Origin of the sequence: Mesorhizobium loti CJ3sym, from assembly GCF_000472785.1 — a bacterium.
Taxonomy (GTDB): Bacteria; Pseudomonadota; Alphaproteobacteria; order Rhizobiales; family Rhizobiaceae; genus Mesorhizobium; species Mesorhizobium loti_E.
The window spans coordinates 1-51,301 of record NZ_AXAL01000036.1 but is presented as its reverse complement, the minus strand read 5'-3'; the positions used below and the strand labels follow the sequence as shown (position 1 = coordinate 51,301).

Genomic DNA, 51,301 nt, shown 5'->3' with positions numbered 1-51,301 from the left:
CGGATGAAGCGGTTGTAGATCGTCTTGTGGGGACCATACTCGCTGGGCGCGTCGCGCCACCGAAGGCCGTTCCTGATCACGAAGATGATGCCACTGACGATCCGCCGATCATCGACCCTGGGCACTCCGTGAGACAGCGGGAAATGCCGCTCGATCCGGCGCATCTGCGCCTCCGACAGCCAGATCAAATCACTCATTGCAGCGCCTCCTCGCACCGCCAATGAATCAGCCGTTTGCTGTCTCCGCAAGAACTTTAATAGGTCCTGACCCTAGCTCCGGTCCAAGCCACCGCATGTAATCGGCCGGTGCCAGAATGACCGGCATGCGGTCGCGTGGGCGAATTGGCCCAGTTGCGAAAGCAGGACGTATCGTTGCGCGGTGGCGTCTGGGTCATTCGCATTACCCCTGAAGCCGGAACCGTCAAGACCAATGAAGCTCGCGAGGTGCCCCTTCATCAGCAGGTGATCGACCTTGGGTTCCCTGCTTTTGCACAATAGGCTGCAAGCGGCCATCTCTTCTTGAATGTCGACCCGTCAGAAAATGTTCGGGAGAGCTTTGCGCGGCCTGAAAAACCGGCTCGCCGAGTTCGGGCGCAGCTTTGTGTCAGATCCGCATGTCGCACCCAACCATGGCTGGCGTCACCGCTTCAAAACAATTGGCATGGAGGCTGGCATCCCTCCCCGCATCCTAGATGCAATCCAGGGTCAGGCCGCTAGGACGGTTGCCGACGCCTATGGGAAGTAACGTTAAGGACAATGAGCGGCGAGATCGCGAAATTGAGCATATATCGACTCGAAGCGCTCACCGATCCCTCAAGTGCGCCCCGGGCGCAGCGGTGCCCATGCGGCTCGGCGTCTTTGCCATCATAGGCATCTTGCCGGCATCTATTCCTGCTGGAATGGACAGGGCCAATCTTCAGGCCTCGTCAAGCCAGAAGGCAACTCGGTCCGGGCGTCTCCGCAAGCTATGTTGAGCTGCCACTGGGACAGACCCGTCGAATTGGAAAGATCGAGGCCCTCGATACGGGTCAGAAATAAAAAAGCTCGGTCAAAGTCTACCGGCGCGGTGAACGTCACTCCTCGGAAATCTGCTCGCGCGAGATTGGCAAACGAAAAGCGGCTGCCACTGATATTGGCGTCATGGAACTGCGCTCGCCCCAATTCCGCCTTTGTGAAATCAACATTGGTCAGATTGGCGTCCTGGAAATTCGAGCGCTGCACTTCCGCGCTCGCAAACGCAGCGCCCTGCGCGTCCATACGGCTGAAGTCGGTCCTGTAGGCCTCGATTTTGTCGAACCGGGCGCCTCTAGCGGTCGAGTCGGCCAGGGAAGCACGCACAAGCGTCGCCTTCTCAAAATTTGCCGCAAGGAGATTGCTGTTCCTGAGGTCGGTCGAAGTGAAATCAACACCGAACAGGTTCGCCCCGCCCAGGTCCTGTCCTTTTAGGACGAGAAGCTTTTTGTCACAGTCCTGCCAATTGACGCCAGGCGTCGCGGCTGCGTCACAATTTTGAGCGGCAGTGGCGTTCTGCCAAGCAATTACGGTGCAAACCGCTAGAACCAAGCCGGATGCGCTGCAAGCTCTGGTTCGTCTCAAAGTCATTGTTGCTGGACCTCTGCTACTCGCCGACAATCAACGCTCCAGACCCTGGCGCGCCCGTGATCCCATTCCGGGCGGGCTTTTTGCCGTAAAAGCGAGCCTTATATTAAGCGGCTGGTTTTCAAAGCTGGCATCGTCCTCGCTGCTGACCAAGGACAGCGATCCATGAACCGCTCCAAAAAGCTGCCGCGAGCGACAGCGGTAGGGCGCTCATCGCCACGAAGGCGCCGCAGCTGCTGACCCTTGCCAACCCCGTGGTGTCAGAAGGCGGGCACTGCCCGCCTTCGACGCTCGGCCTAGATTCAGCCGCCCATCATCTTTGCCATCGTGCAGAAATCTGAGTGCGACTTGTTGATTGTGGTATCGCCGCAGTCTTTCAACACCGCCTTCTGTTCATCGGGTTTCATGGCCATCCATGCGGTCTTAAAGTCAGCCTGCGACTTCATCGTCTTCATGCCGGCATCCGTGAAGAATGGCGACATTTTCGCCGGATCATCGAGCGCGGACGTCCCGGTGCTGCTGCCCGCAAGCGCCGAACCGGTCATTATTGCAAGCGCCATCGCGCCCATCGTGAGCATCTTGTAATTCATGGAATATTCCTCCTGTAAAAAGCTGCTCAGATAGCAGCTTGTTCCTTCAACTCCGTTCTCGATGAAAAGTTTCGCCCCGCGATATCGCCCGTTCGAAGTTTGTGATTAAACCGCTCGCCTAACAGAGGTTGCGCTTACATCATAAAAAAGGCCCACCCAATGGAGACGGGCGGGCTCAGGGTCTGGGCGCTGGGATTAGCCATAGCGGTGCCAATCAAGCCAACCGTTGGCGGAAGCAAATGCAACAAGGCCGCTTGCGTATGCCGGTGAGTGTCGGACCTGGGTTGCTATCGTGATTGTGGCGGGGACCTCGATCGCCTTGATCGCAATAAAAGCTAGGCGCTGAGGGTAGCCACTAACCAAGACGAGCCGTGCGCTCCCATCGAGAGGTTCATGCCAGCATGACCTTGAAAGCAATTCTCTGACCACGGACGAGGCCCGACTCAAATCAGCGGAACTTACTCGCTGGCCCATTCGGTACGCCACTTTCGATCAATCCCTTGGACTAAGACTTCTGCTTCGTGGCCATGCGATGCCGCAGAGCGTGCGGCCTTGAGAGCGGCTGTTTACGGCTCCATCGTTGGGATTGTATAGGTATTCCACGCCGTCATATCGGACTTTCCACCGATCAACTTCTTTGAAAACATAGTACTTCGCACTAGCCATCTATGCCGCTTCTCCCCAACGCCGCTACCCAGAAGGAAAATTAGCAATGTATGCGCGCTGCGCAAGCCGGTTGCGCCATTACTGCGCACACGGAAAAGGCAGCCAATGGCCTCCAAAGTCGAGTTTTCAAATTGAGCGCGCGGTTGTGTCTCAGCTTCCTGTCTTTTTAAGGCCTTCGTCACGCCAGTATGCCCACCATGCCCGACATGCGAGGGCGATCACGCTCATCAAAGCCCGCCGCCAGCAGGGTAGCGCCACTTTTAAAGCGGGCCCCCCGGTGCCGGCGCTTAGGGCTGATGCGCGATGGTGGCCCCTGTACGGCCTGTGAAGCGGCTATCGGTCGCGCTAGCCTAGGTCGACTTTCGGTAAGCAATCGCGATACAACTATTGCGCGCGCATTGTGAAGAAGACGCAACCAGTGCGATTATGTACCTGCGATTAGGTCGCGCTGCCGAAACTGTGCGTCGTCAATGACGTGCAAGGAGCATCATAGGGTAGAGGAATTTTCAATCGAAGAAGCCCGCATCCTCTTCCCTGAGATATTTCCTGGCTGCTTCAGCATCGATATCGAGGCCCAGCCCCGGCGCTTCCAGCAGGTCCACCATGCTGTCCTTCACGATCTGCTCGGGTAGGCCGACTACGAGATCCTTCCACCATGGGTCAGACGCGCTCGGGTATTCGAAGGCGATGTAATTGGCGGGCAAGGTGGCACAGACATTGATCAGCGCGCCGAGGCCGAGAAGGCCGTTGGCGGTGCCGTGCGGCGCCATCAGGATCGAGTGCATATAGGCGTGCTCGGTGATCCATTTGAGCTCGGCAATGCCACCGACATCGGCAGGATCGGGGCCGATGACGCGCACCGCCTGCGTCTCGATCAGTTCCTTGAAATTGTGCCGCATGTAGATCTGCTCGCCGGTATGAATTGGCGTCGAGGTGGAGGTGGTCAGCTCCCGATAGGCCTGCGGATTGACCCACGGCACATAGTCGCCGGTCAGCATGTCCTCGAGCCACATCAAATTGTACTTCTCGACCGCGCGAGCGAATTTGATCGCATCGGGCAGCATCCAGCCCGGGCCGCAGTCGAGCGCCAGGCTGACCTTGTCGCCCAGGACCTCCTTCATCGCGATCACGCAGTCGAGCATGTGATTGAAACCGCGCTCGCTGATCACGCCCTGGTCCATGGCACCGTGATATCCGGCCTTGTTCTGCGTCACGCCGTAGTGAAAGCTCTCGACGGTATCCTTCATGTTGGAATGGAATGAGATGCCTTGCTTGACCATGAAGAAGCCTTCGGGCCGCTCCATCATCCATTTGACATCAGCGGCGTAATCCTCCGGCCGGTCGCCCGTGCGTTTCCGGCGGATAGAGCCGTTGTAGACGCGCACCTTGTCGCGCACCTTGCCGCCGAGCAGTTTGTAGACCGGAACGCCCGCTGCTTTCCCGGCGATATCCCACAAGGCGTGCTCGATGGCGCTTACCGCCGCGCCGTTGGGCTTGAAAGAGCCGCGCTGGCGGATCTTCAGCATCACGCGTTCGACGTCAGTCGGGTCCTCACCGATCAGGGCGTCGCGAAAATGCAGCACCCAGGGTTTAAGATAGGGCTTGGTGTATTCGGCTTCCCCCAGGCCGTACAGGCCCTCGTCGGTGACGACGCGCACTATGGGGTGCTTGCCGATGACGGCACAGCGGAGATCGGTGATTTTCATGGGATTACCTATTTCACCGATGAGAAGGCGGTCGGCGCCAACAATTGGTTGGTGATACTGGCGACGATTGGCCCATCGCTTTCAGACGCGTCGCGCACTTTGAACCAGGCTGGATCGGTGACAAAGGCCTTCCACTTCACTTCGCGCTCAGCCAGCGATTCCCAGGCGATGAAGTAGGTGAGGCGATTGCTGCTTTCGCCCACCATCGTGGTGAAGAACCCGGCCTGGCGAATGCCGTGCTTGTCCCACAGAGCCAGGGTGTGGTCGTTAAAGCGCTTGAGCAGCGCCGGTAGCCGGCCAGGCAGGCACTCGTAGACTCTCAGCTCGTAGATCATGTCTTCTCCTTGTCGCCTCTCCCTGCAGAGAGGCAGGCGCGGCGCGCCGGTTGAGGGGGGCTCGTCCCCCATTGTGTGTGCTTGGCCTCGCCCACGCATGATCCTTTCCCACTGAGAGGAGCGAGAAACTCAACTCCAGATCCGATCCCAGGAATATTCGTCATCCCAATGATCGGTCGGCTGCCACACGCCGGTGACTCCGGATTGCAGGTGCTGGCTGATGACGTCGTCGACGACGTCGTCTATGCCCAGACCGGGCTTGTCCGGCACTGTGATGAACCCGTCCTTGACCAACGGCTTGGGCAGGCCGGTGACGATGTCGTCCCACCAGTCCACCTCGACGCTGTGATATTCGAGCGCCATGAAGTTTTCCGTGGCCACCGCGACATGCGCCGCGGCCATTGCCGCGATCGGGCTCTCCGCCATGTGAATGGCCATGGCAACGCCATTGTCCCGCGCCGCGTCGCCGATCTTCTTGGTCTCGAGGATGCCACCGGAGGTGAGCAAGTCCGGATGGATGACCGCGATGCCGGCCTTGAGCAGCGGCTCGAAGCCTTCCTTGAGGTAAATGTCCTCACCGGTGCAGATCGGCACGGACGTCGCCTGCTGCAGCTGACGATACTGCTCGGTGTACTGCCAGGGGATGACGTCCTCGAGCCAGGCAGGCGCGTATTTCTCTATCCGCCCGGCGAGACGGATGCCGTCCTGCAGCGAGATGTGACCGACATGGTCGATGGCGAGCGGGATCTCGTAACCGATCACCTCCCGGACCTCGTGGATATATTGATCGAGCAGGTCGAGGCCCTTTTCGGTGAAGTGGAGGCCGGTGAAGGGATGCGGCACGTTTTGCGCGTCATAGGCGGCGTTGCGCGCCCGGCGCTCGTCCAGTGTGCTTGCAGGGCCACGGCCGGCACGGGTGCGGAAACCATCGAGCACACCAGCGGGCGCGACCACCGCGCCCGGGATATGCGAGATCTGCGCCAGCCCGAGGTCCATCTTGAGGAACGTGAAACCGAGATCCATTCGCGCCTTGAGCCGCTTGCCGGTCTCGGTGCCGCTGGGCTTGTCGGCGTCGGTGTCGCAATAGACACGCACCTTGTCGCGGAACCGTCCTCCAAGCATCTGGTAGATCGGCACGCCATAGGCCTTGCCGGCGAGATCCCAGAGGGCGATCTCGATTGCCGAGACACCGCCACCCTGCCGCCCATGACCACCAAATTGCTTGATGCGACGAAACAGTCGGTCGATGTCGCAGGGATTCTCGCCCAGCAACCGGCTCTTGAGCATCAGAGCATAGGTCGCGCTGGCGCCGTCGCGCACTTCGCCGAGACCGACAATGCCCTGGTTGGTGTAGATCTTGATGAGCGCCGAGGTGAACGGCGCGCCGACGATCTCGGCGACGCGCAGGTCGGTGATGCGCAGCTGGGCTGGCTTGGAGTTCGTGTTCACGCGATCGAGCGCCTCGTCGGCTCCATCCGTCTTTGGCATGACTCATCCTCTTTCTTGTGGGCGGTGCTTATTGCCCGCACGCTGGGCCGGTCCTGAACACTGCTAACTCAGCTCAATCTCATGGGCTTGCAGGTAGTCGCGGTTCATCTCGACACCGAGACCAGGCTTCGACGTCAGCTTGAGGCTGCCGTTCAAGACGTCGAGCGGTCTGTCGATCAGGTGATCGTATTTGCCCAGGTTCCACTCCGACGTTTCCAACTTGTAGAAGTTGGGAACGGTCATCATCACCTGCGCTCCCGCAACCACGTTGATCGGTCCCGCGGCATCATGCGGCGAGACCGGGATGTAGTAGGCTTCACACAGCGCGGAAATCTTCTTCAGTTCGGTAATGCCGCCGGTCCAGGTAACGTCCGGCATGATGTAGTCGGCAAGCCTGTTCTCAAGCACTGGGACGAAATCCCACTTGGTATGGCCCCGCTCGCCCCACGAGATAGGGGCACTGATTTTCTCACGAACCTGCTTGAGGGCGTTGAGGCTCTCAGGCGGGCATGGCTCCTCGAACCAGTCGATCTGGCCGGCTTCCTCGAGGCTGCGGCAGAGGCGGATGGCGGTGGGAACATCGAAGCGGCCATGCGCATCAATGAGGATATCGACATCAGGGCCTGCCGTTTCGCGGATCAAGGCCGTGAGTTCGGCCGCCTCGCGCTCGTCCTTTCGCGTCATGCTGCCATCGAGGTAGCCGTCGCGCTGTTCGCGGGACAAGCCATCGGCGGTGCGGCCCTGATGAGGGAACGGGTCGAACTTGAGCCCAGTATGGCCGGACTCGACAATGTCTCGGATTTCGCGGACCACACCCTCCTTGTTGGTAAACTTGCGCTGGTTGGGATGAGTGTAGAGTGCGATCTCATCGCGTACCGGGCCGCCCAGCAGCTCGTAAATCGGCTTACCGAGAACTTTGCCCCTGATATCCCAGAGTGCGATGTCGATGGCGCTCACGCATTCGACTGCGGCGCCGCGGCTGCCCATGTAGGTGAAGCTGCGGAAAATCTTGTGCCAGAGATGTTCGATGCGGGCCGGATCCTCGCCGGTCACCGCGACACCGATCTGCCGCAGGATCGTGCACAGAGCGCGGTTGGCGAGCCTTGTGGTGGTGGTGATTTCTCCCCAGCCACTCACCCCTTCGTCGGTCGTCACCTCGACGAACAGGAACTCGCCCCAGTAGGAAGCATCGGACTTGATCAGCCAGGGCCGAACGCTTGTGATTTTCATGTCGACTACCTTTGTGAAATCAGTGGGTAACTTTGTCCTGGGCCGGATTTTCTACCCGGCTCGAGCGGCGTTGCGCGCGCGCATCTGTTCGAGAACGTGCCGGCCCGACCCCTCGACATGGCGGGAAATGAGTTCGCCCGCCTCGTCGGCATTTCCCGCCTTTATGTGTGCTATGAGCTCGCGGTGCTCACGCAGGATGGCCGCCCGCCGCGCGAGTGTGAAATTGAAACGCCGGCTCACCGCTCGCAGCACTTCGCGATGTTTCCACCAAAGCTCGGCGGCATGGCGGTTATAGTGACGCTGGTACATCACCGTGTGGAAGGCGGTATCCAGTTCACTGTGCCGGAAAGTGTCGGCGAAGTTGTTCTCCTCGATCAGACCCTGGATGCGTTCGAGTTCGGCGATGTCCTCGCTGGTCGCCATATTGACGAACCATCGCGTCAGGGCTGGCTCGATCAGGACACCGATCTCGTAGATGTCGCGAACAAAATCCTGATCTATGGGGCGCACGCGCGCGCCGCGATTGGCTACGAAGGTGACAAAGCCCTCCCCGCGCAACAGCTGCAACGCTTCGCGCACCGGGTTGGTCGAGGTGCCGTGACGCCGGGCGAGATCGGTGACCACAAGCCGTTCGTTGGCTGCGAGTCGGCCCTCGATGATGTCTTCCCGGATCAGTTGATAAAGCGAGGCGCCCTCGCTTGAGGCGCCGATAGGGTCAATCCCCTCCGGTGGTTCTGCTTTGAAATCGCTTGTTTCAGCCAAAGCGGCTCCCCTCAATCAATACACACTTTGCTCGATATCACGCACGGTTTCGACAAACAATGTACGATTTATCGCGTTGACAGCCAATCCACGATCTGAAAACGTATAAAGCGCTCGAAGGGATACATTTGAGGAGATGTTCCCGCAGCCGACGAGTAAAGCCGCTCGCCACGATGCTGAGCGGCATGGGAGAGAACCTGGAGGATACCTATGACGAGGATTACACTCGGCGGTGCCGTCCTGCGCGGCACTGTCTCAACCGCATTAATGGTATCGCTGATGTCCGCGTCGGCGCTGGGCGCGCCCCCGGTCGATTTGAGCAAGTGGTCGCCTGAATATGTCCGCTCCATCGCGGGCACACAGGATTTCGACACCGCGGCCGATTGCGCCAAGGTCACCCCGCTCGACTATAAGGGACGACTGACCTTCTGGTATCAGGGCATATTCGAGGGCGATCCCGACCTCTTGCGCCAATACTACAAGGATTTCTTCGAAACCTTCCGCAAGACCTATCCAAACATCCAACTTGAGGATCAGGCCCTCACTTATAATGACCTTCTCGACAAGTTCCGCACGGCGCTGCTGGGAAATGCCGCGCCGATGGCGATCCGCCTGCAAATCCTCGGTGGCACCGAGTTCGCCTCGAAGGGCTATTTGCAGCCACTCAAGCCCGAGGATGTGGGGTATTCGACCGAGGATTTCTGGCCAGGCGCCATGAAGGCCGTGACCTGGGATGGGGTGACCTATGGCATCCCGACCAACAACGAAACGATGGCGTTTATCTGGAACGCCGACATTTTCAAGCGTGCGGGCCTCGATCCGGAGAAGGCTCCGGCGACCTGGGATGATGTCGTCAAATATTCCAAGCAGATCCATGACAAGCTTGGTATTGCCGGCTACGGCCTCGTGGCCCGCAAGAATGCCGGCAACACGCCATATCGCTTCATGCCACAGTTGTGGGCCTATGGCGGCGGCGTCTTCGATGAGGCGGCTGCGAATCCGACCTACAGTGATGTCGAACTCGACAGCCCGCAAAGCAAGGCGGCGTTGCAAGCGTCCTACGACATGTACGTTCGCGACAAGTCGGTTCCCGTTTCGGCGCTCACCAACCAGCAAGCCGATAACCAGCCCCTGTTCGTTGCCGGCCAGCTCGGCATGATGATCTCGCACCCGTCCGATTACGACGTCATGCGCGACCTGCAGAAGAAGGCGACGGGTAGCGACAAGGACAAGGCGCAGACCGTCATCGACAACATGCGCTATGGTTTGATTCCAACTGGACCCGACGGCAAGCGCGCCGTCGTGTTCGGCGGCTCGAACATCCATATCCTGAAGCCTGAATATGTCGAGGGCGGCAAGGTGGACGAAGCGGCAGCGAAGGCCATCGCCTGCATGTGGGCGAGCCCTGAATGGTCGCTGAAGATGGCCTACGCCGGCTCCAACCCAGGCAATCTCAACGGCTTCAAGACCAAATGGATGAAGGATCGTCTGGACAAAATAAAGTTCCTCGACGTCACAACCTCAATGCTGCCATACGGCATCCCGTTCCCCGCGCTGCCGCAGTCCCCCGAGATCATGAACATCATTGTCCCGGACATGCTGCAGAACGCCCTGACCGGAGCGATGACGGTTGATCAGGCCGCCGACGACGCCGCTAAAAAGGTAAAGGACCTGATGGGCGGGCTCTAGGCCGAGCCGACCTGCGACCGACCTGGCCGGCTGCGCTGAAGTGCAGCCGGTTCGTTCCGAAGAACAAGGGCACGCCACAGTGACGATCGTACCCGGCAAGACCGAGGCTCGCCGAAGATTGCAACCCGATAGGTCCGGCGTGCTGCGGCAGATTTGGCAGCATCGCGCCGACTACGCCTACGTGCTCCCCGCGATCGCCGTGATGCTCATCGTCATCGCCTATCCGATCTACTACACGGTCGAGCTGTCGTTCTTCAAGACGCCACCCGGCCTGCAACTGCGCGACAAGACCTTCATCGGCTTCGACAATTACACGACCATCCTCACCAGCGACGTGTTCTGGAAAGTTACCTGGAACACGGTTGTCTGGACACTGGGATCCACGTTCTTTTCCTTTGTACTGGGGTTTGGCGCCGCGTTGGCGCTCCACCGCGACTTTATCGGCCGTGGTGTCTTGCGCGCTATCCTTATCATTCCCTGGGTTATCAGCGCGGTTGCCGCATCCTACATCTGGAAGTGGATCTACCATTCGGACTTCGGAATCATCGGCGCGGTGCTGGTCGGCCTCGGATTGGCCGACCGGCCGCCGAACTTCATCGACAACGTCTCTACAGTGCTGCCCTCCCTGATCGTCGTCAATATCTGGCGCGAGTTCCCGTTTGCCATGATCATGATGATGGCCGGCCTGCAGACGGTCCCTGAGCAGTTGCTGAGCGCCGCAAAAGTCGACGGGGCCAGTGCATGGCAGCGCTTCTGGCACGTCACCTTCCCGCACTTGGGCAACGTCTCGACCGTGACGATCCTATTGCTCGCTGTCGCCAACTTCAATTCCTTCATCATCCCTTGGATCATGACCGGCGGCGGGCCGTCGAACGCGTCACATATCTGGATCACGCACATCTATGAGCTCGCCTTTGGCCGGCAGCGCTGGGGGGTTGCATCGGCCTATTCGGTGCTCCTGTTCCTCATGCTGATGGTGCTGGGCTACTTCTACGTGCGTGCGCTAGCCGGCAACGATCGGAAAGAGGGGAGCGCATGAGCATGATTGTAGCGACTGCCCCTCGAGATCAGACCCGGCGCCGGATGCACGTCGACGGGTGGCGTTGGGCGGGGCGCATTTTCCTCGTGTTCATGCTGCTTTACACCGCATTGCCGATGATCTGGATGCTGATCACCTCGATCAAGTCCGGCTTCGCCGCGATGCAATTCCCGCCGCAATGGTGGCCCGACGAACCCACCCTCGCCAGCTACAAGAAGCTACTCGATCCGCAGAACAGCGTCGGGCGGGACTTCCTCCGCTTTTTCTGGAACAGCCTTCTCGTTGCGACTGCCACGACAATCCTTTCGGTGATCGTGGCTGTTCCTGCAGCCTATGCGTTTTCGCGTTTCACTTTCCCGGGCCGGAATTTACTGTTCTTCGCCGTGCTGCTGCGCAACATGTTCCCGGCGGTGATCTTTCTGGTGCCGCTGTTCATCCTGATGCGCGCGATCGGGCTGGTGAACACGCATGGCTCGCTGGTCCTCACCTATCTCACCTTTGGCCTGCCGCTGGCGATCTGGCTGCTCAAGGGCTTTTACGACAACATCCCGGTACAACTCGAGCAGGCGGCGCGCATCGATGGGGCAACGCGGTTCCAGGCCTTCATCCTGATCGTGATGCCGCTTTCGACACCAGGGATCATCGCCACCGCGATCTATTCCTTCATTGGCGCATGGAACGAGTACATCTACGCCTACACCTTTCTCTCCAAGAACGATCAGTTGACCTTGCCGGTCGGCATCCAGCGTTTCTTCTCGGAAAATACGACCGACTTCCCGGGCCTGATGGCGGCCAGCTTCATGATGAGCGTCCCCGTGGTGGTGCTGTTCCTCGTCCTGCAAAGATACTTCGTACGCGCCCTGACAGAAGGCGCGGTCAAGCACTAGGGAGTTGCCGATGGCCCACGTGGTCCTCAAAGATCTCGTCAAGACCTACGGCAGCTTCAAAGCCGTCAACGACGTTTCGCTGACGGTCAATGACGGCGAGTTCGTAGCACTCGTCGGTCCTTCAGGCTGCGGCAAGACGACGACCCTCAATCTCGTCGCCGGGCTGATCCCGATCACGTCGGGTGAGATCGTCATTGGCGACCGTGTGGTCAACGACCTCGACCCCAAGGACCGGGACATCGCGATGGTGTTCCAGAACTACGCGCTCTATCCGCAGAAATCGGTCTACAAGAACCTGGCGTTTCCACTGCAGATGCGCAAACTGCCCAGGGAGGCGATCGACAAGAAGGTCAGGGACGCTGCACGCGTCCTCGACATGACCGAACTCCTCGAGCGCAAGCCTCGTGAACTCTCTGGCGGACAACAGCAGCGTGTGGCCCTGGGCCGCGCCCTTGTCCGAGACCCAGCGGTTTTCCTGATGGACGAGCCGCTCTCAAATCTCGACGCAAAGCTGCGAGTGCAGATGCGGTCGGAGATCAAGCGATTCCACCAGGACCTGAAGGCGACAATAATATACGTAACACACGACCAGCTCGAAGCCGTGACCATGGCCGACAGGATGGCGGTGATGAACGGCGGCTATCTGCAGCAATACGATTCACCGGCGCAGGTGTTTGCCCATCCGGTGAACATGTTCGTCGCCAGCTTCGTCGGCAGCCCTGCAATGAGCCTTGTTCCGCTGCAGGCGTCGACGGCAAACGGCAACACTGTGTTGACCGGCGCGGAAGGCTGGCAATTTGAGCTTTCGCCGCACAACGCCCAGAAAGTCGCGAGCGCAAAGACTAAGAAAGTCGTTCTCGGCGCGCGTCACTCGACGATCAAGCTGCACAAGAGTGCGGTGCCAGCCAGCGTCCCGGCCAAGGCCTACACGGTGGAGCCGACCGGAGACGTCACCTTCGTTCAGGCGTTGCTGTCCGGCGCCATCGTCAACATAAGCGTGTCCCCCAACGTCGCCGTTGCACCTGACGAACAGATCTGGCTCGAATTCGATCAGGAGCGGATGCATCTGTTCGACGGCGAAACAGAAATGGCTCTCAAGGTGAACTGAGACAGAGCGGATGCGTGTGGAACTGGCCGTGAATGACTGCGAAGCTTAAAATCACCGCGATCAAGCCCTATCCTGTGTGGGTGGGGACGCGCAACCAGATGCTCGTCAAGGTCGAGACCGACCAGGGCATCTTCGGCTGGGGCGAGAGCGGCTTGAGCGGTCGCGAGAAGGCTGTGGCCGGCGCGGTCGAGCATTATCGCGAGTTTCTCATCGGCCGTAACCCCATGCAGATCGGGCGGATCTGGCAGGAGCTCTATCGCAGCCAGTACTTCGAAGGCGGCCGCGTTCTGCAGGCGGCGATTTCCGCCATCGACATCGCTCTTCACGACATAAAGGGCAAGGCGCTGAGGGTGCCGGTCTACGACCTGCTCGGCGGCAAGCAGCGCGACCGCATCCCGACCTTCGCCTCCACCGGAGACGAGGCAGAGGGCGATGTTGCTATCGAACGAGCCCGGGAACTGCATTCGCAGGGATGGCAGGCGATCCGTTTCTTCCCCGTCGGACAGAGCAGCAGAGACCTATTTGAGCCGCGCGAGTCAATTGGCGTGACTGCCGGCATGCTGAATAAGGCGCGCGTAGCGTTGGGCGATGAAGTTGTGCTTGGCATCGACTATCATCATCGGCTGTCGGTGGCCGAGGCGGCTAGCTTCTGCAACAAGCTCGGCCGCGGCGTGCTTGATTTCCTTGAGGAGCCTATACGCGACGAGACACCGGAGGCCTACGAATCCCTGCGCAGGATGACTGACATCCCCTTTGCCATCGGCGAGGAATTTGCCAGTAAGTGGCAGTTCCTGCCCTATATCGAGCGCGGCATCCATCAGTTCAATCGGCTCGACGTCTGTAATGTCGGAGGGCTCACCGAGGCGATGAAAGTCGCTGGCTGGAGCGAGGCGCATTATGTGGATCTGATGCCGCACAATCCCCTAGGTCCAGTGTGCACGGCCGCAACCATCCATCTCGGCGCGGCGGTGCCGAATTTCGCGTGGCTCGAGACCAGGGCGCCGGAAAGGAAGCTAAGCTTCGACAATTCCGAGTTCTTTCCCGTGCAACCTCGGCTGGACGGCCCTGACTATCCGGTCAGCGACTTGCCTGGGCTCGGCGTCGAGGTCAACGAGGACGCGATCCGGGCGCAGAGTTTCCGTTTCTGGGAAGCGCCCCATCTCAACCGCCGCGATGGTTCTGTCACCAACTGGTAGCTTAATTTCAACCGGAGCCGACAATGACGCATACTCCCGACATCACGCGGCCGCCCAAGGACCTGATCGACGCACTAAGAGAGATCGGGGCCGCGACGGTAGCCGGCACGCTCGGCCACATGGGCTTCCGCAATCCGCACATGGTCGGTCCGGTGGCGCAGAACCACGGGAAGTCGATCGTCGGGCCGGCGCTGACGTTGCAGTTCCTGCCGCAGCGGCCGGACCTCTTCAGCGAGGGAGAATATGCCGATCCGGAGACGCAACTGCATCGGCACGTACTCTACCACGCGCAGGAGGGCGACGTGGTCGTGGTGGACGCGCGCGGCGACATGAGCTCGGGCGTTTTCGGCGATATGATGTCGACCTATTTCAAGGGCAGAGGCGGCGCGGGCATCGTCATCGATGGGTGCATGCGCGACCGACCCAATGTCGACAAGCTCGATCTGCCCCTATGGCTGCGCGGCTGGACGCCCAACTACCATGTGCAAACCAGCATCTATCCCAACGCCGTCAACGTTCCCATCGCCTGCGGCGGTGTCACAGTGATCCCCGGCGACATCATCATCGCCGACGATGACGGGGTGGTGGTGCTTCCAGTCGCAATGGCCTCGAAGGTAATCGAAGACGCGAGGATGCATCACGATTGGGAAGAGTTCTCGCGAGAGAAGCTCATGCAGGGCGCGTCGTTGCAACGCTACTATCCGCTGCATGACGATGCCCGCGGGGAATACGAGGAATGGCGCAATGCGAGACGCGTGGAGAGCCCAAGCTAGCAAGGTCAGCCGCGACGGAGGCCAGACCTGATGGTGGCGGTGCTGCGTCAAAGCCGAAGGTGGGGAGTCGAGTTTCGCAACCGGGCGTTCAGCTTTGCGGCGAGGTAGCGTCGAGCGTTACGTCAGCAGTGTCCGCTTTCAAGAAATGGCAACGTCAGTGTGGAAGGCCGACATTGGGCGCATTGCTGTCCAGCAGATTTGGGGCCGCTTGCAGACCGTCCGCTTCTTGCGAGGATTGGGTAAAGCAATCGCGAACCTCACCGTCAAACGGAGTTGACATGTCCACACGAAAGCTGGGCGATGAGCGTGGCCAATAAAGCTGCGACGGCACATCCGTGGCAGAAGAGTAGGGTCGGCATCCCGCCGGGTTCGATCTTTTCGCGCGAAAAAGGTTCCGCAAGCGTTAGGCTCAGGAATTACTCTGGGCGCTTGGGATCGTCACGTTCGTCGCGATTTCATTGCGGGCTTTGCTAACGACCCTATCCGGAGACCCGACTGCATCCTGCACGTCCTACCGCCGAAGGGGCACTAGGCGAACGGTCGAAGAACCGCCGATCGCCCGCCGTCCGTTGGCCCGCCGCATTCGGGCACACCTTCTTGTAGCGCGCCCGCGGCCTTTGGAACACACAATGCGCAAGCCTGTTAGAAGCCAGCAACCCTGGACCGATATTTCATGAAACGACAAAAAACTTAAAACCGCCGATCGACGTGGTTTGGTCGAGCACGCTTTCAGAATCGGGTGTCCGAGGGAAGAACACGCAAGGCCGCGCGGACGACGGCAAGGCCGGCGCTAAGGTGAAGTCGGTCAAGATCCGCATTTCTGGCCAGCGATCGGAAACCCGCGCGATGCGGTCAGCGCCAGGCACATTCGAATGGCGGTATGGCCGGAAAAGGCAGGCAGTCACCTTGCGCGCCTATGGGACCGCGTCGGTATCGCCACCGCCAGTTCTGCCGATTTCCTGCGCGGGACAGGCTCAGGATATGCCACCGGGATTTCAGATGGCAGGGTCGCGGCGATCGACAAGCCGGACGGCTTTGTCAAGGAATTGGGCCGCTTGCCGGCCGCGCGCTTAATTGACTATTGCGTGGCAGGCGGCACCAAGGCTGAAATCGGCCGCAGCACAGCGCAAAGGAAACGCGACGCTCCCCCTAGGCTACTTCATGTGTAGAGTTAGACAGCGCACCCGCCCAAGTCAGGCGTGTTTTTTGTTGCGAGGCAAACGCCTTCAATGGAGCGCAGAAACCGCAGGGACGTTGATGTGGGTAATAGCAACTCGGTTTCGTCCGCTTCGTTTCGCATGATATAATCGCTGGTCGGCCACCTTGTACAATTCGCTGAAGGACGCGTCTGTCCCGAAGGTAACCCCGCCGAGACTAATCGATATCACGAATGGCGTGCCACCTGGAGTAAATTGGGTGGTCATCACGGCAATACGGATCCGATGAGCGACCATCTCGGCCTGGTCTGCGGGCAGGCCAGGGAGAAACAAACCAAACTCTTCCCCGCCTAGACGCCCTATAAGGTCGAACTCGCGCAGGGCCGCGCCTATGTTCTTGACCACGAGCTTCAATGCTTCGTCGCCGACATCATGCCCAAAGCCGTCGTTAATCCTCTTGAAGTGATCGACGTCGACAACGAAAAGAGCGCCACCGGTATTCCGCTCCGTTCGCCCCGCTACGCGTTCAAGGTAAGCGTCGACCAGGGACGTGAACGCGGCGCGAGTCAGGCAAGATGTGAGACCGTCTGTCGTCGCGAAAGCCAACAACCGATCGTGCGCGATGGCGAGTTGCCGAAGTTTAGTGAGAAGGTAACAGAAGAACGGCGGAGCTATCACCAGCGGTATGATGAGGTCATTGATTGGATTCGTGCCGAGCCGCCAACGCCATTCCTCGAAGGAAAAGCTGTCGATGGTGAACGCAATGGCGATGCAGCATAGCGTGCCCAGAGCTGTAAGCCCGAAGACGCGGCTCCACCCCTGAGCAGAGAAATCTAATTTCTGCCACCAGTCTACCATCGTGGAGAATGTAGAGGGCGCGATTAAAGGCACTATTAAGAAGTTAGTTCAAATACGAATCTTATGCGCCCCCTGCAGCGAGACATCTCTTTCGAAAAGCTTTCACGAATATTCGAACGTAATTCGCGTCGTACGCGTGGCGCAACTGCCATTCATTGATGGACTGTTGCAAGCTGGCCTATCTGGCCTAGTTCTGCTCCTCGGTCGCCCAAGTTACAAGCGCGATGCCGATTGAAAATGCGAGCAGCAAAGCGAAAACGGTCGCCAGCAAATTGGTGTCCAATAAGAGCCCAAGCACAACTGTCTGCAACCAGGATCGTTCATCCACGATCCGTAACCCATTGTGTCGTGGGTGGGCATAGTTACCAGTTCAGCCAGTCGGCCACTCAGTGCGCCACTTTCCGTCGGGGCCCTGAATTAGAACTTCTGCCGCATGTCCTCGCAAGGATGCTTCTGTGGCGGCTTTGATGGCGGCCAGCAAGGCGGCCGACTGCGTCTCATACGCATAGTCCTTGTCGTCGTAGCGGACTTTAAAACTATCCGCGTGTTTCGAGACGTAATACCTGGCCCCCGCCATCAACCCCACTCCCCACCAAATGCGCTGCGCACTCCGAGAAAGAGAATGAGCAATGGCCACGCGATATGTTGCCGCGCCTGCACCCGAACTGACGTCAGCTGTGAACCCGAAATCTATTTCCAGACTATATCGTGTGCCTTGAAGACGGCAAGATATTCAATACGATCAAGCGCCACCTCAGGACTAGGTTTGACCTCACGCCGGAATCGCAATTTTCACCACGCCATGCCCGCCCATGGAGTGGCCGAAGATCGCCAAGGGCAGGAAATGCGGAAAATAATCTCCCGTTTCGTCAGGGATGAATCCGGCGCTACCGCCATCGAGTATGGCTTGATTGCCGCGCTCATTGCACTCGCCATCATCACCGGCGCTGGCGCTCTGGGCAATTCGATCAACGCCAAATTCACAAGAATTGCAACGACGCTCAACAGCAGCGGATCCTAAATTTAAGACGCAAAACTGAAGCTGAAGGAGGATTCCCAGGCTGCCGGATTGGTTTGTGCTTGCGGTCGATCATAAGCTGAGTGAGGCAAACGACATCGCTTCAGCGTGGGTGTTGACCTGCCACTGAACTGTCATCCAGCTGCGATTATAGCCTCGACCGTTTTGCTTGCCGGTCAAAAAAGCCCGTCGCCCGATTTGATTGGGATCGGAGAGCGACGGGCCGTATGCGTGTAGTGCGGTACTGAAATTCTGCCGCAGCGCAGATAATGGGGCAGCTTGGTCAATGCTAAGTTAAACAGCCCGCTGGCAAAGCCGCTGCCCTTTATTGTCCCCATGATTAGTCGACGCAGGTCGACGGCGTGCATGGCGCCGTCACGGCCGATAGCTTCTCGTGATTCACCAGAACAGTTTCTGATATGTCTTCTTCATGGCCCAGGACATCTACGACGTGGTCTATCGCCCCCCCGCGGCCAGGCCGAGAATCTGATCAAGATGCACAAGAGCCAGCTTGCCACGGACCGCACCCCCTGCCGTCACCAATTGCCAATCAGGTGCGCCTCTTCCTGCACAGTGCCGCATACTGTGTGATGCTCGCGCTGCGTGACGCGGTGCCCAAAACCCACCAGCTCAGCAAAGCCGAGTTCGCCACTTTGCCTCCCAGGCTCCTTAAGATCGGCCGCCCGCGTCACCGATACCGTCTCGGGCATCAGCCTGGCCTTCGCCGCCGCCTGTCCCGAAGACCGCTTTTGCGCGCGATCGCCGTCACGCTGCAGCCAACAGCACCATCACCATCAGCGCCGGGAACAGCGCCTACAACAAGTCCAGGGCACGCCGCGCGGTGAAAAGACGCCTCATCATCCGCGCCGGCTCGCTGGCGGCAAACGCGCTCATGGTAAGACGGGCCGGCCCCTTGGCCCTCTTAGCAAATCATCGATCTCCGCGGCGGAGACAGGTCTGCTGAAATAATAGCCTTGCATTTCATCGCAGTTGTTTTTGCGCAGAAAGTTTACCTGCTCGTCGGTTTCGACCCCTTCGGCTATAACCCTCATATTCAGCTTTTGGCCCAGCGATATCACCGCACTCGCCACAGCTTGATCATCTTCGTTTCTGGCGACGTCGGTGATAAAGGATTTGTCGATTTTGAGCCGCGCGACCGGGAACGTTTTGAGGGCACTGAGGCTTGAGTAGCCCGTGCCGAAATCGTCGATTGAAATCTGAACGCCCAGAGCCTGGAGCTCGTTCATTGTTGCCACGGCCAGCTCGACATCCTGCATGATCAGGCTTTCTGTCACCTCGAGCTCGAGGTAACAGCCCATTAGCCTGCTTTCGCCGAGAGCATGGACGACACGTGCAACCAGGTTGTTCTCTCTGAACTGGCGGGCCGAGACGTTGACGCACACTGTCATCGGCGGCAATCCTGTTTCCTGCCACGCCTTGTTCTGTCGGCAGGCCTCGTGCAGAACCCAATCGCCGATAGGCACGATCATGCCAGTTTCTTCCGCCGTTGGTATGAAGTCGACCGGCGGCATCGCACCTCGCGTCGGATGGTTCCAGCGGATCAATGCTTCTACCGCAAAAACGCCCCCGCTTCGCAGGTCAACCTGCGGCTGATAGAGGAGGGTGAACTCCGAACGGGCAAGGGCATTCCGCAGCTCTTCCTGTAACAAGAAACGTTCGTGCGCCCTGATGTTGAACTCGGGAGCGTAGAACTGGAAATTGTCTCGCCCCACCTCTTTTGCGCGATACATTGCCGCATCGGCATTGGCCACGAGGATTTCCGGGCTGGCACCATCTTTAGGGTAATTTGCTATGCCGATGCTGGCTGTCGCCCTCACAAAGTGCTCTCCCAACTGGACCGGCTCGGCTATCGCTTTGCGCACCTCTTGAAGGGTCTCCGCGATAAGATCGACGTTTTTCGGTTGGTCAAACAGGACGAGCACAAACTCGTCGCCGCCAAGTCGAACGACCGTATCGGTGGTTCTCACGCATGCCACCATCCGTTCAGCTAGCGCCTTGAGCAGTCTATCGCCGGCGTTGTGCCCGAGCGTGTCGTTGATGAGTTTGAAATTGTCCAGGTCGATGAAAACCACCGTAACCCACCTGTCGTATCTCTGGGCGTGTATAATCGCTTGTGAAAGTCGGTCCTCGAGCAGAGCTCGATTCGGGAGGCCAGTTAGCACATCGTGATTGGCCATAAAGTGGATCCGGTCTTCCGCTACCTTGCGCTCAATGGCGATGCCGGCGATGCGAGTGGTAAAGTCGATCAGATGCGTTTCGGCGTTGGCGGGCTCACGAACCGTCATCGAGTACATTGCGAAGACACCCAAAACCGCGCCTTGGTGGGAGAGGATTGGGGTCGACCAGCAAGAGCGATAACCGTACGTCGTCACCAGCTCGCGGTAAGATTCCCATAGCGGGTCTATCATCACATCCTTGACGACCACGCGTTCACGTCGAAACGCTGCCGTCCCGCAAGATCCAACCTTGGGACCGATGGCGACCCCATCAATTGCGTTGACATAGCCTTGCGCCAAGCTGGGCGCTGCGCCATGTCGCAGATGCTTGCCCTCTTTATCGAGCAGCAAAACCGAACCAAAAATCCCCGTGAGTTGCGATTCTATCAGACGCACCAGACGGTCCAGCACATCTTCGAGAGATGCGCCTGTCGCGATCATTTCAAGGATATGTGCCTGTCCGTCCCGGAGTAGGTCGGCTTTCTTGCGTTCAGTAATGTCGTGGGCAATGCCAACGAGACCAAAGATCTCATTTTGCTGATTGCGCAGCGGTACCTTCGTCGACGAAAGCCATTTGCCCGCCCCTAAGGCGTCGATGACGAATTCTTCCTCATCGATCATCGGTTGCCCGGTTTGGAGAACATTCAATTCGATGGCCCGAAATTTGTTCGCAAGTTCTGGGGCGTGAAGGTCGAAATCAGTCAACCCGATCATATCAGTGGTCTTTTCACGACCACTGTCGGTGGCAAGCGCCTGATTGGCCACAATGAAGCGGCTTTCCGCATCCTTGACCCAGAGATAGTCTGGAACCCAGTCGATCAGTGTCTGCAGAGATATACGCTCGTCGACTATCTGGCGGGTGGCGGCCAGCTCGGTGATATCCTCATGGGTCGAAACCCAACCGCCGTCTAACATCGGCTGGTGATAGACCTTTACCGTACGGCCATCGGCAAGATTGGCAGTCCACGTTCGCGACGCAGTGCCCGTATTAACCGACCGCGCCAAAGCGAGATAGTCGTCGACAGACATAGCGGATGTACCAGCCGCGATGCGATGGATCACGATATCGCGTAGCGCGATGCCAGGCTTTAGAACATCGGATGGAATTCGGTAGATCTGAGAGTACCGAAGATTTGACAGGATCAACCGCTCCTCGGCATCAAACAGACAGATCCCTTGGGATATGTTATCGATGACCGTCGCAAATCGAGCAGCCTGAGCTTTGAAATTTTTAATTTCGGTCTCAAGATTGGTGTTATGGACCTCGTAGGAAGTCCTCGCCAATTTTGCTAGCGCCACTAACCCAGCCGTTTCTGTGGCCTGTACAGCTTTGTTCGTTGATTTCACCACCAAGCGGAGACCTCCGGTCTGCTGCTTCGCCAAGAAAGAAATGGTTTTAGAACTAGCTGGCAAACGTTATCGAAAGCTCAATAACCGCAAGCGAATTGCGCAGGGGATGCTGCAAGGAGCCGAAATGCTCTGATGACGTTCTTTTGAATGAATATGTTTACGCGATGTTTCCGAGTCGGTCCCTGCCTTCGCGACTTTGATCGGTCGCCGGGCAATAGCGCGAATGGGTGTCGACGATAGTCAGGATGCGCAGCTTCTTGTCGGTCGCGAGCTAGTCATGAACAAAATTCATAGGCCAGACATCGTTCGGTCCGACAGTCTCCCTGAGTTTCGCTTTCACTCTTCGCTTGCGATGCTTCTTCCAGAGCTGAAGGACCAACTTGTCGTAAATCCGGCGTGCTAGCCGCAAGATTCTCCACCGTTATTCCTAGGCTTTCTGAGGTGGTCCCAATTTTTTGGGGTGGTCCCAGATTTTGAGACGGGGCATAAGGTGGATCGACCGATCAAAAGGACGATCCAACATGAAGACACGTTGCAGGTGATCAACCTGTTGAACTAACGGCGCACCAGCTGTCCCGCTTGTCGGACCTCCCCCTTGCCTGGGCTGACCAGGCTTCACTCCTAGGGTTCTAACCATCGGGCGAGCATCTCGCTGATCAGTCGACCATCACTTTGGCAAACACTTGGCTACGGAATTCGCCCGACAGAGACGGACGACCAAAAGTCAGGCGTTTTTGGCGTTCACTGCGGCGTCTCACCCAAGTGTTGCCCCCTACTCGGCGCTAACCCACGGAAATGTCGGAGCTATTCTGAGACGGTTGAAGACCCCGGAAGAGATCCAGCGCGCCATCGCCTTTAAGCACTGATTTTGCTGCTCTATTTTGATCACAAAGTAGCACATCTGTAGCATAAACCCGTGACAAAAGCCATAAGGCTGAATCCACGACTGACCGAGTTAATCTCTGCTGCCAGCAATTCGACCCCATCAGGCTTGCCGCGATCCGGCACCAAGCCAAAGATCTCTGCGTCGGCCGACCATGACGCACGTCATGTAGGCCTTGCTCGCGGTGGGCCTTCGTGGTCCAAATCGAACCGACACCAAGGAGATCGGATATGCAGGGTAGAGAACGCGTTCTTGTTGAGCGCTTCATTGGTCTCGACGAGTTCGGAAAGGATCATGAGGTGAGCCTCTTCGACGTCTACGATATAGAGACTGGCGTCGGCGTGGACTCAAGGACTCTTGTCGAACGAGTAGCTGAATCATCAGATGGAAGCGCACTGACGCCTGTCAGCGACGATGTATTCAGAGTTCTGGGCACTGAGTGGGTAATCACACGAAAGAAATGACACCCCTTGTCGGCGCCGAGGTATCAATCCTCGAAAAGGCGCGCCGCCCAAAGCCTGGGTCCACTACTCAACGCTAGGCGGAACTGCCGGTGATGCGATGATCAATTCTGCTCGCGCAGCCCAGGCGCACGGACACCACCGATTCGGAGCCAGGTCGATCGTTGACTTTTGAGCTTCCCGCCCAAAATTGCATGTAGCCTGTACTCATAGCGGACATCGTGGAGATTTCTCATGGATAGCGGCATACTCACGCCCGCCGACGCACTTGCAGGAAAAGGTCGGACGCCTTTTCCTGATGCGAGCGATGAGTATCAAGAGGCGCGACAGGCGCTGTTGAAGGACGAAATCGAATTTCGTCGGCATATGACCCGAGTTGCCGAGCAGCGCAGAGGCCTGCCTGATGGACCGGTCATCGAGAAAAATTATCGCTTCCAGGATGCCAACGGCGCCGATCTCGCACTGCTTGAGCTTTTCGGTGACAAGGACATACTTGTAACCTATTTCTGGATGTTCGGACCGCAGCGCGCGCGCCCCTGTCCCATGTGCACGAATTGGCTAGGTGCGGTGAACGGAAATGCTGCTGACATCAAGCAGCGGGTGAGCCTCAAAATTCTTGGACGCAGCCCGGTCGAGCGACAGATCGCGTTCGCACAGGAACGTGGGTGGCGCGATTTGGATTTTGTCCAGACGGTCGGCGACGACTACGCCAATGACCTCAAGCTCATTAACGCTGACGGCACTGAGAACCCAGCCTTGGTCGTATTCAAGCGCGACGGTGAGCAAGTACGGCTGTTCTGGGCGAGCGCGATGACGGCGGAGATGGCCGACCCCGGACAGGATCCGCGAGACGCTCCAGACATCGCACCGCTCTGGTCGATCCTTGATCTTACCCCTGCCGGGCGTGGAACCGACTGGTATCCGAAGCTCAGCTACTAGGGCTTGGGCGTGGCCAGTCCCAACGCGAGGCTCGGCATGACCATTCTGGAGAGCCCGAAGAAAGCTGTCGAGCGGGTCACCGGGTTTGCTAAACCGAGCGAGAAAAAGCTTGCCGGTCTCGTCAGGCTGCGAAAAGCGAACGCCTTTCGGTTCAAGGATGATGGCCTCGTGCCCAACCATCCGGCGTGGCCTTTGGTCGTCTACCGGGGCGCCGTGAGGTTGCCAGCCGAATTCGATCCCGCCGCAGTCATGGAAGCGCTCTTCGGGGCCAATGGCTGGGGCGATAGCTGGCGCAATGGCATCTACGATTACGTTCACTACCATTCGCAAATACACGAGGTGCTGGGCGTCGCACGCGACACGGCCAAGGTACAGTTTGGCGGCAAGAAGGGCCGGACGCTGTCCCTGAAGGCGGGCGATGTGGCGGTCCTTCCGGCCGGCACCGGTCATCAATGCCTCTCTGCATCCGGCGATTTCCTGGTCGTCGGCGCATATCCGCCCTCTGGAACGTACGACGAATGCACGACTGCCGAACAGCACAGGAATGCACTCGCGACGATCCCCAAGGTGGGTCGTCCACGCAAGGATCCTGTTTACGGAAGCAAAGGCCCGCTTCTCGGGCTTTTCACGAACGCTCGTTAACGTCGGAACGAAATAGCTGAACTATTGTCGATGCCGACCCAGCGAGACTGTTCGCATGTCGAAGATCAATGACGAGTGGAAAGTTGGGCCACACGGTCAACTCGAAAAACTCGACGACGGCCTGCTGACCGTTGCGGGTCAAATACAAATGCCGCTCGGTCACTTTCCGCGTCGGATTTTGACTGGGCGACGCACTGCTATCTGGAGTGCCGTTCCTCTCGCCGAGCCGCCAGCACCATTGATAACGTGAACCTGAAGTACCTGCTTGGCGATATCCAGACCAATTGTGGTAATCTTCTCCATGAACGGCTCTCCCTCATATGACTTTCGACAGCCGCACTTTGGTACATTGCGATGCCCGGAGCGGACCCGTCCACCATCAGGTCAGGACCTGCGACCTCGGCGGAGTTTTTTTCGCTACCGACCTGACACGCGTATTTTTCGGGATTGCCAGAAACTTCACGGCAGTCCAGACCCCTTATCTGGTGAAAAGAAACGCAGCATCTCGGTGATGGAACGTCTGGAAGCCACTTTTCACGGCGACACCGGTCAGGCATTTCGTGCCGATCATCACACCCATCTTGATGCACAGCTCATTGCCTTTGATCTCCCAGGTCACGGCTTGCTTGATCGGCCCCTCCAAGAGACCGCTTCCATCCCTGCGCAGCGTCATTCGGCCAGCTTTTCCGTCAGGCACTTTCCAGTTCCAGGGTCTTCCATCCGTCAATGACTGGCAGAGGAGCTCATCTGATCACCATTTATGATCCTCTCCCACCTAGCTACGCGTCAGATGAAGATCGCCGAAACGCCGTAAACACCCTGGTTCGACAGCGAGGTCTGAGGGCAGCAGTCGATACAACTTCATTCACGAATACAGCGCCATGCGTCTTGGTGGGTGCTCGAATTGGCCGGCGTGGACCACGCGCTTACCCGCACGAAACAGCGGAACAATTCGCTGCTTGACGCGACCGGCAAGCCGGTCAGCGAGATGGCGATCACAGCACTCCTTGCCGGCCTATCTCGCGATGCCTATGCGACAATGTTTTCCTTGGATGACGAGACATTAGAAGCCGGTGGAAAGGCAATCCTGGTGTCGCGCGGTGACCTCGGCAAGCTCTTATTCACGGCCAGCGCAGGACTTGGACATGACGGCGAGACTACACGTTTGTCGGACAAGCTGAGAAACGTTGTCCAATTGCGCGGAGGAGGAAATAGGAACCGTCGCGTTAGTACGATTTCAAACAGCTTTTGGTCTGACCCTACCATGCCCCTCCGCTAGTGCCGCGCATCCTGTGCGCCCTCGGCGGGCACAACGAAATGGAAGACGGCTCCTCGAGTTACTCCCGTCGTTGCCCTAATGACTACGACCTTTTTATCCATGGCCAAAGCACTTCTCCTTGCAATCAGCTTCAAACATCCGGAGGCGCATTTCGTTTCCGCCCAAATACAATGACATTGGCACAAATACGATCACGTCATAGAGTTATATTCGCCACGACTTAGCTTTCACCAAGACCAAAAAGATGAGTAAGTGTGTGACGAGTACGACGGGAGCGTAGAAAATATAGATAAACCAAAAGGTGCCCATGTCGTAGGTCGGTAAGTTTATTTGCAGAAGACCGCGCACTCCATTCAGCAGGTCCACAAATCCCCAAATGTTGGTTACCCACACGAGAGGAATAGGGAAACGCCAATTGGTACCCAGGAGAAGGATGCAAGCGAGCGCGAGCCCTGCTTCCAGGAGGTCGCCGTAGGCGGCGCCGGAAAGAAAGGCGGACGGCAGTTTTGAATCGACCATGCCCGGAACGAGCAGTGTCATGCCCACGTATCTTGGCACATGCGCAAAGAGCAGGATGGTTAGAGCAGATTTAAGGGGAAGCTTGGCTAATGCGGGCCAAACATACAAAACCGCTATGACAGTCAAGACGAATACACTTGAGGTAAGCTGCATCCAGAAAATCGAAACGTTATTCATTGGTCATCTCTCTCAATGGTCTACTGGCCGCACATCCGCGGCACTCCTGAATCCAGATACGAACTAAAATGCCGGCGCTGGCAGCGCCGCTAAACAGGCTGTCGTTACGTCGGGGTGGAGCGCGCAGCCTGCCCGATCGCATCGACCACGACGTCCGGATAAGTGAGGGGGACGGCGTGCGAGGAGTTCACCTCGATGACGGTGGAGTGGGCGCGATCGGCCTGGAGCTTATATTCTTCCACAGGAAACACCGCGTCCTGCAGAGGCCTGATTTGCCAGCTCGGTTTGCTCGTCCATGCCGCGGACGTTAGATGCTCGGTGATGGCGGCCAGGTCGATTGGGCGCTGAGTGGCCATCATCAAGGCAAGTTCGTCCTCGGGCACGTCGGCGGCAAGGAGGGCGCGGAACTTGTCGGCTCGGACAAGGGAATATGCGCCGCTGGTTCCGTCGGGCAAGGTATATCTGGTCACGTTGACGGATGAGGCGAAGTCGAAGCCGGGAAACCGTTCGAGGCAATCCTTGAGGCGCTCTCCGACCGCAGGCATGGGGGCGGCTGCGTAGACAAGGCCGCTGACCTTTGGGTGGTCCCCAGCTTGGGTAATGACGGCCCCGCCGTAGGCGTGGGAAACGAGAATCACCGGGCCCTGGATTCCGTCGAGGACGCTCCGCAAGTAGGCGACGTCGATGCCCAGACTGCGTAGCGGATTGGCAAAGGCGACCACGGGGTAGCCATCGCGTTGGAGCCGAGGAATCACCAAATGCCAGATTGACGCATCTTCGAGGCCGCCGTGCACGAGCACGACCGTTGGCTTAGACGCTCCGGACCCCCCCGAGGTCGCAAAGTTATCTTCGATTAGTCCTTTAGCGCCCATGTGCGTTGTCCTTGTCCAATTGATCTGCTGCCGTCGGGCCGCTTTGCTTCAGCGTCCGATCGCGGCGAAAACGCGATAGGCAACGTCATTTCGGTCGCGGCCGGCCGGCGCAACGATCTTCTCAATGCCCGAACCCGGATCGCCATGGGTCACCGGGCGGAAATGCTTCCATTCGACCGTGGTCTCGCGGTTGGCCAAACCCCAGACGCCGTTCCGCTTGGTAAGCGAATCGACGTAGCGGCCACCGGATATGAACTCATGACCGTCGTCGATCGTGCCGTCCTTCGCACAACGCTCGGCGTAGGATTTTCCGAAGAACCCGGCGACCTTGTCGGTGTCGCCCTCAAGCAGATGATAGGCGTAATAATAGGACTCAGCGGCCGCAGCATCGCCGTTCAAGGCAATATGCGTGTGGGTCACGTGGTGCATCGTCGAGGCGAATGTGTCGCGAGAAAAGGCAATCACCTTGTCGGCGAAATCGCGGGCCGTACCTTCGAACCAGGCATGTTCGGTTCGCGCGTCTTCGTGATAGAGCGACTTGAGCAATTCAATGTCCAGCCGGTCAATCGCACGAGCGTACGAGGTCAGTAAGTCCTCGATCGCGAACCGATCGAGGATCGAGTTGATCGCGGCACTGTTGTTCTCTTGCGACATTGACTGAATTACCTTTCCGAAAGGGGAATGGCTGAGCCCATGTCTTGCTCGGCTGCGTTGTTGGCGTCGGCTGATCGCTGGCTCGCAAGTACGCTCTCGACCGGATGCGTCCCGTTGCTCTCGAATGCACCCATCTGCACGAGGAGCGCGGTTCTGCTGCCATCCAGATGTGGCTTGGAGAGAAACAGTCCAAATGCCTCAAATAGGCCGGTACGCGGAGCGCGTTCCACCGTTGCGGCCAGCGTCGTTGGCTCGATCCGGCGAACGTAAGCGCCGAAGATATCGCAAGTTGCGCCCACCGCGACGAGCGTGCTTTCCGAAGGGTATTGATCCGGGGGCACGACCAGATTCATGTGCGTGGAGACTGCATCACCGACGCGAACAGACCACTCGCCGTGTCCCTTGTTGGCAAGTCTGTCGCAGGTTAGGCGACCGCCACTGTGCGCGAAGCAGCAGGCGGCAACAGGCCCTCCAACTTCCTCGTTGACGCCAACGTCGTGGCAGATCGCGGCTGCGTAGAACAACTCGCGATCAAACTTAATGCCGTCGAACGCTGCAACCTGCGCTCCGAAATAGTATGTCCGAAGGCAGTGCGCCCACAGCACGTCGCTGTAGGCACTACGGGCGAATTCATCTGCGTCGCGCACGAACTGCGTATCGGGCGGAGTCAGGCTATCCAACTCAATCCTAGAAGGACGAAGGAGCCCAAGCCGGTAACGGGCCTCGTCAAACACGATTTCAGCCCTCAGAGAAGCAAGGTTCCGCGCAAGTGCATTTGTTTCGTCCGCACTCAACCGACCGCCCGTCCTATCAGCCCAGGCCAAAGTCCCCATCCTTGCTGCAGACATTGCCATTTACCCCCGTCTTTAATTGCAAACTTGATTTTCCTGCGATACCGCAGGATAATGTGTCCGTCAATCATTTCTTGCGAACTCGAAGGAAAATAAGTTGAATGGTTCCCGTACCCGCGGCCGCCCCCTGAGCTTCGATAGAGGAGCTGCGCTAGACCGGGTGCTTCCGGTTTTCTGGCGCAAGGGATTCGACGGCGCCTCCCTCGATGAGCTTGCGGCTGCGGCGGGCCTCAATCGCCCGAACCTCGCTGCCGCGTTCGGTGATAAGCGCGGGCTATACCTAGCCACGCTCGAGAGATTCATGAGTAAATTCGTGGACGAGGCTGGTCGAATTCTGGATCAGCCTGGTAGTTTGCGAAACTGCCTCGATCAATTCTTCGACTTCGCAGCAACCATCTACACTCGTGATGAGCTCGGCTGCTTCGTTTTCGGTACCGCTCCGGCCGCGAGTGGCAATGACTTAGAGATCCAAACCTCACTGGCGAGCGCATTGGAAACAGCTCGATCCATATTGCAGCGAAAACTCTCGAATGCCGCCGGGATCGATCTGTCTCCCGGTGCGGACGCGGAAGGCTTGGCGATAGCATTGACCGGAGTCCTCTTAACGCTGGCGTTGTATGCCCGGGCAGGCTTCACCCCCGAAAATCTGTCCAAGATGCATCGACAGGCGACCGATACGATTCTGACAGGGTGGACGTCGAATGACCTTCAATAGGAGCCACGACGACGTGATAGTGAGGCCTTCAAGCTTGCTGTTTGGCCCGGTAGCGGGACTGAGCCTCTTCGCTGCACCCCTGAATGCCAAATCTACCGAGCGGCCCTTTTCCAGCCCGGCGGCCGACGGTACAATTCCGCATGTCGGGGCGGCTAAAACTTCTCGAAGCGGGCTGCACTTCGCTCGCTCGGAGAATGTTGTTCAGGCCAAAAGGCGGTCCGCCAGAACCTCGACTTGTCTGATTTCAAGCGGCCCTTCAAATAATTCGTCATATTTTGCCATCAGGGCGGCGGCGATCGAACCGCTAAGATGCGCTTGGCGCCCCTCTTCCTCCTCGAACGCGTCGAATATGCCGAATGTCGATTGATCGAAACGAACCGCAAACCAGGCGATGGTTAAAGGTTCCTGCTGAACTAACCCTTGTGCACTCTGAAGGAATGTAGCGACTTCCTGTTCCTTGCCTGCCTTCGCCTTCAGCTGAATGAAGATTGCGACTTTGGTCATATAGTCTCTCCTCGATGTTAAATTGCGGAATGGGAGCGGACAGCTCTTCGAGCTTGACAGCCATGTGCTAATTGGCGACCGACTCTAAAAAACGATCTCTGGTCAGTGTTCGTCCCGATATTTCTTTACCCAACCGGCAAATGTCAGCATCTGGGGATTTTCTTTCCGCGCCTCTGCAATGTTCGCTTTGAAGCCCTTTTCGCGAATCCAGGTGAACATGTCCAAGAACTCCTTCGGCATCGCCCTCTTGGCTAGGAAGGCGGGAATCGGCGCCACCCAGGGCTTCTTTCCGGTGACGGTCTTGAAGGTCCTGACGATATCGTTGATGCTCAACTGATCCCCGGCGAGCGGGATGACGCGTCCGGCGTAGCTTTCCGGATCTTCCAGAGCGCGCGCGGCAAACCAACCTATGTCGTAGGTGGCCACGAATTGGATGGGGAGCGTTGGGCCGAAGTTCGCTCTGAATATTCCGAGGAACATGCCGCGCTGCAACGCCGGGACGCCGAACGCATCCATGAAACCGACCGGACGCAGAATGGTCGCCGGTAGTCCTAGATCACGGATGTGTTGCTCGATCGCCCATTTGCTCTCGTAGTGGGCAAGGCCGCTGTTCCGCTCGACCCCCTCGGCCGACGAGTAAACGAGATGAGGACTGCCCGCTGCCTTTACCGCATCGGCAAATCGCTTCCCGTTTAGCTCCTCCGCCGCGGTTCCACCCTTTTCCGTCCATTGCTGCACCGAATACGCAGCGGACACGCCCGCCAACGCCTTCCTAAGCGATGCCACGTCGTCAAAGTCACCCTTGACCAGCTCCACGCCACGCGCGGCCAGGCTCTTGGCCTTCGGTGAGTCCAAGTTCCGCGTCAGGACCCTCACACGGACCTTTTTCGCCGCCAACAAATGCGTGACGGTCGCGCCGCCCTGGCTGCCGGTGCCACCAGTAACAAGCACCACTTTTTCATTAGACATAGATTTCATCCTTTTTGCTTGTTCTGGAGAAAGCGCGTCGGACACTGCGGCAGCCTCGGAATAAAAGACTGAAGACGGTGACCGGCCAGCGGCCTACCTGAACGATTCTCCACTTGACGCGATGAGCGACATGCCCACTTGGTCTGGCGTTGCGACAGGGTCGCTCGCCAACAATTCCGATTGGAACTTCTTGAACGATGGCAGGCCGGTGATGACTGCGGACGGATCGTCTTGAGAGGTCACCAGATGAAGAAAGGTCTGCCCGTCCTCCTCAAGGAATATTCGATAAGAGAGGCCTGGCACTGCAGCCGACGTCAGCGCTGCAATGAACTCATCAAGGTTCTGCCTGTTCTGCGCGACGTATTCCGGCTTCACCGTGTATCGATGGCGTGTGATTCTCATTTGATTGTCCTTGCAATTTAAGTTTGGGTGGCGAGCGAGACGCAGACCTGCACGGCCTGTGCCTCTCCCTGATTAGTTGGAAGACTCGCTCCACAGCTTGGCGCTCTCCACGGCGAAGTCGTGGTAGGAGCGCGGGTTGCGGCCAAGACGCTCGCGCAGGCGCTCAAGCCCGGCGGCGGTCGAGACCGGGCCGTCCTCCTGGAAATGCTTCATCATGTATTTGAAGTCGTAGGCCATCCAGTTGGGGGCGAAGGCTCGCAAGCTCTGGACCCATTGGTCGATATCGTCGCCGATATATTTGATCGGGTGGCCAAGTGCCTCGCTCCGGAGTTTCGCGCCGCTTTCTCCGGTCAGCACGTCCTCGGCCACCACCTCGTAAATTTCCGGGCCGAGCGGTTCACTGGACGCCAGCCGGCGCTGGATTTCGAGCACGGCCACCTCAGCGATGTCGCGAACGTCGGTAAACGAAACACCCTTTTGCCCGATCGGGAATGGAAACACGCCGTGGCCGAGCGCATCCTTAACGCCCGGGCTCTGCATGTAGGCGTTCGGACGCAATATGGTCACCGGCATATTGTGTTTCGCAATCAGGCGCTCGGCGGCAAATTTTGACGCGAAGTGCGGAACGTCTTCGGTTTCCTCGACCCGAAACACGGACAAGTAGGCGATTGCCTTGATCTTCGCCTCGCGACAAAGATTGAGAGCGGAAATTGTGACGTTCAGCTCATCCGGCACGACCGGGCTTAGAAGAAATACCGCTTCGACGCCGTCCATTGCGGCCCGCAGGGCATCCACATCGAGCAGTTCACCCTTAAACGGCGTGACACCCGCCGGAAATGTCGCCTTTTCGGGTGAGCGCGTGAAAGCTCGAACGTCAAAGCCTGCCGCAACAAGTTGATTGACAACAACCGAGCCAACGTTGCCGGTGGCGCCCGTAACTAAAACAGTCATGATTATCTCCGATTTTGTTATGAATTAGACGGCTTGGCCGTGCGCCGAGCGGCGTGTTTCGATGACGAACTGTCGAAGGGCGGCGCCGATCTCGTCGGGCGAGTCCTCCTGCAGGAAGTGCCGGCCCTTCACGGTGACTTCGCGCTGGTTCTTCCAGGTCCGGCAGAACTGCTGGTTTGCGCTACCCTCCGAGATAACCGCCCCGGGGTCGCCGGTGATGAACAGCTTCGGCATCTCACTCTGGCTGAGCCATTCCGAGTAGGCCCGGATGATCGACGTCACGTCCTCGGGTTGGCCGTCGATGGAGGCCTGTCGCGGCCAGATCAACGTCGGCAGCCGTGCTTCGTGCTGGGCATAAGGCGCACGATAGACGGCCATCTCCTCCTCGCTGAGGGTTCGGATGATCGCCCCCGGCAGCATTTTTTCGACGAAGAAGTTCTCGTCCAGGACGAGGTGTTCACCTTCGCTCGACCGAAGTGCGCGGAACCCGTCGGCCGATGCACCGAAATCGTCCCAGCTGAACGGTCGGACAACAGCTTCCATGTAAGCGATCGCCGCAATCTGATCCGGATAGCGGTAGGCGCGGTGAAAGCCGAGCGCCGAGCCCCAGTCATGGATGACCAGAATGGCCTTGCTCAAATTCATCGCGTCGAACCAGGCGTCGAGGTAGCGCGCATGATCGACGAACCGGTAGGAGTAGGTGGGCGACTTGCCCGATTGGCCCATGCCGATCAGATCTGGGGCAAGACACCGCCCGATATCGCTGACGTGCGGAATGATGTTCCGCCAGAGGTACGACGACGCCGGATTGCCGTGCAGGAAGACGATGGGATTGCCTTCGCCTACATCGACATAGCTCATCTCGGTGTCGAGGACGGCGACACGCTTTCTAAGATGTGGATCGAAGGTGGCCATGCTTTGACTCCTGGTTTCGGTGATCTTCAAAGCTGGCGCCCTCACGGATGGGCATAAATATTGATGAGGTTTCCGTCAGGATCGCGAAAGACGATAGCCCGGGCGCCCCAAGGCATGAGCTTCGGCGGCATCACCCAATCGCTCACGATGTCCTGGAGCCGTTCGTATTCAGCATCGACGTTGTTGACTTCGAAATCGAGGATCACGGAACGATTGGCCGCCGCTGCGGCGACGCCGTCGCCGTACGCCTGAGTCGTCGCTTGGGCTATTATGGCCAATCCTTTGCAAGGTTCATTTTGGAATTGGGCATAGTCATTGCTAAGGACCTCTGCCTTCGCTTGGCTGACGCTTTCGTAGAAGCGCGTCAGCTTCGCCACGTCGGTGGTGACCAGTCGGGTTTGCTTGAGAGTCATGGTAACGTCTCCAAAAAATGTCGTAGTGAGTGTACAAGCTACGATATAGTAGCTACACTGCAGGAGTCAAGAGAAGTGTCCAGAAAGTCCCAAAGCGTGGTGGCGCCAACCAAAGGACCGGAGCCGCTGCGGCGCTCGAAAGAGGCCGTGAAGGCCGCGAGCTTGGCCGCCGCCTATGAGCTGCTAACCGAGGCTGGTCTTAGCGGCGTCAGCTTCGACGAAGTGTCGCGCCGATCGGGCGTCGCCAAGACCACGCTCTATCGATATTGGCCGACGCGCACAGCCTTGCTGTTTGATGCCGTCATGCAGTTCGCCCCCCGCCTGGTGACGCCCAACACAGGGAGTCTTCGGGGCGACCTGACCGCATTCACGTTGGGCTTTGCTCAACGCTTGCAGACAGGCCGATGGTCGTCCGCGATGCCCTCCATCATCGACGCCGCCGAGCGCGATCATGAGGTCGCTGAGTTTCAGTCGCGCACTCATGCCGGGATGATGTCGGGGTTCAGCGAGATTGCGGCGCGGGCGCAAGCGCGCGGTGAACTCGGGCCGGATTTCGATGTATCGGATCTCACAGCGGCGATCGCCGGGCCGCTGTTTTATCGCCGATGGTTTTCGCGGCAAGAGCTTGATGACACCTTTGTTCGTGGCGTCGTCGAAAGAGCGCTTGGCGGGGGTTCCAGCTGGCCAGGGCGAGATCCAGCTTGAACTTGGCTGGTGCTGCCGCAAGCCTAGACCTGGAGAGGCATGGTAGCAGGCAACCCAGAGGCGACAGTAGACTCCATTCGCGTAGCTACTGTATGGTTTCTTTTTGCCGGGTCCAGTCTCTTCGAGATGCTGCTTGGAGGGGGCTGTAGTGGTCCAGGCGCGCGAACGGACCACGCGTTCGTTCCCTACGGACTTCCCAAGGGACGGCTTGACGCGGCTGTCGGAGTGCAGATGCGCCGCGACAAGCGCAAGGTTGAGGATCCGCGTGGACGGTCTGGAACATGTGAACGGGGCTCGCGAAGGCGGCGGGGCTAGGGATGCAAACCGGTGTCGACCTCTGTAAAAAGGGTTCCTGCCAACCGCAAGCCCAAGTGCATAGTGGCGACAAGCTTCTGGAGCGTCCCACCTCGGACGCTCTGGGTTTTTCGGCCAAAACGACCCACCGGCCACGTGCCGGGTCACACTACCTTATCCCAGGCGTTCATCGACGATTACATTTTCGAATGAGCGTCGCCGATAGTAGAACAGTGCTTTTTCGATAGTGGGTCTAGCTGTGTATCGGTCTCCCGCTACCAAAATCCCAATTAACTCACTGACAATTATGAGAAATCCATCCGTTACGGTAGCGCCATCTGACGGAATCTCGCAATGGAATCAACGGAGCACCCCAATCAGGAGGAGCCTTGAATCCGCAAGCTGGACTGAGCGATGTGAAAAGATAGCCGATGCTGCCGGCCGGGAGATCGAGGCCCAGCAGGTCGTTTGTTCAGGCACGCCATCGCACGGTCTGGTGTGATTTCGAGGATCGGCGGCGCTTCTGAGGCCAGCCTCTTCATGAGCCGTTTCAAGTGCAAAGGCTGTGAAGGCAAGGCGCAACGCTGCCTGGCAGCTAAGGGGCCAGTTGCCGACCGGCAGTTTCAGGCTGAGGCGCGACCCAGAAAGTTCGAAAACCTTCCAGGAGCCCCAGTCAGATCCCGATTGTAGAACCGGACAGTGCCCCTTAGAGCCGGCGAAGGCCGACCGCCCGGTTTTGCTTGTAAGCAGTGAGCGAAAAACAGCTTGCAATAAGCGCTCAGGCATTAGCTGTTCTCGGGATTGGCGACCATAACGGTTGGGGCTTGCGCTGCACGTCTTCAGCCAGGTTATGTTGTCGATGCTACTTCCGTTTACCGTCATCCCGCTGGTCTGGTTTGCGCAGATGCTTCTTCAATTTGTCATCGACATTTCGGATCGTCATCGTTTCGATTGCCCGTCCCATCGTGCCGATCCTCGTCATCGCTTTCCCCTTTGGCCGACAAGTGCCGACTTTGCCATTCCGCCGCTGCCATCCCGAGCAATGCAGATAACGCTGCGCCCGCTTTGGGTTTGTCCCCGCCGCTCAACGAAATCCGGCATGGTGCCGGAGATGATCCTCATTGAATGAACCAATGCGTCAACAGCGTCACTCCGAGGAAAAACAGGGAGCCGAAGGCTATCAAAATTGCGGCCAGATTTGTGTAGGGCTCCTTACCAGGCTTTGTGCCGGGTTTAGCACTGAGTTTCCCGTAAGACAGAATGGCGAAACCTGCAGCGCCGAGCAGAAGGCGAACTGACCCTCCAATCGCCCCCATGCCGTGGAGATGGAGCAATCTTGTATGATTGGTCGAACCCCGGCTCCACCAATCATAGGGCATCACCAAGTCATCGGCCATGAGACCGTGTACTGCGTAGGCAGCAATTGCTATTGCGACAAGCACCCGGTGATCTTGCGCATTTCAATTGCCGGCCGCCCTAAATAGCTTGTCCCATTGCTCGGCATGACCGCTGGCGCGCGCCGCATCGTCCCATTCCAGCTTTGGGCACTTGCGAAGAGTCTGGCAATTGTCGGGATCGCTGGCCATGCACATGGTGCCCTTGCCGTCGACAAAGGTGAAAGTCGCCTTGTCGACAGGTGTGCTGATAATCGAGGAAATCGCGCCCTCGAACACGCCGCATGTCAGGTCGGCCTTGCAACGCATGAACTGCCTGGGCTGAAGCAATTCACCTTCGCCACCGACAAGGAATTCAACGAGCCCATCCGGATGGACTATATAGGGACTGGTCGAACAGAAGACGCGTAGGTCCTCCGCTGTTGCCTCGATGCCGTCGGGAGGACCAATGCCCCATATGCCCGCTATTCCGTCTTCTAGCCGGACATCCTCCTGCTGCTGCGAGGTAAAGACAATGCCAGCGGCGCCATGCGGGATTGCAAATAGGCGACCGCCGTCGTCGCTGAAGCGCACGGAAATGATATCGCTCATACCGGCATTCAGCTTGTCGATCAGCCTGCCGCTAGCGACATCAAAGATGCGCAGGGAGAGGTCGGACGATCCCGTCGCGATACGCGTGCCGTCCGGGCTGAAGGTGGCGGAAAGCACCTGGTCGGCCCCGTCGTCCTTCAGGGTCGTGATTTCTTCGCCGCTGCCGGCGTCGAAGACATGCGCCGCGCCGTCATCGGAACCGGTCACGACGCGCTTGCCCTCGCGATCGAATGCCGCAGCCTCGACTCCGTCCGAATGGCGCAAGACGGCGATCAAGGTTCCGCTCGCGGCGTCCCACACCCGCGCGGTTTGGTCATCCGCGACAGTCAGAACGCGTGTTCCGTCTGGACTGAACCTGGCGCTGCGCACAACTTTTTCGTGCCCTTCGAGCACGGCAATCTGGCTGCCGGTGCTGGCATCCCAGACTCTCGCGGTATGGTCGTAGTCGGAGGTAACAATGCGGCTCCCGTCAGGGCTGAAGCTCGCGTCGGTCAGTTGATCCGTGTGCCCCTTCAAAAGGGCGACCTGGCGCGCGACATTGATTTCCCAAACTGCCGCCGTGCCATCATAGAGCATGATGACCACCCGCTTGCTATCGGGACTGAATTTGGCTCGTGTCCCGCTCTGCGGCGCCGCGTCCGTAGGTATCGCCGCAACCTGCTTCGAATAACTGGCGTCCCAAAAGGCCAATCGCTTCGAAGATCCCACCATGAACAGCGACCCATCCGGGCTCCAGGCTAGAGAGCCGGCATCTCCGGTCCTGAGCTCGGCGATATGCTTGCCGTCCAACGTGTTGAAGATGACGACCGAGCCGGCGTCGGTGGCGAATGCGATACGGTCCCCGCTCGGGCTAAAGCCCACGGCATTCACGGTCTGCTCCACGCTGAACTGCTGCATCGAATAGGTTTCGGACGCGAACGTGTCAGTCACTGCCACGGCCTGGTAGAAATTCAGGACCAAGCTGATCAAAGCCAGCCGTGCAAGCATCGCGTTGAACTTCCCCTTCTTTCAGGAGCTCCGGGCAGATCGAGCTTACTACCGGCGAGGTTCGCGACCTGAGGCGGAGTCTGTGCATTTAGGAACAATGCGCCTAGCTGGCCATGTCCCGACAATATCATATCATCCGGTAGTGTCGCGGCAAGGCGCCCTCGTGCCGTAACTCCGTAGAGGTTTGCGAGCCTCGATCGTTGGCTTCGATGACGTTCGCGGTCGGGGAACGATGCTCAGGTCATGCGGGATGACGAGACAAGGCTGAGGGACGGCGACACGCTCGACGTGTCGCCGGACGGTCGGACTATCATCCATCTGTCCATCAGCTGTCTTCCGGGCGATATTCATCACTCTGCCGCGGTGACGGCCGCTACGAAGGACGCGGAACACCCCGCCGGTCGGGATGTTGTCTACTGAACCGCGCTGGAAAACGGCGCCAAAAAGTGTCACGTCGGCCACGTTCGAGGAGGCCCAGGCACTACTCGCCTCGCAGGCACCGCGGCGACGAAGCCAGTCAAATGTTGTGTCTAAGATCATTGCTGGAAACCAGCCAATTGAACTCACAGCCCACAGGCTCTCGCGCCTGTCCGGCCTTCCACTCGCCTGGCCAGATCAGGCTGCCCTCCTCGGCGTTTGATTCTGACCATCAGCCGAGCATCGCTTTTCCAAACAGTTGGCTACGGAAATGGGCCTTCAGAGACGAAGGCCCTGAATCGGGGCATTTTGGGCTGAGGAGCGGCCGTCTCCGCAAAGCGTTGCCGTGAAAACGCCGCTAACCTACGGAAATGTAGAAGTTATTTTGAGCCAGTCGAAAGGGTGCCAGAACTGGCGGACTGAATGGTGGTCGCTGAGGGACTCGAACCCTCAACCAAGTGTCAAATCTAACTAGGCCCTGCTGCTTTTCTCATGCGCGCTAGATGCTCCTGGCTAATCTGTTCTACGCATTTATGAAGTTCGGCTGTGCGGCAACCTAACCAGATGAGCGCCTCCTCGCTTATGACATAGTGCTTCGAATAGCGCGCCTTCACATAGGCTTCGTTGAGTGTGTTGAACCAGCTCCGATGACGCTGCTGTTCACGGGGCCACGCATCGAACAATCGCCGGTCCTGATCTTCGGCCAAAGACCTCAAGAAGCTTAGCTTGTGCGATGGTGGGCTGTAGTTGGTGAGCACCAGCAGCATCGCCGCATATGCATGCTCGATGGCCTGGTGCAGTTGAAACGCAGCGTGGTTGAACTGTCTGTCTCTGAGAGCGGTCGCAAACAGCTTCAGTTCGTAGGTCGCGAATGGAAAACGATTCTGGAAGTGCTCGCTGGCAGAAGCGAGGGCATCCGCAGGGCTACGGTGCTTGGGGTTAGCCAGCGGTTCATCGTCGAGTTCATAGAGGACGATGCCCTCGCGGCTGATGTCGGTGAAAAAGTACTGCCCCTGGTGCAGCGCCGTGTTCACGAAGCGACGGCTGTGTACGATGAAGCTGGCAGGTGTCTTGATGGCGCGATCGCGGTCTAACCGGTCCTTGGCCTTGTACCAATAGGCGAAGTCGGACAGCTTGTTGTTGTTGACGATCACCAGCAGATCGAAATCGCTGCGATAGCCCTTCATCGTCAACGGCTCGTCGACCCAATCGCCACGCGCATAGGAGCCAAACAGGATGATCTTCAGGATGCGGCCGCTCTTCTTCCAGTCGGCGCTGCTTTCGGCCAGCGCGTCCTCGAATTCGGCATGCAGGATTTCGACCACGCGGGCCAGTTCCTCCTGCTTGTGCTCCGGCAAATGATCGATGCTCGTTTTCATCCTGGTCGGTCAGATCTGGTGAACGCAGGAGCGCGTCGAAGCACTCGTTATAGCAGGCTCGGATAGATGCGAAAGGCTACCGAAGCCGTGGCGCAGCGCGGCGTCTATGCTTTCATCTTGCTCCGAAGCCTCTTGCGCCAGGCCTGCTTCAAGCTGAATAGTCTCGGCATGAAGCTCATGATCGTCGACGACCATCCGGTCTTGCGCGAGGGTCTGGCGGCGCTGCTTCGCCAGACGGGGACGGACATGTCCATCGTCCAGGCGGAAAGCGCCCCCGTGGCCCTGCGACTGCTCGACCAACACCCTGACATGGACATCGTCGTGCTGGACTTGATGATGCCGGGCATGGGCGGCATGGCGGCGATCACCGAATTTGGTCGCAAGCGTCCCGACCTGCCGGTCATCGTGCTGTCTTCATCCGAGGATCCGCACGAAGGGCGGCGCGCGCTGGCGCTTGGCAGGCTCGGCTATGTGCCGAAATCGGCGGGTCAGCACACGCTGATCTCGGCAATCGAACTGGTCATGAAGGGCGAGATCTACATTCCGCCGCTTGTCCTCGGCGAGAGCATAAGACTGCCTGGGTCGCGTCGGGCGGCCGGCGGCGACGGATGGTCGGCGCTAACGGCGCGGCAAATCAACGTCCTGCGCCGGTTGAGCGCAGGCCAGGCCAACAAGATCATCGCTTATGAACTCGGCCTATCCGAGAAAACGGTGAAGGCGCACATCACCGCGATCTTCAAAGCGTTGAACGTCGTCAACCGCACCCAGGCGGCGGCCATCGGGCGGCAATCCGGTTTGGTCTGAGCTACTCTGAGAAGGCAATGAGTCCCAAGTCCAAGCTGGAACCGGTAATCGTGGGAACCATAGCCGGGATAAAATGCGTTCTCCGAGGTGATGGCTCCGCGGCAACCTTCCTCAACGGAGAATGGCAACCCGGTATTGCGTTTGATACCAGGGACTTCCTGGACATGCCGGTAATCGAAAATGCCGAAGCGACAGCCAAGATTTTGGACGACGCGTCGGAAGCGCTCGCAACGCCCTGGAGCGATAGGCGAGCCGGTCAAAATAGCGCGCACCCGTGGCCTTCAGGGCGCTTGCGACGCGCCACCCAGCCCATGGAGGATGGTTTGATGGATCCGAAGCTTACGCGACCACCGAGGATCGTAGGAAGTACGGATGGAACCATGGCCATTCTTCGAAGCGACGGCGCCGCAGCCTCCTTCGTCAACGGAAAATGGGAACCCGGCCTGGCCTTTGAAAGCAGGGATTTCATGGACATGTCCACGATCAGCAATGTTGAGATGAGGACGAAGATTCTAAACGAGGCCGCAGAAGCGCTGGCAAAGTCCCTGGAGCAATAGCCCGTCAGTCAAAAAATAGCGAGCAGCCCGAATTTGGGATGCGCCGCCAGCCCTCGGGGAGGTTTGATGAATCCTGAGCCCATACGAGCGCCGACAATCGTGAAGGGTACAGATGGAACCATGGCTATTCGCCGCGCATCCTCAATCCCTCCGCACCGCACAATGGCGACCAGCCTTGTCGTGGGATTCTACGAGCACTGTCGGCATCGTGTGCCGACGCCACCTTCCGTTGCAAATGTCTTTGCGCGTAAGGTGGCGTTCGCTTTTGCTGTGGTTACCGTGGTGATGTCGCCGGCCTTTGCCGATAGCTATGCTGACGGTTGCATCTACTACCAATCGAACGCGCCGGATAACCTCTTCCCCGAATTGCAGTTCATTCTAGGAGGCGATAAATCGTCAGTCACCATCAATGAGCGAGCCGGAGAGCTGCCGCGCCGTTGCGCATATTCGATTCGGACAACACCATTTCTAATCAAATGCGGGAAACATACTCCCGAGCCGTTCGCCTTTGCCGGACCAACTATCGACAAGAAGACCCATGACATTCTGATCTTTCGCAATGCTGCATGGTACAGAGTTTGCTACACGCCAAGCTGAGGCCGCGATCACCATCGGCACTGGCTTCGAGTTGCCGCGCCTGGGATACGCATCCGACGACGCATTACCGAGAGGAACGAAATGATGGCAAATATCGAAACCGCACGCCGGCGACGTCTCCTCCGCGCCGGTGGTGTAGCGTCGCCATAGGGGGCATCGTCTTCGTTGACTTGCTGGTCATCGATCAGGCCCGTTATGAATCAAATACTCGGCTCCGGCGGATCCGATCATCTCACCTCCGGCCTGGCGCTACTGGAAGTCGTGGGCGGGTTCATCGCGACAATACCGGTGCGGCGAGCGGCCGGCTCATCGCACGGATAAGGACAAGAAGACGTTCCGCTATTCCGCTGCCTCATAGTCGCTGCCTCATTCTGGCGGCCGCGATCAGTGAAAGCCCTGAGGGCACTACGGTTAACGCCATCGTCATCGTCTTGGCGTTGGTTGTCCCCGGCTCAGATACGACACCCGATATCGGTCGATCGAAATGGAGCGTTAAGCCATGGTTCCACCACTCTCGCCCGAGGAACTGCTGTTTCGCGCTGAACTTGCCGGGTACGCGCGGGTGATCGCCAAGGGCAACGGAAGAGCCAGCCTGCGCTTCACGCGCGTGCTCAAGGGCAGGCCACGCGGTACAGGTTGGCTGGCTGGCGTTCTAGGTCTCTGGCGCCCGGTGACGGTGCGTACCCGCAGCTATCCGCTCAAGCCGGTGCTCGGCGATTGGGGAGATGAGGATGCCTACGTCGTGGGGGGAAAGGTGCTGATGCACCTCACTTGGGATGAAAGCGGGGGCTGCTATGACACGGTCTGGTTTAACGGCGTTGAGCGGATTGCGTTCTAATGGGTGTTTCCGCGCTGCACTGATACTCAGATCCTCACCGCCAGCGCCACTTTCAAGCAGCCGATGGTGCCGGGTCGCGTGTCGCCTGCAACCTTAGTGCTTCGTCCTTTCTGGATCATGTCGGCGAAGTCGTGTTTGAAGGTCTCGCGGGTTTGGCCGAGGCCCATAGACGGATACGAGCCAAGTTAAAGCTGCACAAAATGCCAGATGGGAGCGATTTCATCACCACCCCGCAACGGCCGCTTGTTCTTGAGGATGCCGCGTCGGAGGTGTCGACCGATCGGGCCTGGCTTTCCACGTCACCAATATGCGCGCAGCAGCTTCTTATATTGGGGAGGGACTTGCCGCACGGTGCGGTCGTAAACATCTGGGCTAAGTAACACCCCGAACCTGCTCCTCAGCAATAAGTGGTCCATGATCGTGGGGTTCTTCCGCACTACCGCGATTCCTGGAAACGCGGTCGTTGCGCGATAGAGGATTTGGTCAATGTCAGCCCAACGTGCCTCTTGCCAACCCAGCACGCTCTTTGCGCGTATGCCGTCCATTCTGATTTCGACGTGATCGATATTAAGCCTGATCCGGCCAAGCCCAACTCCAACAAGCCCACAGAAAAAGGCCAGCGCTGCGTGAAGAGCAAATCTTGCCGTTGGCGGCATTAGCGCCACCAGACGCGCTGGCCATGAATAAACATGCCAGTTCGGATCAAGCGAGGCGATGGCCATCCAGATACACCAAAGCGCCAGAGCCATCATCAACAGCGCGCCCTTCAAAAAGGGGTCGGATCTAAGCCAGTTCGCCACCATATTCTCCGCCATGCATGCCGATGAACGATACGTCAAAACAGCGAATATTCAGTTGTTCAGATGCTGAAGAATTTATCGACTCTAGATCACTGACACGCTGGCGCCTTTCGGCGCCAACGCGTATTCAAATTATTGATGTGCGGATTTGGTTGCGGGGGTGCGTTTTACACTCCAAACTTCTGGGGAATGCCCAGCGGCTGGCGGATGATCGCGCCCCCAGGTGCCGCATTGCCACAAAGACATGGCGCGGATGATCGGGTGGGTGCGGAGCTTTTCCAAGCGTTTCTGCCAGCGGACGGGAGCTACAAAAAGGCCCGCCACCGGAGAGGGTCTTGTTGGCGGGCAGTTTCTGGAGTGTCCTGGGATCAACCAGCATAGGTCAACGAGCGGCGGAGGGTTGGACCCTTGGAAACGACCCGGTTCAAAGCGGCCTTTGACCGGCATCAGTCAGATAATAGGATGGGCGGGCCAATTTGTGGATCATTGCCCAAATGGCTATCGCGATCATCGCAATGTCGGCGGCGTATTCGAATAGGATTTTTGGAGGGGGGATATTCCTCAGAGCCCCAGAGCTAATCCGGCTTCCGGTCAGCCTCGCGCTCAATCCCTATAGTGTCGCCATCGCCATGGACAGCATCACGATCCCAATCGTTCGTCTTGTCTGGGGTTTTGACAACGGCCTCTCTGCTATCACGGTCCTCGTCCTTCCGAGGCTCTGGTCCCGGCATATCGCGCGATGATTTGGGTGTCATGAATCCGTTCCTTCGGATTTCCTACTCACGCTGCCGAAACAAAGTCAGCAAGTTTAGGTTCCCCAGGTATTAACTTGGCGGCGATGTCTTCCTGCCCAGATCGTCAAGCGCCTGCTTCATATCTTGGATCACATCGCGGGTGCCGTAGACGGCACCGAAGCCCTGCCTTCCGGCTCGCCGCTAACATCAACTCGAACTGAATAGGTTGGCCGGCTTTCTGTTGGATGACCATCGCGCGAGTTCGGATTTCCGGTCCTACAACGAGTTTGCCGATTTTGATCCTGACGAGATCGCAGCCGCGCAACTTGCTGTCTATCGCCAAATCGAAGAGCGCTCTGTCTCGCAGACGCCGCTCTCGATCGAGAACGAAGCGTATTGCCCATATCTGTCGAGATTTCAGAGGGCGTTTCGTTCCAACCTTCTTGCCTGCATTCCATGCCCGGCGATCGGATGCGGTGAGGTCGTAGCACGAGTGTCCCATTTCGTTCTCCTTCGACCATAATTGGCCAGTGGAGAAACGCCGGTAGACTGTTGTGGTGCCGATCGCTGACTGTCCGCTTCACGGCGAACGATCCCGAAAAAGCTGACCTTGGTTCAGGTGGCAAGCATTCTATCGGATGGCGATCCGTTGTCCGGCTGCGCCGAGCCCTCCAGACTGATGCTCAGCCAACATCGCGGTGCACCGTGCTCATCCTATACCCTGCCAGGTAGCCTAGCCCGGATGATCGGCGTGCACAGGGTCCGACTACCGTTCGTTAACCAATGGGACACGGTGTCTCACGCACGGGTGCGGCCTTCACCCCTGGGAAACCGTTTGCCGGGCTACCAACTCCATCCATTGGAGACTGCCATGGCCGATGAGACGACGACCGCGAACGCGCTAGAAATTCGTGGGCTCTACAAAAGCTTCGACAAGCCGGCGGTGGCTGGCCTCGACCTGACCGTCAGGGCGGGCGAGTTTTACGGCCTTCTTGGCCCAAACGGCGCCGGAAAGACAACGACGCTGCGCATGGTTGCGGGACTGCTACAACCGGATGCGGGAACGATCACCATTGCAGGTCGCGACGCGCTTCGAAGCCCCATCGAAGCCAAGCGCATCGTTGCCTGGATATCGGACGAACCGATGATCTACGACAAGCTCACGCCATTCGAATATCTCGAATTCGTCGCCGGTCTTTGGAGCGTCAAGGCAAGCACGGCACAGGAACGGGCAAGGCAGCTATTCGATCTACTGGACCTGACGCCGCATGCACACACGCATTGCAGCGGCTTTTCGAAGGGCATGCGACAGAAGGTGGCGTTGGCTGGAGCATTGGTCCATGAACCGGAAATCATCATCCTTGACGAGCCGCTGACCGGCCTTGATGCCGGCTCGGCGCGTCAGGTCAAGCGGGTGTTGCGCGAACGCGTCGATGCCGGCGCAACGGTCATAATGACGACGCACATTCTGGAGGTGGCCGAGCGCATGGCTGAACGCATCGGAGTCATTGCCAAGGGTAGGCTGATCGCCGAGGGCACTTTCGAGCAACTGCGGCGCCAGGCCGGCCATGGCGCGGGAGCCCTCGAAGATACCTTCCTGGCGCTGGTGGCCGAAGCGGCATGAGCGCCCATCCCGCAACGATCGGGTGGCTGGCGGCACATGAATTGCGCCTCTCCTGGCGCGACTGGTTTTATCTCTTCACTGCGGGCAAGAAGTGGCGTTCGCGCAGGTTAGGCATATTCTTGATAGTCGGCGTGCTGCTCGCGCATGCCTTTGCGTTATTTGTGATTGGACGTTTTACCGCCGCCGATTTTCCCGTTTCGCGCGCCAACTATCTACTGCTGACCAGCGGTGTGCTGCTCTATTTCTTCCTGATGACCTCGCAGGCGATGGAGGCGGCGACCCGTGTGCTGTATGCCCGCGCCGATCTGGAATTGCTGCATTCATCCCCGGTGGCGCTGCGGCGGGTCTTTGTCGTGCGCCTGACGATGATCGCGATTTCGATCGGCACCATGGCGATGCTGATCGCATCGCCCTTCATCAACGTCTTAGCTTGGCGCCAGGGAGCTCAATGGCTGGCCGCCTATGGCGTGGTGTTCTCGACGGGGTGCGTTGCAGCTGCTCTGGCCATCACGCTAACCGCGTTTTTGTTTAACGTCGTCGGCCCGCGGCGCACGCGCTTTGCCGCTCAGTTTGTGGCCGCAGTCGTCGGCGCGCTCTTCGTCATCTCTCTGCAGGTCATCGCTATCTTCACGACCGACACGCTCTCCCAATTGGCGGTCTTGCGGGCCGGGTGGGTAATCCAGCTTTCACCGCCCGAGGACAGCCTAGTGTGGTGGCCGGCGCGGGCCGCGCTTGGCGACGGCGTGAGGCTGGCCTGGGTGCTTGGCTGTGCGGTGGCTTTGGCCGCCGCCGCCGTCGTAATTTTCTCATGGCGCTTCGTGCGCTACACGGCCCTCGCCGCCAACGTTGGCGAGAGCGGTTCGATCCGCCAAGGCAAGGCAGCGTCGTTTCGTCTGACGTCGCCGGGACACTCCTTGCGCCGCAAGGAATGGACATTGTTGCTGCGCGATCCCTGGCTCATATCGCAGAGCCTGATGCAACTGCTCTACATGCTGCCACCCGCAATATTGCTGTGGAAGAGTTATGGCCACGGCACGGACGCGCTGGTTCTGATGATCCCCGTGTTGGTGATGGCGTCCGGGCAGTTGGCCGGCGGTCTGGCCTGGCTTGCCATTTCCGGTGAGGATGCACCCAACCTGGTGGCGACCGCGCCAGTGACCGCGACAAGCATCATACGCGCAAAGGTTGAGGCGGTTTTGCGCGCAATCATAGTCGTCGTCGCCCCGTTCGTCCTGGCTTTCGCGATGGTTTCGGCTCGACACGCGTTGGTTCTGGCAGCCGGCTCGGCACTGGCGGCGGTCTCGGCGACGATAATCCAGCTTTGGTTCCGAGCGCAGGCGCGGCGTGCCCAATTTCATCGTCGCCAGACCTCCTCGCGGATCGCTACATTCGCCGAAGCGTTCTCGTCTGTCGGCTGGGCAGGCACCGCCGCCCTCTACGCTGGTGGCGTTACAGCGGCCAGCGTCGTTGCCGGAATCCTGACCGTGCTGACGCTGGTGGTAACTTATTTTGCCGCGCCAAAAGCGATGGGATAGGTACTCCGATCTGTCCCCGACCACCTTCGTCCAAAGTCCGCCTCTAGGGAAAATGCCGAACCAGCAATCACACGATGACCGCTTGCGGAAAACAGAAAAGCTGACTTCGACGGCCGACATGAGGCGCAATGGCCTGCTGCCGGTTCAGTGGACAGGCACTTAAGCTAACATAGCTTGTTCCTCGAACTCCACGGGGCTCAGATAGCCCAGTGTCGAGTGCAGGCGCTGAAGGGATAAGTCACCAGCTGACGGCTTCCTTCATCCGCGCCAGATGTTCCAGACAGGTCTGTTCGGCGCGCTTGTGAAGTTCCGCTGTCCGTTCTCCCAACCAGACGAGCGCCTCCTCGCTTATCAGGTAGTGCTTTGAATAGCGGGCCTTCACATAGGCTTCGTTCAGTGTGTTGAACCAGGCGCGATGACGTTGCTGCTCACGAGGCCAGGCTTCGAACAATCGCCGATCCTGGTCCTCGGCCAGAGATCTTAGGAAAGTAAGCTTGTGAGACGGCGGACTGTAGTTGGTGAGCACCAGCAACAGGGTCGAATAGTTGTGCTCGATAGCTTGGTGGAGTTGAAAGGCAGCTTCCTTTTTGCGGTCTTGCTTCAGGACGTAGAGGAAGGTGTCGAGGAAGCCTTTCGCTCCTGGGAAGCGGTCACCGAAATGGTCTTTGGCGGTTTGATACGCGTCTTTCGGTGTGAGCGCCTTTGGCTCGGCCAGTGGCTCATCGTCGAGCTCGTAGAGGACGACGCCTTCCCGGCGTATGTCGGTGAAAAAGTACTGCCCTTGCCGCAACGCCGTGTTCACGAAGCGGCGGCTGTGCACGATGAAGCTGGTTGGGGTCTTGATGGCGCGGTCGCGCTCCAACCGGTCCTTCGCTTTGTACCAGTAGGCGAAATCGGCGAGCTTGTTGTTGTTGACGACCACCAGCACATCGAAATCGCTTCGATAGCCTTTCATCGTATTCGGCTCGTCGACCCAATCGCCGCGGGCATAGGAGCCGAACAGGATGATTTTCAGGATACGGCCGCTCTTCTTCCAGTCCGCGCTGCTTTCCGACAGCGCATCCTCGAATTCCGCATGCAGGATTTCGACGACCCGGGCTAGTTCCGCCTGCTTGTGCTCCGGCAAGTGATCGATGCTGGTTTTCATCCTGGTTGGTTCAAATGTGGTGAATGCAGGAGCGGTCGAAGCATTCGTTATAGCAGGCTCGGACATATGCGAAAGGCTGCCGACGTCGGCCGCGAGCAATCGATTCTGATGATGTGGATCGTATAAAGAAATGCACTATCTGTCTCGTTGGCGGTATGGGAAAATTGAACTTCTGAAATCCAGCCGATACAACAAGCGGAAAACTATATGACCACTGCTCTCGAACAAGACGGCCGACTTGATACCGTATCGATAGCGGCCGACATCGTCGCCGCCTATGTGTCGAACAACCCACTGCCGGTTGCCAAGTTGCCCAAACTGATCGGCGATATCCATGCCGCCCTGAAAGGGATCGGCACGCCGGCGACGGAACCCGTGGTCAAGCAGGAACCGGCAGTATCGATCAGGAAGTCTGTGACGCCGGACTTCATCATCTGTCTGGAAGACGGGAAGAAGTTCAAATCGTTGAAGCGGCATATCGGAGTTCATTACAATCTGAGCCCCGACGACTATCGCCAGAAATGGAACCTGCCCGCCGATTACCCGATGGTCGCGCCGAACTACGCGGCCACCCGCTCGGCTCTGGCGAAATCAATAGGGCTCGGACGCAAGGCTGCTGCACCCACTCCTGTCGCGGCGGAAAAACCAAAACGGGCTGCTCGGGCGGCAGCAGCGACGACGACTGCGGCTGCAATCAAGTCGCCGCCGAAGAAGGTGCGCAAGGCACCCGCCAAAGCGTAGCGGGCTGCACCTGGCAGAAGTACCAAGATAGGGGACACTTGCCCCTTCGATTTCGTGGCTATGCATCTCGAGAAAACTAGCCCTCGACAGCCATACACATGAGAAGGCCTGCGGGCCGCCGTGGCGGGGACAGTCGGTCCCGCGTCCCGGCCTTCGGCCGTCGCTATGCTGACGCTCCTGCGGCTGTCCCGTTCACCGCCGCGGCGGGGGCGAATTTCCTCCATCCCGCGCGCGAAGCTTGTCCGACGTTGCGGACGCGCGCGAGATTCCGGTTTATACGCCAGCTATCCGTTGGGCGCCGGCTGCCGCCGGCCGCAGGTTCATCCTTCAGGAATTGGTGTACCGGGTACAATTCCAAACGGTGCTCTCCGCATCCCGTGCGGAGATTACCGCATCCTTATCTTCGGCGTGGAAAAGACTGCTGCTGTCGCGTGGCATATCCAGTGCGAATGGCTGGACGCTTTGTAAGCTTCGTGCTACATATTTCGCTGATCGGTAGCACGAAGATAACAAATGCCAACTCCACATAATCCTCCTGCAGCTGTTCGCCGAGCCTTGCGCAAGCTCGGCGCGGACATCCACGATGCCCGCCGGCGCAGGCGGCTGCCGATGGCGGTGGTCGCGGAACGCGCCTTCACGTCCCGCTCGACCCTGCAAAAGATCGAGGCCGGAGATACCAATGTGAGCATCGGCATTTATGCCGGCGTCCTTCAGGCGCTCGGCATGCTCGACGGTCTGACCCAGATCGCCGACATCGGCAACGACCCCGTTGGACAGGCTCTGGCCAGCGCCGAACTGCCGAAGCATGTCCACCTCAAGCGGACAGCCGGATCGTCTCGCGATGACTGACTTCGAGGTGCATATCGATCTGAACGGCCGCACGCGCCCTATCGGACTGGCGAGGAACACTCGCGTTCGAGGCACGGAGACCATCCTCTTCGAGTATGATGGGGCTTGGCTCGCAGATCCAGACCGGTTCTCGCTGGAGCCTGCGCTAGCCCTGACCCGCGGCGGCTTCGCCCCCCCCGCCGGACGGGTGACTTTCGGCTCCATCGGAGACTCCGCGCCCGACACGTGGGGCCGCCGTCTTATGCAGCGTGCCGAGCGCCGTCTTGCCCAACACGAAGGGCGCGTCGTTCGCACTCTCGCGGAAAGCGATTACCTGCTTGGCGTCGCCGACGAGACACGCCTGGGCGCACTGCGATTCCGCTGGGCGGGCGAAGAGACCTTCCAGGCGCCGATCCGCGCCGGCGTTCCTGCCCTGATCGAATTAGGGCGGCTGCTCCAGATCACCGAGCGGATCCTCCGGGACGAGGAAACGGACGAGGACCTTCAACTCATCTTCGCACCCGGCTCATCCCTCGGCGGCGCGCGGCCGAAAGCGTCGGTGATCGACCAGCACGGATACCTTTCCATCGCCAAGTTCCCGAAGGAGACCGACGACTACAGCATAGAGACCTGGGAAGAGATCGCGCTGCGGCTGGCCGACCGAGCCGGTATCACAACCCCCCACCACGCGCTGATCGAGGTCGCCGGCAAGGCGGTGATGCTGTCGCGGCGCTTCGATCGTTCGGGCGCGCTCCGCATGCCTTTCCTGTCTGCCATGGCGATGATGGGCGCCAGGGACGGTGAGCGCGGCAGCTACCCGGAGATCGTCGACGCCCTTGCAGAGCATGGCGCGCATGGGAAAACCGACGCTCATGCTCTCTATCGGCGCGTCGTGTTTAACGTGCTGATCTCAAATGTCGACGATCACCTGCGCAACCATGGTTTCCTTTGGCTCGGCAAGGCTGGATGGTCGCTTTCTCCTGCCTATGACCTCAACCCTGTGCCCAACGACCTCAAGGCGCGTGTGCTGACGACGAACATAGACCTCGACGAGGGCACCTGCTCGCTCGACCTGCTTGAGGCGGCTTCGGAATTCTTCGGCCTCACGCTCCCGCAGGCTCGCGTGATCATCAAAAAGGTAGCGACCGCGACCGCGACATGGCGCGAAACCGCCAAGGCGGCCGGTGCCCGCTCCGCCGAGATTACTCGCATGGCGAGCGCCTTCGAGCACGACGACCTCAAGCGGGCACTGATGCTCTAGCTGTGAGCTTTCGGGAGGTTGTCCATTCGGACCGGATCGAGGAGACTGGAGTTACCAGGCTTCAGCATCCACCGGAGGGTCCGAATGAACATCCACAAGAATGCCCGTCTCACGCCGCTGCGTCGAGAGGAGATGGCGCTGTCGGTGATAGAAGGCGCTCTTTCCCAAGCCCATGCGGCGCGCGTCTACGGCGTGACGGCCAAGATCGTGGCGCGCTGGGTCGAGCGTTATAAGG

51 protein-coding genes and 6 pseudogenes are annotated in these 51,301 nt (G+C 58.7%); 27 read left to right on the top strand and 30 right to left on the bottom strand.

All coding sequences use genetic code 11. The annotated features are described in order from the left end of the window. The 8 genes from A3A9_RS0132910 to A3A9_RS0132865 form a co-directional block, all read right to left on the bottom strand. Positions 1 to 197 (bottom strand): transposase (locus tag A3A9_RS0132910; protein WP_027061072.1); only part of this gene is annotated, 197 nt, incomplete at its 3' end. A 687-nt stretch (positions 198 to 884) separates the two neighbouring features. After that, positions 885 to 1,601, bottom strand: coding sequence for a pentapeptide repeat-containing protein (locus tag A3A9_RS0132895; RefSeq protein WP_027062396.1), 717 nt, complete (start codon positions 1,599 to 1,601; stop codon positions 885 to 887). A gap of 299 nt (positions 1,602 to 1,900) precedes the next feature. Then, the gene (locus A3A9_RS0132890; protein WP_027062395.1) at positions 1,901 to 2,188 is read right to left on the bottom strand and encodes a hypothetical protein; all 288 of its coding nucleotides are present in this window, start codon (positions 2,186 to 2,188) and stop codon (positions 1,901 to 1,903) included. A gap of 1,172 nt (positions 2,189 to 3,360) precedes the next feature. Then, complete coding sequence (locus A3A9_RS0132885; RefSeq protein ID WP_027062394.1) at positions 3,361 to 4,560, bottom strand: mandelate racemase/muconate lactonizing enzyme family protein; 1,200 nt, start codon at positions 4,558 to 4,560, stop codon at positions 3,361 to 3,363. Between the two features lie 8 nt (positions 4,561 to 4,568). Then, the gene (locus A3A9_RS0132880; protein WP_027062393.1) at positions 4,569 to 4,895 is read right to left on the bottom strand and encodes an NIPSNAP family protein; all 327 of its coding nucleotides are present in this window, start codon (positions 4,893 to 4,895) and stop codon (positions 4,569 to 4,571) included. 129 nt (positions 4,896 to 5,024) lie between these two features. Beyond that, positions 5,025 to 6,383 carry a mandelate racemase/muconate lactonizing enzyme family protein gene (locus A3A9_RS0132875; protein WP_027062392.1) on the bottom strand — a complete coding sequence of 453 codons (1,359 nt, stop codon included), beginning with the start codon at positions 6,381 to 6,383 and terminating at the stop codon, positions 5,025 to 5,027. A 63-nt stretch (positions 6,384 to 6,446) separates the two neighbouring features. Beyond that, positions 6,447 to 7,613 carry a mandelate racemase/muconate lactonizing enzyme family protein gene (locus A3A9_RS0132870; RefSeq protein WP_027062391.1) on the bottom strand — a complete coding sequence of 389 codons (1,167 nt, stop codon included), beginning with the start codon at positions 7,611 to 7,613 and terminating at the stop codon, positions 6,447 to 6,449. A 51-nt stretch (positions 7,614 to 7,664) separates the two neighbouring features. After that, positions 7,665 to 8,375, bottom strand: a complete 711-nt coding sequence (locus A3A9_RS0132865) for a GntR family transcriptional regulator (protein ID WP_027062390.1) — start codon at positions 8,373 to 8,375, stop codon at positions 7,665 to 7,667. A gap of 210 nt (positions 8,376 to 8,585) precedes the next feature. Between A3A9_RS0132865 and A3A9_RS0132860 the strand changes: the two genes are divergently transcribed. The 7 genes from A3A9_RS0132860 (at position 8,586) to A3A9_RS0132830 (ending at position 16,236) form a co-directional block, all read left to right on the top strand. Beyond that, positions 8,586 to 10,064, top strand: a complete 1,479-nt coding sequence (locus A3A9_RS0132860) for an ABC transporter substrate-binding protein (RefSeq protein WP_027062389.1) — start codon at positions 8,586 to 8,588, stop codon at positions 10,062 to 10,064. A 79-nt stretch (positions 10,065 to 10,143) separates the two neighbouring features. Beyond that, on the top strand, positions 10,144 to 11,103 hold the full coding sequence (locus A3A9_RS0132855) for a carbohydrate ABC transporter permease (RefSeq protein ID WP_027062388.1): 960 nt from the start codon (positions 10,144 to 10,146) through the stop codon (positions 11,101 to 11,103). Then, positions 11,100 to 11,990 carry a carbohydrate ABC transporter permease gene (locus A3A9_RS0132850; protein WP_027062387.1) on the top strand — a complete coding sequence of 297 codons (891 nt, stop codon included), beginning with the start codon at positions 11,100 to 11,102 and terminating at the stop codon, positions 11,988 to 11,990. The genes A3A9_RS0132855 and A3A9_RS0132850 overlap by 4 nt, the downstream gene beginning before the upstream one ends. A gap of 10 nt (positions 11,991 to 12,000) precedes the next feature. Then, positions 12,001 to 13,098, top strand: a complete 1,098-nt coding sequence (locus tag A3A9_RS0132845; RefSeq protein ID WP_027062386.1) for an ABC transporter ATP-binding protein — start codon at positions 12,001 to 12,003, stop codon at positions 13,096 to 13,098. Positions 13,099 to 13,130: 32 nt separating this feature from the next. After that, entirely contained in the window at positions 13,131 to 14,294 is a 1,164-nt protein-coding gene (locus tag A3A9_RS0132840; protein ID WP_027062385.1) for a mandelate racemase/muconate lactonizing enzyme family protein, read from the top strand. Positions 14,295 to 14,317: 23 nt separating this feature from the next. Then, complete coding sequence (locus A3A9_RS0132835) at positions 14,318 to 15,067, top strand: ribonuclease activity regulator RraA (RefSeq protein ID WP_027062384.1); 750 nt, start codon at positions 14,318 to 14,320, stop codon at positions 15,065 to 15,067. An 872-nt stretch (positions 15,068 to 15,939) separates the two neighbouring features. Then, a complete protein-coding gene (locus A3A9_RS0132830; RefSeq protein ID WP_027062383.1) occupies positions 15,940 to 16,236 on the top strand; it encodes a hypothetical protein in 297 nt (98 codons plus the stop codon). A 57-nt stretch (positions 16,237 to 16,293) separates the two neighbouring features. On the opposite strand, the gene A3A9_RS0132825 is transcribed toward A3A9_RS0132830, so the two are convergent. Next, the gene (locus tag A3A9_RS0132825) at positions 16,294 to 17,082 is read right to left on the bottom strand and encodes a GGDEF domain-containing protein (RefSeq protein WP_027062382.1); all 789 of its coding nucleotides are present in this window, start codon (positions 17,080 to 17,082) and stop codon (positions 16,294 to 16,296) included. 684 nt (positions 17,083 to 17,766) lie between these two features. Here A3A9_RS0132825 and A3A9_RS45950 point away from each other — a divergent pair. From A3A9_RS45950 to A3A9_RS43220, 3 genes and pseudogenes are all read left to right on the top strand, one after another. After that, positions 17,767 to 17,866: pseudogene (locus A3A9_RS45950) on the top strand (MucR family transcriptional regulator); the annotation flags it as partial. 60 nt (positions 17,867 to 17,926) lie between these two features. Next, positions 17,927 to 18,103: a Flp family type IVb pilin gene (locus A3A9_RS0132810; protein WP_027062380.1), complete on the top strand. Its 177-nt coding sequence runs from the start codon at positions 17,927 to 17,929 to the stop codon at positions 18,101 to 18,103. A gap of 465 nt (positions 18,104 to 18,568) precedes the next feature. Further along, positions 18,569 to 18,945: pseudogene (locus A3A9_RS43220) on the top strand (transposase); the annotation flags it as partial. A 45-nt stretch (positions 18,946 to 18,990) separates the two neighbouring features. Here A3A9_RS43220 and A3A9_RS0132795 read toward each other — a convergent pair. Both A3A9_RS0132795 and A3A9_RS44395 read right to left on the bottom strand, forming a co-directional pair. Continuing rightward, positions 18,991 to 21,687: an EAL domain-containing protein gene (locus A3A9_RS0132795; RefSeq protein ID WP_245279182.1), complete on the bottom strand. Its 2,697-nt coding sequence runs from the start codon at positions 21,685 to 21,687 to the stop codon at positions 18,991 to 18,993. Positions 21,688 to 21,865: 178 nt separating this feature from the next. Next, positions 21,866 to 22,081 (bottom strand): annotated as a pseudogene (locus A3A9_RS44395) (IS3 family transposase); the annotation flags it as partial. Positions 22,082 to 22,800: 719 nt separating this feature from the next. Between A3A9_RS44395 and A3A9_RS0132780 the strand changes: the two are divergent. The 3 genes from A3A9_RS0132780 (at position 22,801) to A3A9_RS0132770 (ending at position 24,612) form a co-directional block, all read left to right on the top strand. Then, entirely contained in the window at positions 22,801 to 23,034 is a 234-nt protein-coding gene (locus A3A9_RS0132780) for a hypothetical protein (RefSeq protein WP_027062377.1), read from the top strand. Positions 23,035 to 23,265: 231 nt separating this feature from the next. After that, on the top strand, positions 23,266 to 23,970 hold the full coding sequence (locus tag A3A9_RS0132775; RefSeq protein ID WP_027062376.1) for a DUF899 family protein: 705 nt from the start codon (positions 23,266 to 23,268) through the stop codon (positions 23,968 to 23,970). A 36-nt stretch (positions 23,971 to 24,006) separates the two neighbouring features. Continuing rightward, positions 24,007 to 24,612 carry a cupin gene (locus A3A9_RS0132770; protein ID WP_027062375.1) on the top strand — a complete coding sequence of 202 codons (606 nt, stop codon included), beginning with the start codon at positions 24,007 to 24,009 and terminating at the stop codon, positions 24,610 to 24,612. 201 nt (positions 24,613 to 24,813) lie between these two features. On the opposite strand, the pseudogene A3A9_RS45420 reads toward A3A9_RS0132770, so the two are convergent. Next, a pseudogene (locus tag A3A9_RS45420) lies at positions 24,814 to 24,915 on the bottom strand (IS110 family transposase); the annotation flags it as partial. 175 nt (positions 24,916 to 25,090) lie between these two features. Continuing rightward, a complete protein-coding gene (locus tag A3A9_RS0132765; RefSeq protein WP_027062374.1) occupies positions 25,091 to 25,285 on the bottom strand; it encodes a hypothetical protein in 195 nt (64 codons plus the stop codon). Between the two features lie 222 nt (positions 25,286 to 25,507). Between A3A9_RS0132765 and A3A9_RS45945 the strand changes: the two genes are divergently transcribed. Next, positions 25,508 to 25,891, top strand: a complete 384-nt coding sequence (locus tag A3A9_RS45945) for an AAA family ATPase (RefSeq protein ID WP_027062373.1) — start codon at positions 25,508 to 25,510, stop codon at positions 25,889 to 25,891. Positions 25,892 to 26,095: 204 nt separating this feature from the next. Here A3A9_RS45945 and A3A9_RS0132755 read toward each other — a convergent pair whose 3' ends face one another. From A3A9_RS0132755 to A3A9_RS40055, 4 genes are all read right to left on the bottom strand, one after another. After that, entirely contained in the window at positions 26,096 to 26,587 is a 492-nt protein-coding gene (locus A3A9_RS0132755) for a hypothetical protein (protein WP_027062372.1), read from the bottom strand. A gap of 104 nt (positions 26,588 to 26,691) precedes the next feature. After that, positions 26,692 to 27,459 (bottom strand): alpha/beta fold hydrolase, encoded by a 768-nt coding sequence (locus A3A9_RS0132750; RefSeq protein ID WP_051371372.1) that lies wholly within the window; start codon positions 27,457 to 27,459, stop codon positions 26,692 to 26,694. 48 nt (positions 27,460 to 27,507) lie between these two features. Continuing rightward, a complete protein-coding gene (locus A3A9_RS41985; protein WP_051371371.1) occupies positions 27,508 to 28,113 on the bottom strand; it encodes a nuclear transport factor 2 family protein in 606 nt (201 codons plus the stop codon). Positions 28,114 to 28,121: 8 nt separating this feature from the next. Continuing rightward, positions 28,122 to 28,793 (bottom strand): phosphohydrolase, encoded by a 672-nt coding sequence (locus tag A3A9_RS40055; RefSeq protein WP_152536228.1) that lies wholly within the window; start codon positions 28,791 to 28,793, stop codon positions 28,122 to 28,124. A gap of 268 nt (positions 28,794 to 29,061) precedes the next feature. On the opposite strand from A3A9_RS40055, the gene A3A9_RS0132735 reads away from it, so the two are divergent. After that, the gene (locus tag A3A9_RS0132735) at positions 29,062 to 29,679 is read left to right on the top strand and encodes a TetR/AcrR family transcriptional regulator (protein ID WP_033838966.1); all 618 of its coding nucleotides are present in this window, start codon (positions 29,062 to 29,064) and stop codon (positions 29,677 to 29,679) included. Between the two features lie 201 nt (positions 29,680 to 29,880). Here the strand turns inward: A3A9_RS0132735 and A3A9_RS0132730 are convergent, their stop codons facing one another. From A3A9_RS0132730 to A3A9_RS0132705, 6 genes are all read right to left on the bottom strand, one after another. Further along, the gene (locus A3A9_RS0132730; RefSeq protein ID WP_027062369.1) at positions 29,881 to 30,183 is read right to left on the bottom strand and encodes a putative quinol monooxygenase; all 303 of its coding nucleotides are present in this window, start codon (positions 30,181 to 30,183) and stop codon (positions 29,881 to 29,883) included. 102 nt (positions 30,184 to 30,285) lie between these two features. Next, positions 30,286 to 31,197, bottom strand: a complete 912-nt coding sequence (locus A3A9_RS0132725; protein ID WP_152536227.1) for an NmrA/HSCARG family protein — start codon at positions 31,195 to 31,197, stop codon at positions 30,286 to 30,288. Positions 31,198 to 31,245: 48 nt separating this feature from the next. Continuing rightward, on the bottom strand, positions 31,246 to 31,554 hold the full coding sequence (locus A3A9_RS40050; RefSeq protein ID WP_051371365.1) for a hypothetical protein: 309 nt from the start codon (positions 31,552 to 31,554) through the stop codon (positions 31,246 to 31,248). A 72-nt stretch (positions 31,555 to 31,626) separates the two neighbouring features. Further along, entirely contained in the window at positions 31,627 to 32,505 is an 879-nt protein-coding gene (locus A3A9_RS0132715) for an SDR family oxidoreductase (protein ID WP_027062367.1), read from the bottom strand. A gap of 24 nt (positions 32,506 to 32,529) precedes the next feature. After that, positions 32,530 to 33,420 carry a haloalkane dehalogenase gene (locus A3A9_RS0132710; RefSeq protein WP_027062366.1) on the bottom strand — a complete coding sequence of 297 codons (891 nt, stop codon included), beginning with the start codon at positions 33,418 to 33,420 and terminating at the stop codon, positions 32,530 to 32,532. Between the two features lie 41 nt (positions 33,421 to 33,461). Beyond that, positions 33,462 to 33,833, bottom strand: a complete 372-nt coding sequence (locus tag A3A9_RS0132705) for a VOC family protein (protein WP_027062365.1) — start codon at positions 33,831 to 33,833, stop codon at positions 33,462 to 33,464. Positions 33,834 to 33,908: 75 nt separating this feature from the next. On the opposite strand from A3A9_RS0132705, the gene A3A9_RS0132700 reads away from it, so the two are divergent. Then, the gene (locus A3A9_RS0132700) at positions 33,909 to 34,538 is read left to right on the top strand and encodes a TetR/AcrR family transcriptional regulator (protein WP_202596428.1); all 630 of its coding nucleotides are present in this window, start codon (positions 33,909 to 33,911) and stop codon (positions 34,536 to 34,538) included. Between the two features lie 1,111 nt (positions 34,539 to 35,649). Continuing rightward, complete coding sequence (locus tag A3A9_RS0132695) at positions 35,650 to 35,961, top strand: hypothetical protein (RefSeq protein ID WP_027062363.1); 312 nt, start codon at positions 35,650 to 35,652, stop codon at positions 35,959 to 35,961. On the opposite strand, the gene A3A9_RS0132690 is transcribed toward A3A9_RS0132695, so the two are convergent. From A3A9_RS0132690 to A3A9_RS0132675, 3 genes are all read right to left on the bottom strand, one after another. Continuing rightward, entirely contained in the window at positions 35,951 to 36,229 is a 279-nt protein-coding gene (locus A3A9_RS0132690; RefSeq protein WP_027062362.1) for a hypothetical protein, read from the bottom strand. The two genes, A3A9_RS0132695 and A3A9_RS0132690, sit on opposite strands and share 11 nt — an antisense overlap. 63 nt (positions 36,230 to 36,292) lie before the next feature. Next, positions 36,293 to 37,747 carry a WD40 repeat domain-containing protein gene (locus A3A9_RS0132685; RefSeq protein ID WP_210163698.1) on the bottom strand — a complete coding sequence of 485 codons (1,455 nt, stop codon included), beginning with the start codon at positions 37,745 to 37,747 and terminating at the stop codon, positions 36,293 to 36,295. A 941-nt stretch (positions 37,748 to 38,688) separates the two neighbouring features. After that, positions 38,689 to 39,600 (bottom strand): nucleotidyltransferase and HEPN domain-containing protein, encoded by a 912-nt coding sequence (locus tag A3A9_RS0132675; RefSeq protein ID WP_027062360.1) that lies wholly within the window; start codon positions 39,598 to 39,600, stop codon positions 38,689 to 38,691. A gap of 177 nt (positions 39,601 to 39,777) precedes the next feature. Between A3A9_RS0132675 and A3A9_RS0132670 the strand changes: the two genes are divergently transcribed. The 4 genes from A3A9_RS0132670 to A3A9_RS0132655 all read left to right on the top strand — a co-directional run bounded on the left by A3A9_RS0132670 (position 39,778) and on the right by A3A9_RS0132655 (position 42,396). Continuing rightward, positions 39,778 to 40,404, top strand: a complete 627-nt coding sequence (locus A3A9_RS0132670) for a response regulator transcription factor (protein WP_245279178.1) — start codon at positions 39,778 to 39,780, stop codon at positions 40,402 to 40,404. A gap of 17 nt (positions 40,405 to 40,421) precedes the next feature. Beyond that, positions 40,422 to 40,961, top strand: coding sequence for a hypothetical protein (locus A3A9_RS0132665; RefSeq protein WP_027062358.1), 540 nt, complete (start codon positions 40,422 to 40,424; stop codon positions 40,959 to 40,961). Between the two features lie 66 nt (positions 40,962 to 41,027). Next, positions 41,028 to 41,558: a hypothetical protein gene (locus A3A9_RS44390; RefSeq protein WP_152536225.1), complete on the top strand. Its 531-nt coding sequence runs from the start codon at positions 41,028 to 41,030 to the stop codon at positions 41,556 to 41,558. A gap of 499 nt (positions 41,559 to 42,057) precedes the next feature. Further along, a complete protein-coding gene (locus tag A3A9_RS0132655; RefSeq protein WP_027062356.1) occupies positions 42,058 to 42,396 on the top strand; it encodes a hypothetical protein in 339 nt (112 codons plus the stop codon). Positions 42,397 to 42,449: 53 nt separating this feature from the next. Here A3A9_RS0132655 and A3A9_RS46585 read toward each other — a convergent pair. The 3 genes and pseudogenes from A3A9_RS46585 to A3A9_RS45940 form a co-directional block, all read right to left on the bottom strand. Continuing rightward, positions 42,450 to 42,581: pseudogene (locus A3A9_RS46585) on the bottom strand (site-specific integrase); the annotation flags it as partial. Between the two features lie 114 nt (positions 42,582 to 42,695). Then, positions 42,696 to 43,196: a hypothetical protein gene (locus A3A9_RS0132645; RefSeq protein WP_152536224.1), complete on the bottom strand. Its 501-nt coding sequence runs from the start codon at positions 43,194 to 43,196 to the stop codon at positions 42,696 to 42,698. 942 nt (positions 43,197 to 44,138) lie between these two features. Further along, positions 44,139 to 44,432, bottom strand: a pseudogene (locus tag A3A9_RS45940) (integrase); the annotation flags it as partial. Positions 44,433 to 44,801: 369 nt separating this feature from the next. On the opposite strand from A3A9_RS45940, the gene A3A9_RS0132630 reads away from it, so the two are divergent. Beyond that, positions 44,802 to 45,554 (top strand): ABC transporter ATP-binding protein, encoded by a 753-nt coding sequence (locus A3A9_RS0132630; RefSeq protein WP_027062352.1) that lies wholly within the window; start codon positions 44,802 to 44,804, stop codon positions 45,552 to 45,554. Continuing rightward, positions 45,551 to 47,089, top strand: coding sequence for a hypothetical protein (locus tag A3A9_RS0132625; RefSeq protein WP_027062351.1), 1,539 nt, complete (start codon positions 45,551 to 45,553; stop codon positions 47,087 to 47,089). Before A3A9_RS0132630 ends, A3A9_RS0132625 begins: the two co-directional genes overlap by 4 nt. Before the next feature lie 238 nt (positions 47,090 to 47,327). Here A3A9_RS0132625 and A3A9_RS0132620 read toward each other — a convergent pair whose 3' ends face one another. Beyond that, positions 47,328 to 48,236 (bottom strand): nucleotidyltransferase and HEPN domain-containing protein, encoded by a 909-nt coding sequence (locus A3A9_RS0132620; RefSeq protein WP_027062350.1) that lies wholly within the window; start codon positions 48,234 to 48,236, stop codon positions 47,328 to 47,330. Between the two features lie 207 nt (positions 48,237 to 48,443). Here A3A9_RS0132620 and A3A9_RS40045 point away from each other — a divergent pair, with 207 nt between their 5' ends. The 4 genes from A3A9_RS40045 to A3A9_RS43195 all read left to right on the top strand — a co-directional run. After that, positions 48,444 to 48,977, top strand: coding sequence for a MucR family transcriptional regulator (locus A3A9_RS40045; RefSeq protein WP_051371358.1), 534 nt, complete (start codon positions 48,444 to 48,446; stop codon positions 48,975 to 48,977). Positions 48,978 to 49,490: 513 nt separating this feature from the next. After that, a complete protein-coding gene (locus A3A9_RS0132610; RefSeq protein WP_027062349.1) occupies positions 49,491 to 49,826 on the top strand; it encodes a helix-turn-helix domain-containing protein in 336 nt (111 codons plus the stop codon). Further along, positions 49,819 to 51,066, top strand: a complete 1,248-nt coding sequence (locus tag A3A9_RS0132605) for a type II toxin-antitoxin system HipA family toxin (RefSeq protein ID WP_027062348.1) — start codon at positions 49,819 to 49,821, stop codon at positions 51,064 to 51,066. The genes A3A9_RS0132610 and A3A9_RS0132605 overlap by 8 nt, the downstream gene beginning before the upstream one ends. Positions 51,067 to 51,150: 84 nt before the next feature. Further along, the coding region (locus tag A3A9_RS43195) for a helix-turn-helix domain-containing protein (RefSeq protein ID WP_245279180.1) at positions 51,151 to 51,301 on the top strand (151 nt) is incomplete at its 3' end.

Bases quoted from the DNA above. Each gene is read 5' to 3' on its own strand.
- A3A9_RS41985 (WP_051371371.1), bottom strand. From the start codon at position 28,113: ATGTCGCAAGAGAACAACAGTGCCGCGATCAACTCGATCCTCGATCGG.
- A3A9_RS40050 (WP_051371365.1), bottom strand. From the start codon at position 31,554: ATGAGAATCACACGCCATCGATACACGGTGAAGCCGGAATACGTCGCG.
- A3A9_RS0132705 (WP_027062365.1), bottom strand. From the start codon at position 33,833: ATGACTCTCAAGCAAACCCGACTGGTCACCACCGACGTGGCGAAGCTG.
- A3A9_RS0132755 (WP_027062372.1), bottom strand. From the start codon at position 26,587: ATGAATAACGTTTCGATTTTCTGGATGCAGCTTACCTCAAGTGTATTC.
- A3A9_RS0132675 (WP_027062360.1), bottom strand. From the start codon at position 39,600: ATGAAAACGAGCATCGATCATTTGCCGGAGCACAAGCAGGAGGAACTG.
- A3A9_RS0132655 (WP_027062356.1), top strand. From the start codon at position 42,058: ATGGTTCCACCACTCTCGCCCGAGGAACTGCTGTTTCGCGCTGAACTT.
- A3A9_RS0132810 (WP_027062380.1), top strand. From the start codon at position 17,927: ATGCGGAAAATAATCTCCCGTTTCGTCAGGGATGAATCCGGCGCTACC.
- A3A9_RS0132890 (WP_027062395.1), bottom strand. From the start codon at position 2,188: ATGAATTACAAGATGCTCACGATGGGCGCGATGGCGCTTGCAATAATG.
- A3A9_RS0132665 (WP_027062358.1), top strand. From the start codon at position 40,422: ATGAGTCCCAAGTCCAAGCTGGAACCGGTAATCGTGGGAACCATAGCC.
- A3A9_RS0132835 (WP_027062384.1), top strand. From the start codon at position 14,318: ATGACGCATACTCCCGACATCACGCGGCCGCCCAAGGACCTGATCGAC.
- A3A9_RS0132850 (WP_027062387.1), top strand. From the start codon at position 11,100: ATGAGCATGATTGTAGCGACTGCCCCTCGAGATCAGACCCGGCGCCGG.
- A3A9_RS0132610 (WP_027062349.1), top strand. From the start codon at position 49,491: ATGCCAACTCCACATAATCCTCCTGCAGCTGTTCGCCGAGCCTTGCGC.
- A3A9_RS0132870 (WP_027062391.1), bottom strand. From the start codon at position 7,613: ATGAAAATCACAAGCGTTCGGCCCTGGCTGATCAAGTCCGATGCTTCC.
- A3A9_RS0132875 (WP_027062392.1), bottom strand. From the start codon at position 6,383: ATGCCAAAGACGGATGGAGCCGACGAGGCGCTCGATCGCGTGAACACG.
- A3A9_RS0132825 (WP_027062382.1), bottom strand. From the start codon at position 17,082: ATGGTAGACTGGTGGCAGAAATTAGATTTCTCTGCTCAGGGGTGGAGC.
- A3A9_RS0132690 (WP_027062362.1), bottom strand. From the start codon at position 36,229: ATGGCCGATGACTTGGTGATGCCCTATGATTGGTGGAGCCGGGGTTCG.
- A3A9_RS0132770 (WP_027062375.1), top strand. From the start codon at position 24,007: ATGACCATTCTGGAGAGCCCGAAGAAAGCTGTCGAGCGGGTCACCGGG.
- A3A9_RS0132715 (WP_027062367.1), bottom strand. From the start codon at position 32,505: ATGACTGTTTTAGTTACGGGCGCCACCGGCAACGTTGGCTCGGTTGTT.
- A3A9_RS0132895 (WP_027062396.1), bottom strand. From the start codon at position 1,601: ATGACTTTGAGACGAACCAGAGCTTGCAGCGCATCCGGCTTGGTTCTA.
- A3A9_RS0132765 (WP_027062374.1), bottom strand. From the start codon at position 25,285: ATGACGCTGCGCAGGGATGGAAGCGGTCTCTTGGAGGGGCCGATCAAG.
- A3A9_RS0132845 (WP_027062386.1), top strand. From the start codon at position 12,001: ATGGCCCACGTGGTCCTCAAAGATCTCGTCAAGACCTACGGCAGCTTC.
- A3A9_RS0132710 (WP_027062366.1), bottom strand. From the start codon at position 33,420: ATGGCCACCTTCGATCCACATCTTAGAAAGCGTGTCGCCGTCCTCGAC.
- A3A9_RS0132775 (WP_027062376.1), top strand. From the start codon at position 23,266: ATGGATAGCGGCATACTCACGCCCGCCGACGCACTTGCAGGAAAAGGT.
- A3A9_RS0132625 (WP_027062351.1), top strand. From the start codon at position 45,551: ATGAGCGCCCATCCCGCAACGATCGGGTGGCTGGCGGCACATGAATTG.
- A3A9_RS0132885 (WP_027062394.1), bottom strand. From the start codon at position 4,560: ATGAAAATCACCGATCTCCGCTGTGCCGTCATCGGCAAGCACCCCATA.
- A3A9_RS0132605 (WP_027062348.1), top strand. From the start codon at position 49,819: ATGACTGACTTCGAGGTGCATATCGATCTGAACGGCCGCACGCGCCCT.
- A3A9_RS0132880 (WP_027062393.1), bottom strand. From the start codon at position 4,895: ATGATCTACGAGCTGAGAGTCTACGAGTGCCTGCCTGGCCGGCTACCG.
- A3A9_RS0132670 (WP_245279178.1), top strand. From the start codon at position 39,778: ATGATCGTCGACGACCATCCGGTCTTGCGCGAGGGTCTGGCGGCGCTG.
- A3A9_RS0132830 (WP_027062383.1), top strand. From the start codon at position 15,940: ATGGCGGTATGGCCGGAAAAGGCAGGCAGTCACCTTGCGCGCCTATGG.
- A3A9_RS40045 (WP_051371358.1), top strand. From the start codon at position 48,444: ATGACCACTGCTCTCGAACAAGACGGCCGACTTGATACCGTATCGATA.
- A3A9_RS0132860 (WP_027062389.1), top strand. From the start codon at position 8,586: ATGACGAGGATTACACTCGGCGGTGCCGTCCTGCGCGGCACTGTCTCA.
- A3A9_RS44390 (WP_152536225.1), top strand. From the start codon at position 41,028: ATGAATCCTGAGCCCATACGAGCGCCGACAATCGTGAAGGGTACAGAT.
- A3A9_RS0132780 (WP_027062377.1), top strand. From the start codon at position 22,801: ATGCAGGGTAGAGAACGCGTTCTTGTTGAGCGCTTCATTGGTCTCGAC.
- A3A9_RS0132620 (WP_027062350.1), bottom strand. From the start codon at position 48,236: ATGAAAACCAGCATCGATCACTTGCCGGAGCACAAGCAGGCGGAACTA.
- A3A9_RS0132630 (WP_027062352.1), top strand. From the start codon at position 44,802: ATGGCCGATGAGACGACGACCGCGAACGCGCTAGAAATTCGTGGGCTC.
- A3A9_RS0132750 (WP_051371372.1), bottom strand. From the start codon at position 27,459: ATGGGCGCTAAAGGACTAATCGAAGATAACTTTGCGACCTCGGGGGGG.
- A3A9_RS0132730 (WP_027062369.1), bottom strand. From the start codon at position 30,183: ATGACCAAAGTCGCAATCTTCATTCAGCTGAAGGCGAAGGCAGGCAAG.
- A3A9_RS0132840 (WP_027062385.1), top strand. From the start codon at position 13,131: ATGACTGCGAAGCTTAAAATCACCGCGATCAAGCCCTATCCTGTGTGG.